Consider the following 57,671-nt stretch of genomic DNA (forward strand, 5'->3'; position numbering starts at 1 on the left):
TTCGGCATCAGGCCGCGCGGGCCGAGGATCTGGCCGAGCGTACCGACGATACGCATCGTGTCCGGCGAAGCGATCACGATATCGAAGTCCATCTGGCCAGCCTTGATCTGCTCAGCCAGGTCTTCCATACCGACGATTTCCGCACCTGCTGCACGAGCCTGCTCGGCCTTCTCGCCTTGCGCGAACACGGCAACGCGAACCGACTTGCCCGTACCGGCCGGCAGAACGACCGAACCACGAACGACCTGGTCCGACTTCTTTGCATCGATGCCGAGCTGGACTGCGACGTCGATCGACTCGTCGAACTTCGCGCTCGCGCATTCCTTCACGAGGCTCAGTGCGTCTTCGATCGCGTACAGCTTCTGGCGATCAACCTTGGCGGCAAATGCCTGACGGCGCTTGGAGATCTTAGCCATTTACACGCCCTCCACAGTGATGCCCATCGAGCGTGCGCTACCAGCGATGGTGCGAACGGCTGCGTCCAGATCAGCTGCCGTAAGGTCCGGCATCTTGGTCTTCGCGATTTCTTCAGCTTGAGCGCGCGTGATCGAACCGACCTTGTCGGTGTGCGGCTTGCTCGAGCCCTTGTCCACCTTCGCCGCCTTCTTGATCAGGACGGTCGCCGGCGGCGTCTTCATCACGAACGTGAAGCTCTTGTCAGCGAATGCCGTGATGACCACCGGCACCGGCAGACCCGGCTCCATGCCTTGAGTCTGCGCGTTGAACGCCTTGCAGAACTCCATGATGTTCAGGCCGCGCTGGCCCAGTGCCGGACCGACCGGCGGCGACGGGTTGGCTTTACCTGCAGGGATCTGCAGCTTGATAAAGCCGACAATCTTCTTTGCCATTTGAAAACCTCGTTGGAACGCCAGGCGGCGTTCGGTGAGTGATAACGCGCTTTCGCCGCTGGCTACTGACGCTCCTCAACGGCCGTAACGCGGGCCGTAAGCGCGAAGGTGGGCAGCCGAGGCTGCCCACCGAATCGGGATCAAACTTTTTCGACCTGGCCGAACTCGAGTTCGACCGGCGTCGAGCGGCCAAAGATGGTGACCGACACACGCACGCGCGATTTTTCGTAGTTGACTTCTTCGACGGTGCCGTTGAAGTCCGTGAACGGGCCTTCCTTGACACGCACCATCTCGCCAACTTCGAACAGGGTCTTCGGACGCGGCTTTTCGACGCCTTCCTGCATCTGCGACATGATCTTCTCGACTTCCTTCGGGGAAATCGGGGTCGGGCGGTTACGTGCACCGCCGACGAAGCCGGTGACCTTCGCGGTGTTCTTCACGAGGTGCCACGTTTCGTCCGTCATTTCCATTTCCACCAGCACGTAGCCGGGGAAGAAACGACGCTCGGTCACAGCCTTGTGGCCGCCTTTGACTTCGACCACTTCTTCGGTCGGAACCAGGATCTGACCGAATTTGTCCTGCATGCCAGCACGTTCGATGCGCTCCTGAAGCGCACGTTGCACGCTCTTCTCCATACCGGAGTAGGCGTGCACGACGTACCAACGTTTTCCGCTCGGGGATGCCGGAGTATCGCTCATATCATTTCCAACCCAGAATCGCCGAGAAAATTACCCACTCGATCGATTTGTCACTCAACCAGAGGAAAATCGCCATCACGAGCACGAAACCGAACACGACGAGTGTTGTTTGCGTTGCTTCCTTGCGGGTGGGCCAAACGACCTTCCGGACTTCCTTGTACGAATCCTTGGCAAACGCGATGAGGCTCTTGCCAGGTGCGGACATCAGCCCGACGGCCACGCCGGCGATGATACCTACCGCCAACGCGGCACCGCGGACATACCACTGCTGATTGGCCAGCCAGAAGAAGCCCACGAATCCGGCCAACACCAGCAATACGCCCAGGGCCAGCACTAGCTTATCGCCGGAGGTATTTACAGTTTCGACGGATGGATTCGCCATAACACCTTAAAACAAATGCCACGTAGGACACGTGGCTATTTTTTTGGCAGGGGCAGAGGGAATCGAACCCCCAACCTTCGGTTTTGGAGACCGACGCTCTGCCAGTTGAGCTATACCCCTAAACCATGCTGGGGCCGGCTACTGCCAGCCCCAAAACTGTCGATCAACGAATAACTGGCTTACTCGATGATCTTGGCGACGACGCCGGCGCCGACGGTACGGCCGCCTTCGCGGATTGCGAAGCGCAGACCTTCTTCCATCGCGATCGGAGCGATCAGCTTCACCGTGATCGACACGTTGTCGCCCGGCATCACCATTTCCTTGTCCTTCGGCAGCTCGATCGAGCCCGTCACGTCCGTCGTACGGAAGTAGAACTGCGGACGGTAGTTGTTGAAGAACGGCGTGTGACGGCCGCCTTCGTCCTTGCTCAGCACGTACACTTCAGCCGTGAAGTGCGTGTGCGGCGTGATCGAACCCGGCTTCGCCAGAACCTGGCCACGCTCCACGTCTTCACGCTTCGTGCCGCGCAGCAGGATACCCACGTTGTCGCCTGCCTGACCTTGGTCCAGCAGCTTGCGGAACATTTCAACGCCCGTGCAGGTCGTCTTCACCGTCGGCTTGATACCGACGATTTCGATTTCTTCGCCGACCTTCACGATGCCGCGCTCGACACGACCCGTCACCACCGTACCACGGCCCGAGATCGAGAACACGTCTTCCACCGGCATCAGGAACGCGCCGTCAACTGCACGCTCCGGCGTCGGGATGTACGTGTCCAGCGCGTCGGCCAGGCTCATGATCGCCACTTCGCCCAGCTCGCCCGTGTCGCCTTCCAGCGCCAGCTTCGCCGAACCCTTCACGATCGGCGTGTCGTCGCCCGGGAAGTCGTACTTCGACAGGAGTTCGCGAACTTCCATCTCGACCAGCTCGAGCAGTTCAGCGTCGTCCACCATGTCGCACTTGTTCAGGAACACGATGATGTACGGAACGCCAACCTGACGCGCCAGCAGGATGTGCTCACGCGTTTGCGGCATCGGGCCGTCTGCTGCCGAGCAAACCAGGATCGCGCCGTCCATCTGTGCCGCGCCCGTGATCATGTTCTTCACATAGTCAGCGTGGCCCGGGCAGTCGACGTGTGCGTAGTGGCGGTTAGCCGTTTCGTACTCAACGTGTGCCGTGTTGATCGTGATGCCGCGCGCCTTTTCTTCCGGTGCCGCGTCGATCTGGTCGTACGCCTTCGCTTCGCCGCCGAACTTCTTCGTCAGAACCGTCGTGATCGCTGCCGTCAGCGTCGTCTTGCCGTGGTCAACGTGACCAATCGTACCAACGTTCACGTGCGGCTTGGTCCGCTCAAACTTTTCCTTGGCCATTTTCAACTCCCAAAAGGAATTTCACAGGTTGCGCCGCGCGCAAACAAGACACTGACTTTTTACTGCTGGTGCCCATGGGCAGGATCGAACTGCCGACCTCTCCCTTACCAAGGGAGTGCTCTACCACTGAGCCACATGGGCGCTTTACGCTTCAACTTCGCGGTCTGGAGCGGGTGAAGGGAATCGAACCCTCGTCGTAAGCTTGGAAGGCTTCTGCTCTACCATTGAGCTACACCCGCACGGGCCACTAACGATTCCCTACCGCTCAACTGCGCTGATATCTTGGTGGAGGAGGTTGGATTCGAACCAACGTAGGCGTAAGCCAACAGATTTACAGTCTGCCCCCTTTAGCCACTCGGGCACCCCTCCGTAGAGAACTGACGATTATGGGGGTGCATCGCACTCTTGTCAAGCACATCCGGAAGATTATTTTTAACCCTCTTCCCGACACTTGCGCTACCACCGATCCCCCTCCCTTGCCTGGCTAAGGCAAGCACGAGATATTGCCGATCGGCGCCACATCCTCGTCAGACTCCGCCTTTAGCGCTGATCTGCATCTGCGCTAAAAACGAAAGACCGCCATCATACGACCTCTCGTGCACAATGCCAAGCGGGTAGACGCAAAATTTTTGCAAATTTCGTGCCGGGCGGCTTCGATGATCCCCGCTCAGTGTTCATGAGGGCCCTTACCTGATACCACTCAAGCACGATCGCGAAGATCCGCCAACAGGCGTTGGCCGACAGCCACGCCCCGGGGACGCCCGAAGGAGGTCGTCGCACTCGCTGCCTATGAGCGGCTGAAACCGGTCCTCGACGCTGGCCACCTTGGCTCGAAGGGCGTCGCGGCGGCGGTGGCGCGCGCGACGAATCTGGATGCAACCGCGTATTCTCGGCCGCTCGATGATGTATCAGTGAACCTCGTCGCAGCAGGCTCCGGATGTGACGCGCGACAAGATGAGTCCGACCACGGCCAGCCTCGACGTGCTACGGCCGCTACTTGGCAACGATATACACCCAACGCACCCGATTACCTCGCGCCGCGGCGGCGCCGTCGCGGCGGACGCTCAGCAGTGCGGCATTGCGCCGGCCGGTCCGTCGCGCAAACTGGCCAGCAGCACCTTGTCGGCCTATCACCGCGAATCCGCCGCGTACACGGGGCATCCCGCCCGTCCGTGCCATGCCCGCGCCTCGCACAACTGAACGCGGATGTCTGCGGTGGCTTCTGCGCAGGAGCTTTCGCCGTGCCTCATACATCCGAGGACTCCGGAAATCTGACCTGCGATGCGCAGTCGTCGAGGTCCGTCACTTGGTGACCGGCGATGCTCGTGCCGATTCGGGATCAAGGTCGGAACATGATCCATCGGTTTCCGCCGGCCGAACGCTTCGCGCTCGGCGATCGAAGTACTGCATGCACGGTACGATCGACTGCCGTAGACGCCGGTGGTACGCACTTCGCGCTAAGGGGAGAAGGTCGGGCTGCCTCGGCGGTACCGCCTATTCGCTCGTCGAGGAGAACGTGTTGCGAGACAGCCGACCAGTGCTGGTCAAGAGCAACCGTGTGGGTTTCCAGGGATGGCCACCTCATGAGCTCGCGGGTGTCGCTGCGGGTGTTGCCGCCTGACTTCTTGCAACCGGCCACATGCCTCCCTTGCGCCCAAGGAAGCAACTTTGCAGAAAAATCAGTGATTTCGAATACGAAATGACGCTCGATAGCGACGTGACGCTGGTCTTGATGCCCTACAACCGCGCAGCTTTACGTGGCGCCGGTTGCTCAAGACTTGCAGCATCAACACTCCGAAAATCGGGCATGCGACAGTTAATATTTGGCTCACGCGAACGGTGCGAGTCGATCAGTGATCGCTGGACGATTCTTCATGCTGACTGTTGCGGGCAATCGATACGGCGATCGGAGACACAAGCGGTACCCTGAAACCGTTGAACGACGATTGTGATTTTGGCCGAGGATGGGCTCAAGGTGCCGACGATCACGACGAGATGGCTGATCGTTGAAAAGCAGGACTACGCTACACAAGTCCGTATTCGGTGATGGGCAGATCGGTGAAGGAGGTTCCTGCGAAGAATTGACCAGCCGCCTGATCAGCCAGGGGGCAAAATTAATCGCCGTCGCGGCGAGCAGCAGATGGGGCGATGATAGGTCACGGCAGTTCGAGCCGCCATCGCGTGGGCCAACCTGGCTGGAGTGAGTTGCTGTTGATGCGACGAAAAGGGCGCGCTACCCCCTGCGGGACGCGGCACGCATTTGCGCCGCGCCAATGCAAAAACCCCCGCCTTTTGGGCGGGGGTTTCTGGCTTAGGGAGCCTGACGATTACCTACTTTCACACGGGAATCCGCACTATCATCGGCGTAGAGTCGTTTCACGGTCCTGTTCGGGATGGGAAGGGGTGGGACCGACTCGCTATGGTCATCAGGCAAAGAGGGTTGTCGCGTTGCTTCGCAGCGCGACCAATCGGGAAGAAGCAGTAATTAGGTTGTGTGTATCACACACGAGAATCCAACTTGTCGCTCTGGATCTTGCAGCCAGTGCTTTCGCACGGCGCCGATCTACAAGGCAGACTTGTTATAGGATCAAGCCTTACGGGCAATTAGTATCAGTTAGCTGAACGCATTACTGCGCTTACACACCTGACCTATCAACGTCCTGGTCTCGAACGACCCTTCAAGGGGATCTAGTCCCCAGGGATATCTCATCTTAAGGCGAGTTTCCCGCTTAGATGCTTTCAGCGGTTATCTCTTCCGAACATAGCTACCCGGCGATGCCACTGGCGTGACAACCGGTACACCAGAGGTTCGTCCACTCCGGTCCTCTCGTACTAGGAGCAGCCCCCTTCAAATATCCAACGCCCACGGCAGATAGGGACCAAACTGTCTCACGACGTTTTAAACCCAGCTCACGTACCTCTTTAAATGGCGAACAGCCATACCCTTGGGACCGGCTACAGCCCCAGGATGAGATGAGCCGACATCGAGGTGCCAAACACCGCCGTCGATATGAACTCTTGGGCGGTATCAGCCTGTTATCCCCAGAGTACCTTTTATCCGTTGAGCGATGGCCCTTCCATACAGAACCACCGGATCACTATGACCTGCTTTCGCACCTGCTCGACTTGTCGGTCTCGCAGTTAAGCACGCTTATGCCATTGCACTATCAGCACGATTTCCGACCGTACCTAGCGTACCTTCGTACTCCTCCGTTACGCTTTGGGAGGAGACCGCCCCAGTCAAACTGCCTACCATGCACTGTCCCCGACCCGGATCACGGGCCAAGGTTAGAACCTCAAACAAACCAGGGTGGTATTTCAAGGACGGCTCCACCGAAACTAGCGTTCCGGTTTCATAGCCTCCCACCTATCCTACACAGATCGGTTCAAAGTCCAATGCAAAGCTACAGTAAAGGTTCATGGGGTCTTTCCGTCTAGCCGCGGGTAGATTGCATCATCACAAACACTTCAACTTCGCTGAGTCTCGGGAGGAGACAGTGTGGCCATCGTTACGCCATTCGTGCAGGTCGGAACTTACCCGACAAGGAATTTCGCTACCTTAGGACCGTTATAGTTACGGCCGCCGTTTACCGGGACTTCAATCAAGAGCTTGCACCCCATCATTTAATCTTCCGGCACCGGGCAGGCGTCACACCCTATACGTCCACTTTCGTGTTTGCAGAGTGCTGTGTTTTTATTAAACAGTCGCAGCCACCAGTTTATTGCAACCCCTTCACCCTCCTGGCGCAGGCCAGTCAAGCTACAAGGGCGTACCTTATCCCGAAGTTACGGTACCAATTTGCCGAGTTCCTTCTCCCGAGTTCTCTCAAGCGCCTTAGAATACTCATCTCGCCCACCTGTGTCGGTTTGCGGTACGGTCATCGTTAGACTGAAGCTTAGAGGCTTTTCTTGGAACCACTTCCAATTGCTTCGCTCCCTAAGGAGCTCGCGCCACACCCTTGAATTACGCGCCCGGATTTGCCTAAGCGCCTTCTCCAATGCAGCGACCGGGACTTCCAACACCCGGACAACCTTCCGCGATCCGTCCCCCCATCGCATCTAACAATGGTGCAGGAATATTGACCTGCTTCCCATCAGCTACGCATTTCTGCCTCGCCTTAGGGGCCGACTCACCCTACGCCGATGAACGTTGCGTAGGAAACCTTGGGCTTACGGCGAGGGGGCCTTTCACCCCCTTTATCGCTACTCATGTCAGCATTCGCACTTCCGATACCTCCAGCACGCTTTTCAACGCACCTTCGCAGGCTTACGGAACGCTCTCCTACCATGCGTGCAAAGCACGCATCCGCAGCTTCGGTATATAGCTTAGCCCCGTTACATCTTCCGCGCAGGACGACTCGATCAGTGAGCTATTACGCTTTCTTTAAAGGGTGGCTGCTTCTAAGCCAACCTCCTGACTGTTTTAGCCTTCCCACTTCGTTTCCCACTTAGCTATATTTGGGGACCTTAGCTGGCGGTCTGGGTTGTTTCCCTCTTGACACCGGACGTTAGCACCCGATGTCTGTCTCCCGTGATTGCACTCTTCGGTATTCGGAGTTTGCTATGGCGGGGTAATCTGCAATAGACCCCCCAACCATGACAGTGCTCTACCCCCGAAGGTGAGACACGAGGCACTACCTAAATAGTTTTCGGAGAGAACCAGCTATTTCCAAGTTTGTTTAGCCTTTCACCCCTATCCACAGCTCATCCCCTAACTTTTCAACGTTAGTGGGTTCGGACCTCCAGTACGTGTTACCGCACCTTCATCCTGGCCATGGATAGATCACTTGGTTTCGGGTCTACGCCCAGCAACTGAACGCCCTATTCGGACTCGCTTTCGCTACGCCTGCCCTATACGGTTAAGCTTGCTACTGAACGTAAGTCGCTGACCCATTATACAAAAGGTACGCCGTCACCCCTTGCGAGGCTCCGACTGTTTGTATGCATGCGGTTTCAGGATCTATTTCACTCCCCTCCCGGGGTTCTTTTCGCCTTTCCCTCACGGTACTGGTTCACTATCGGTCGATCACGAGTATTTAGCCTTGGAGGATGGTCCCCCCATCTTCAGACAGGATTTCACGTGTCCCGCCCTACTTGTCGCACACCTAGTTCTTTCATACTGTTTTCGCCTACAGGGCTATCACCTGCTATGGCCGCACTTTCCAGAGCGTTCGGCTAACAATACAAATAAAGAGTGCAAGGCTCATCCCATTTCGCTCGCCACTACTTTGGGAATCTCGGTTGATTTCTTTTCCTGCGGTTACTTAGATGTTTCAGTTCACCGCGTTCGCTTCGCTGGACCTATGTATTCAGTCCAGGATGACCCAAAAGGGCCGGGTTTCCCCATTCGGACATCTACGGATCAAAGCTCGTTTGCCAGCTCCCCGTAGCTTTTCGCAGGCTACCGCGTCCTTCATCGCCTGTGATCGCCAAGGCATCCACCACATGCACTTGTTCGCTTGACCCTATAACGAGTCTGTCTCATCGACAGTCGCTACAGGTTGAGTTCTCGCGTTGTGCCGTATTCCAAATTGAGTCAAACATAGAGTTCGAATCATCTTGAGATACATCGATACAATCACAACCCGGATAACTTCCACGTCCATCTCAAGACGCTTCCGCTATCCAAATTACTTACTTCTTCCAGATTGTTAAAGAACGACAGCCGATACCTACTACGTATCACTCTGACTGGCTCAATCGCCAATGGCAAATGCTCGTCTCACACGCCACTTTCGTGTGAGCCAAACGCTTCCCATTGAAGATTGGTGGAGGCAGACGGGATCGAACCGACGACCCCCTGCTTGCAAAGCAGGTGCTCTCCCAGCTGAGCTATGCCCCCATATACAGAGAACTTCAGGGTACTACCGCCAGACAATGGTGGGTCTGGTTGGATTCGAACCAACGACCCCCGCCTTATCAAGACGGTGCTCTAACCGACTGAGCTACAGACCCCTGAGTCTGTCTTTAATTTACAGCCGATAAGCGTGAGCGCTCAACTTCGCGAGATAGCTCTGGAAAGGAGGTGATCCAGCCGCACCTTCCGATACGGCTACCTTGTTACGACTTCACCCCAGTCATGAATCCTACCGTGGTGACCGTCCTCCTTGCGGTTAGACTAGCCACTTCTGGTAAAACCCACTCCCATGGTGTGACGGGCGGTGTGTACAAGACCCGGGAACGTATTCACCGCGGCATGCTGATCCGCGATTACTAGCGATTCCAGCTTCATGCACTCGAGTTGCAGAGTGCAATCCGGACTACGATCGGTTTTCTGGGATTAGCTCCCCCTCGCGGGTTGGCAACCCTCTGTTCCGACCATTGTATGACGTGTGAAGCCCTACCCATAAGGGCCATGAGGACTTGACGTCATCCCCACCTTCCTCCGGTTTGTCACCGGCAGTCTCCTTAGAGTGCTCTTGCGTAGCAACTAAGGACAAGGGTTGCGCTCGTTGCGGGACTTAACCCAACATCTCACGACACGAGCTGACGACAGCCATGCAGCACCTGTGCGCCGGTTCTCTTTCGAGCACTCCCGCCTCTCAGCAGGATTCCGACCATGTCAAGGGTAGGTAAGGTTTTTCGCGTTGCATCGAATTAATCCACATCATCCACCGCTTGTGCGGGTCCCCGTCAATTCCTTTGAGTTTTAATCTTGCGACCGTACTCCCCAGGCGGTCAACTTCACGCGTTAGCTACGTTACTAAGGAAATGAATCCCCAACAACTAGTTGACATCGTTTAGGGCGTGGACTACCAGGGTATCTAATCCTGTTTGCTCCCCACGCTTTCGTGCATGAGCGTCAGTATTGGCCCAGGGGGCTGCCTTCGCCATCGGTATTCCTCCACATCTCTACGCATTTCACTGCTACACGTGGAATTCTACCCCCCTCTGCCATACTCTAGCCTGCCAGTCACCAATGCAGTTCCCAGGTTGAGCCCGGGGATTTCACATCGGTCTTAGCAAACCGCCTGCGCACGCTTTACGCCCAGTAATTCCGATTAACGCTCGCACCCTACGTATTACCGCGGCTGCTGGCACGTAGTTAGCCGGTGCTTATTCTTCCGGTACCGTCATCCCCCGACTGTATTAGAGCCAAGGATTTCTTTCCGGACAAAAGTGCTTTACAACCCGAAGGCCTTCTTCACACACGCGGCATTGCTGGATCAGGCTTTCGCCCATTGTCCAAAATTCCCCACTGCTGCCTCCCGTAGGAGTCTGGGCCGTGTCTCAGTCCCAGTGTGGCTGGTCGTCCTCTCAGACCAGCTACTGATCGTCGCCTTGGTAGGCCTTTACCCCACCAACTAGCTAATCAGCCATCGGCCAACCCTATAGCGCGAGGCCCGAAGGTCCCCCGCTTTCATCCGTAGATCGTATGCGGTATTAATCCGGCTTTCGCCGGGCTATCCCCCACTACAGGACATGTTCCGATGTATTACTCACCCGTTCGCCACTCGCCACCAGGTGCAAGCACCCGTGCTGCCGTTCGACTTGCATGTGTAAGGCATGCCGCCAGCGTTCAATCTGAGCCAGGATCAAACTCTTCAGTTTAAACCTGTTACTGTTTTCGGTTCTTTCGAACCGGTCGCTCACTCAAAGCTGACAGGAATATGAATTGCTTCATAAACCTGACTTACTTTAGTGTGAGACTCTTGATACTTTCGCTATCTGATCCGAGGATCAGCTCGCTTCCATCAAGCGCCCACACTTATCGGCTGTTAATTTTTAAAGAGCATTTCTGCGAGAAACTTCGTGTTTCTCAGCAGCGCTGCGTTTTCAGCAGCAGAGAAGCGAGATTATGAACCGTGTTTCGCAGCTCGTCAACAACTTTTTCAACCACTTCGTTGCGACTGCGGGGCTCATCTTCCTGCGCCAGCCGTGCGCCCAACTTGCTGCACACCACCGGCTTCGCTTCCCCTCTTCCGCGCCGCGTTTCCGTTAGCGCGAAAGAGGCGTGATTCTATGCACCCCGCACCCTTCGCGCAAGCCCCTTTGTGAAATTATTTTGAAAAAGCCACCGTGCGCTGACGCGCACGGTGGCTTGGGGCTCGACGGGCCGGATGTCGTCGTTGGCCTCCAGGCCGCCGGCAGCGCTTCACTCTATATATAGGAGCGCGTCACTTGCCTCCCATGCCAGCCCGCAACTGCTCGACCGGCACCGCGTCGGCCATCGCCGTGTAGCCCGCATCGCTCGGATGGATCCCGTCGCCGCTGTCGTATCGGCGCTGCAGCACGCTCGGGTGCGCCGGATCGCGCAGCACCGCATCGAAGTCGACCACGCCGTCGAACCCGCCACCGCTGCGTATCCACCGGTTCACCTCCAGCCGGATCGCCTCGCGGCCAGCCGGCAGCCCTGCCGGCGTGAGCGTCGCGCCGAAGACTTTCACGCCCTGGCGGTGTGCCGCGTCGATCAGCCGACGATAGCCGTCGATCAGCGACGCGGCCGTGACCTGCGTGTGCGGATGATCGCAATCGAGCCCCGCGCGCGGCGGCATTGCAGCGAAATTGATGTCGTTGATCCCGATCAGCACGACCGCTGCCTTCACACCCGCGCGCGACAGCGCATCGCGCTCGAACCTCGACGCCAGCGACGTGCCGTAGCACGCGGAATCGCTGAGCAGCCGGTTCCCGCTGATGCCCAGATTCACGACGCCGATCGAATCGGCACCCGACGCCGTCAGCCGACGCGCCAGCGCGTCCGGCCAGCGGCGGTTCCGGTTCACGCTCGAACGCAGTCCGTCGGTGATCGAATCGCCGATCGCGGCCACGCTGGCTCGCGCGGAACCGACCTCGACGGCCAGCTCGGTCACCCATGCATATTGGGTAAAACGGGTGCGGAACGCGGCAGCGCCCGGATCGTTCACGTGATCGCCCGGCGCAGAGACATAGTTGAACTGGTTCGACACGCGGTGCCAGACCGTCATCCGCTGGTTCGGTCCCATCTGCAGACTGATGGCATACGGTTGTCCCGCCGTCACGTCGATCGCCACGGGATCGCTTTCGAGTTCCTGCCCCGGCGCGAGTGTCGCCGACGCCTTGCCGCCGAACCGGACCGGCACGGCCGCGCCGCCGGCGAGCGCAGCGCCGTCGCCGCCACGCGCCAGGCTCGCCGCGTCGACGACCAGCGGTGCGTGACCGTATGCATTGCTCATGCGAATCCGCGCCGCCCGTCCCGACACCGTCGGGTAGACGATCTGGCGCACAGTCCGCCCCGCCACGTCGGGCGCGCGGTAGAGCGGCGGCGGCGCGGCAAGGTCAGGAATCGGCTGCAACGCGGTCGCCCATGCGGCAACCCATCCTGCCGGCGCAGCCGAAGCCGCGAGCGGCGACACAAGAACGGCCGCCCCCAACACGGCCGCGGCGAAACTGCTTCGGAATGACATCGGCAAAATCCTCATCGGAAAGCGGGCATTGTGCCGCAGAAGACGCAAGACTCACGCGGTGGCCCGCGCTTGCGCCGGCTGGTCGCGCCCCGACGTCCCTCGTTTACCCGAATCTCGCCGCAAATCCGCAAGAAATTTATTAACCGACCGGTCGGTTGGTTTATACTGCGCACACATTCAACCGGACGAGAATCTCGCCATGTACACGCAATCCCTCGACATCCCCGGCAACGTCGCGCCGCTCGACGCCGCAGCCGAGTCGCCCGAGCAGGCGCGGTTCGATGCGGTGATGGCCGCGGACGGCAAGATCGAACCGCAAGACTGGATGCCCGACGCCTATCGCAAGACGCTGGTTCGCCAGATCTCGCAGCACGCGCATTCGGAAGTTGTCGGCATGCTGCCGGAAGGCAACTGGATCTCGCGCGCGCCGAGCCTGAAGCGCAAGGCGATCCTGCTCGCAAAGGTCCAGGACGAAGCCGGCCACGGCCTCTATCTTTATAGCGCGGTCGAAACGCTCGGCGTGTCGCGCGATTCGCTGATCGACGCGCTGCACGCAGGCAAGGCGAAATACTCGAGCATCTTCAACTACCCGACGCCGACCTGGGCGGACGTCGGCGTGATCGGCTGGCTCGTCGACGGCGCCGCGATCATGAACCAGATCCCGCTGTGCCGCTGCACGTACGGCCCGTACGCGCGCGCGATGATCCGCGTGTGCAAGGAAGAGTCGTTCCACCAGCGCCAGGGTTTCGACGCGCTGCTGTCGATGATGAAGGGCAGCGACGCGCAGCGCGCGATGGTGCAGCAAGCCGTGAACCGCTGGTGGTGGCCGGTGCTGATGATGTTCGGCCCGAGCGACGCCGATTCGGTCCACAGCAGCCAGTCCGCGAAATGGGGCATCAAGCGGATCTCGAACGACGATCTGCGGCAGAAGTTCGTCGACGCGACGGTCGACCAGGCGAAAGTGCTCGGCGTCACGCTGCCCGATCCCGACCTGAAGTGGAACGACGCGCGCGGCCACCACGACTACGGAACGATCGACTGGGACGAATTCTGGCGCGTGGTCAACGGCGACGGCCCGTGCAACAAGGAACGGCTCGCGACCCGCGTGAAAGCGCACGAGGACGGCGCATGGGTGCGCGAAGCCGCGCTCGCGCACGAAGCGAAGCGCCGCGCCCGCGCCGAACAGCACGCCGCCTGAGCGGCACCATCGAATTCAGGAATCAGGAGAAAGTGATGAACAAGGAATGGCCGATCTGGGAAGTGTTCGTGCGCAGCAAGCAGGGCCTCGACCACAAGCACTGCGGCAGCCTGCACGCCGCCGACGCGTCGATGGCGCTGCGCATGGCGCGCGACGTCTACACGCGCCGCCAGGAAGGCGTGAGCATCTGGGTGGTGCCGTCGTCGGCGATCACCGCATCGGATCCGAACGAGAAGGCCGAACTGTTCGAGCCGGCGGGCGACAAGATCTACCGTCACCCGACGTTCTACACGCTGCCCGACGAAGTCAACCACATGTAACGCCCGCGCCATGACGATCACGCCCGAACACCTCTCCTACGTGCTGCGCCTCGCGGACAACGCGCTGATCCTCGGTCAGCGCAACGCCGAATGGTGCGGCCACGGCCCGATCCTCGAGGAAGACATCGCGCTCACCAACATGAGCCTCGACCTCATCGGCCAGGCGCGCATGCTGTATACGCACGCCGCCGAACTCGAGCGCCAGCTCACCGGCGCGACGAAGACCGAGGACGACTACGCGTACTTCCGTACCGAGCGCGAGTTCGCGAACTTCACGCTCGCCGAGCTGCCGCACTACGGCCCGGTCTCCGGCACCGCGCACGCCGACAAGGACTACGCGGTGACGATCGTGCGCAACTTCCTCTACGCGGCGCTGATGCTGCACGTGTGGACCGCGCTGGAAACGTCGACCGACACGCAGCTTGCCGCGATCGCCGCGAAATCGGTGAAGGAAACCCGCTATCACGTGCAGCACGCACGCGAATGGCTCGTTCGCCTCGGCGACGGCACCGACGAATCGCACCGTCGCGCGCAGGACGCGCTCGACTACCTGACCCCGTACACGCGCGAGTTCTTCGCAGCCGATGCGATCGACGACGCGATCGCCGCACCGGGCATCGGCCCGGCACCGGCCGCGATCGAAGCCGCATGGCGCGCGGACGTGGACGATGCGCTCGCCGAGGCGACGCTCGCGCTGCCGGCGCCCGTGAAGCATGTGACGACCGGCAAGCAGGGCGAGCACTCGGAGCACATGGGCTACCTGCTCGCGGAAATGCAGAGCCTCGCGCGCCAGCACCCCGGCGCGACCTGGTAACCGGCCAACGCCACGGAGCCCGACAATGCCCGTCCAGACCGCCGCCCCCGCCGACGCCGCGCCCGCCGTGCGTCACGACGATCCGCTGCTCGCCCGCGCATGGGACGTGCTCGAAGCCGTGCCCGACCCCGAGATCCCGGTCGTGTCGATCCGCGAGCTCGGCATCCTGCGCGACGTCCGCCGCGCCGGCGACGGCCTGCTCGAAGTCGTGATCACGCCGACCTACTCGGGCTGCCCGGCCATGTCGCAGATCGCCGAGGACGTCGCCGCCGCACTGCAGGCGGCCGGCCTCCCGCCGCATCGGATCGAAACGGTGCTCGCGCCGGCGTGGACGACCGACTGGATCACGCAGGAAGCGCGCGACAAGCTGCGCGCGTACGGCATCGCGCCGCCGGTCGGCCAGTGCGGCAGCACCGCGCCGCGGGAAAACGTCGTGCGCTTCGTGCCGCGACCGGTCGCGGCGCCCGCGTGCCCGCGCTGCGGCTCCGCCCGCACCGAACGTCTCGCGCAATTCGCGTCCACGGCCTGCAAGGCGCTGTATCGCTGCGTCGACTGCCGCGAACCCTTCGACTACTTCAAACCCTACTGAATATGGCGACCCCGCAATTTCATCCGCTGCGTATCCGCGACGTGCGGCCCGAGACCGCCGATGCCGTCACCGTCTCCTTCGACGTGCCGCCCGAGCTGCGCGACGCATATCGCTTCACGCAGGGCCAGTTCGTCACGCTGAAGACCCACATCGACGGCGAGGAGACGCGCCGTTCGTATTCGATCTGCGTCGGCACGACGGACTACGACCGCGACGGCGAACTGCGCATCGGCATCAAGCGGGTGCGCGGCGGCCGCTTCTCGAACTTCGCGTTCGACGCGCTGAAGCCGGGCCACACGATCGACGTGATGACGCCGGACGGCCGCTTCTTCACGCATTTGAACGCGGACCACGGCAAGCAGTACGTCGCGTTTTCCGGCGGCTCGGGGATCACGCCCGTGCTCGCGATCGTGAAGACGACGCTCGAACTCGAGCCGCGCAGCACGTTCACGCTGATCTACGGCAACCGCAGCGTCGACGCGATCATGTTCGCGGAGGAGCTCGAGGACCTGAAGAACCGCTACATGAACCGCTTCGTCCTCTATCACGTGCTGTCGGACGACCAGCAGGACGTCGAACTGTTCAACGGCGTGCTCGACCAGGCGAAATGCGCGGAATTCCTTGCTACGCTGATGCCGGCCGACGCGATCGACGAGGCGTTCATCTGCGGCCCCGCGCCGATGATGGACGCGGCCGAAGCGGCGCTGAAGGCGGCCGGCGTGCCGCAGGCGAAGGTACATGTCGAGCGTTTCGGCACGCCGCTGCCGCAGGCCGGCGCGCCGGCCGTCGAGATCACCGACGAGACGCCGGCCGCCGAGCTGGAAATCGTGCTCGACGGCAAGAAGCGCAAGCTGCGCCTGCCGTACGAAGGCGTGAGCCTGCTCGATGTCGGCTTGCGCGCGGGCCTCGCGCTGCCGTACGCGTGCAAGGGCGGCGTGTGCTGCACGTGCCGCGCGAAAGTGATCGAGGGCGATGTGCGGATGGAGAAGAACTACACGCTCGAGGAGCACGAAGTGAAGGACGGTTTCGTGCTCACGTGCCAGTGCCATCCGATCAGCGACAAGGTCGTCGTGAGCTTCGACGAGCGTTGAGCGGCATCGCGTCGCGGCGCCGGACGGTTTCTCGCCGTCACACATCTCGCTTACACTAGGGGCCGCCGGCCGGCTGGACATCGCAACGTCCGCCCGGCCGGCGGCTTTCTTTTGTTGACGACAGGCCGATGAGTACCATTCATGTGATTCAGGGCGGCACCGCCGCCGCGTCGCTGAGCGAGGCACTCGCGCAAGCCGGACGCGACGAGCGCGTCGTCGGATTGCTCGACGATCTCGGCGTCGGGCCGCTGAAGGGCGCCGACGAGACGCCCGACACGCGTGCCGCCTTCTGGGAGCGCGTGCTCGGCGACCAGATCCCCGACTGGAACGCGGAAATCGAAGACGAATTCGCGCGTCTCGACCAGCTCGCGATGGATACGGGCCAGGTGGTCGTGTGGCACGCGCCGAGCGTCGGCGACAAGCTGCTGCTGCGCCGCGTCGCCTATCACCTGCGCAATGTCCCGCAGCGCCTGAACGAAGTGCGGCTGTCGGCCGCCGATCTCGACTCGGCGCAACGCGCATCGCTGTCGCGCACCGACCAGGCATGCACGACCGGGATGTTCTCGCCCGCGGAACTGGCGCGGAAGCGGCCGGTGGCCGCGCCGATCTCGGTGCTGCGCATCGGTCGCCTCGCGCTCGAATGGCAGGAGGCGAAGCACCTGAACGCCGAACTTCGCTATTGGGTCAGCAACACGATCAAGAGCGGCTACTATGCCGATCTCGACGCGCTGATCGTCGCGCGCGCGGAAACCGACTGGCTGCCCGCGCGGCGCCTCGTCGGCGGCATCATGGCCGACGCCGACCGCGGCGGCCTGTTCGTCAGCGACTCGATCGCCTGGTGGCGCTGCCGCGAACTCGCGGCAGCCGGCCGGCTCGAGCTGCAGGACGACGCGCCCGCCGCCCTCTCTTCCACGCAGGTGCGCGCGGCCCGCGCCGCCATCGCGCACCGCTAATCTTACGCATTCGACCATGGCCCGTACCCGAGCGCCCGACCACGAATCCCAGCGCGAGCAGATCCTCGATCTCGCCGCCGAGAAATTCGCGCAGACGAGCTACCCGAGCACGTCGATGTCCGATCTCGCGACCGCGAGCGGCACGTCGAAGGCACGCCTTTATCACTATTACGAGAGCAAGGAAGCGATCCTGTTCGACCTGCTCGACCGCTACACGAAGCGGCTGATGCTGATCATCGCCGAGGTCGAAGGGGCGAGCCAGCGGCGCGGCCTCAGCGAACGCGACGCGTTCGCGGAGCTCGTGCGCGCGTTCCTCTCCGAATACGAGACGTCGCACAGCCGTCACGTCGCGCTGCTCAACGACGTGAAGTATCTCGAGGATGCGCAGCGCGAGATCGTGCTCGACCGCCAGCGCGATATCGTCGCAGCGTTCACGCGGCAGCTCGCGCGCGCGTACCCGGACCGCATCTCGAAGGAAAACCAGACATCCGTGACGATGATGGTGTTCGGGATGATCAACTGGACGTTCACGTGGCTGAAGCCGGGCGGCCGTCTCGGCTACCGCGACTTCGCCGAGCAGGTGATCGACCTGATCGAACGCGGGCTGTCGACGGCGGCCTGATTGCCGCACAGCAGCAAGCGTTGCAGGACGGGCACACTGCGGCGGCCCGCCGCACATTTCATATGATGAATTTTAAATTCGTTAAAAATCAAATAGATGCTGTGTTAACCAAGCGAATTTAGAATTCATCCTCCAGCATAAATAAGGTTAAATACGGGTTTTCCCCAATCCGAGGGCCGACGGTCGGGTAAAATGCTGCTGCGTTGCACAACCCGCTGTACGGTCACATATTGAGGAACCCACGATGAACACGCAATTGAACGGCAATGCCGATGTCGTCGGCACCGCCGGTAGTGCGCCGGTTCTCGTCAGGGAACTGGCTTCCAAAGACCGTGAGCAGATGCTCACCCACTTTCTCTCGCTCGACGAAGAGGACCGCCTGCTGCGTTTCGGCCAGCTGGTGCCTGACCACGTGATCGAGAACTATGTCCGCACGATCGACTTCGGTCGCGACACCGTGTTCGGCGTGTTCGACCACGAACTCGCACTGATCGGCGTCGGCCACCTGGCCTACCTGCCGGCCGAGGGCGACAAGCGCACGGCCGAATTCGGCGTGTCGGTGCTCGAAAGCGCACGCGGCCGCGGCGTCGGCTCGAAGCTGTTCGAGCGCGCGGCGATCCGCAGCCGCAACACGCACGTGACGATGCTGTACATGCACTGCCTGTCGCGTAACGCGACGATGATGCACATCGCGAAGAAATCCGGGATGCGCATCGAGTACGCGTACGGCGAAGCCGATGCGTACCTGTCGCTGCCGCCGGCCGACCACTCGACGATCATCGCCGAGATGCTGCAGGAACAGGCGGCGGTGTTCGACTACGCGCTCAAGCGCCAGGCGCACCGCACGTCGAAGTTCATCGAAGCGCTGATGCCCGACGCGCTGACGGCGTAACATCGGCCGACCGGGCGCGCTGCTGCGGTGCGCCCGGCCCCCTTTTCTCCTTCCTCCGCCATCGGGCGCGCTAGCGCACCGAACGAATCGGCAACGCCGTCGTCTCCTTGAAGCATTCGAGCGAAAAGCTCGTCTTCACGTCGATCACCGACGGGTGATGCAGCAAATGCTCCTGCACGAAGCGGGAGAAATGCGCCATGTCCTCGACCTGCACGCGCAGCAGGTAATCCATGTCTCCCGTCATCGCGTGGCACGCGACCACTTCCGGCCAGGTCTGCACGGCCGCGCGAAACAGCTCCGCGTGGGTCGCACCCGCGCGCGCCGACGTCTCGTCGACCCGCACCGGCGCCAGGCCGCCCCGCTTCTCGAGCCGCACGCTCACGTACGCGAGCAGGTCGAGCCCGAGCTTCTGCGGATCCAGCAGCGCGACATAGCCGGTGATCACGCCGATCTCCTCGAGCCGCCGGATCCGTCGCAGGCACGGGCTCGGCGACAGGTTCACGCGCTCGGCGATCTCCTGGTTCGACAGGCGCCCGTTCTCCTGAAGAATCGCGAGAATCCGCCGGTCGATGGCATCCAATTCGGCTTGCGCCATCTTCTGCCCTCCGATGATTATTTAAAGACTGGAAATTGCGCCATCGTAGGCACGGACGATTAAGTTCGCAAGTTTCCGCTCGCGGTCGCCCGCTACACTCTGTCGCACGTACCGATTCGTTGCGCACGCCGACACGTGCGCCGCCTTCGACATCGAACCGGGCCGGCACGCGCACGTCGCCCCGGCCGATCGCCCCGCACAGGAGACACGACATGCAGATCCCCAACTGGGACAACCCCGTCGGCACCGACGGCTTCGAATTCATCGAATACACGGCGCCGGACCCGAAAGCGCTCGGACAACTGTTCGAACGGATGGGTTTCACCGCGATTGCGCGCCACCGCCACAAGGACGTGACGGTCTACCGCCAGGGCGACATCAACTTCATCATCAACGCCGAACCCGATTCGTTCGCGCAACGATTCGCGCGCCTGCACGGCCCGTCGATCTGCGCGATCGCATTCCGCGTGCAGGACGCCGCGAAGGCGTACAAGCACGCGCTCGAACTCGGCGCATGGGGCTTCGACAACAAGACGGGCCCGATGGAGCTGAACATCCCGGCGATCAAGGGCATCGGCGATTCGCTGATCTACTTCGTCGACCGCTGGCGCGGCAAGAACGGCGCGCAGCCGGGCTCGATCGGCGACATCAGCATCTATGACGTCGATTTCGAGCCGATCGCCGGCGCGAACCCGAACCCGGTCGGTCACGGCCTCACCTACATCGACCACCTGACGCACAACGTGCATCGCGGCCGCATGCAGGAATGGGCCGAGTTCTACGAACGCCTGTTCAACTTCCGCGAAGTGCGCTACTTCGACATCGAAGGCAAGGTGACGGGCGTGAAGTCGAAGGCGATGACGTCGCCGTGCGGCAAGATCCGCATCCCGATCAACGAGGAGGGCTCGGACACCGCCGGCCAGATCCAGGAATACCTGGACGCGTACCACGGCGAAGGCATCCAGCACATCGCGCTCGGCACGAACGACATCTACGGCGCGGTCGACGGCCTGCGCAGCAAGGAAGTGAAGCTGCTCGACACGATCGACACGTATTACGAGCTGGTCGACCGCCGCGTGCCGAACCACGGCGAATCGCTGGACGAACTGAAGAAGCGCAAGATCCTGATCGACGGCGCACGCGACGACCTGCTGCTGCAGATCTTCACCGAGAACCAGATCGGGCCGATCTTCTTCGAGATCATCCAGCGCAAGGGCAACCAGGGCTTCGGCGAAGGCAACTTCAAGGCGCTGTTCGAATCGATCGAGCTCGACCAGATCCGCCGCGGCGTCGTGCAGGACAAGGCCTGACGCGTCCGGCGCGCGGCGGCCCGGGGCAACCGGGCCGATCGCACGATCCGGCGGCACAAAGAAAAAGGGCGGGAATCCGACGATTCCCGCCCTTTTTGCATTCCGGCACGGCCCGCAGGCCGCGCGACCGGATCAACGCGCGTTCACCTTCGACTCGACGACGCGCTCGGCCGCCGGCTGCGCGACGGCATCCTGGGCTGGCACGATCTGACGCATCTGTGCGCCGGCTGCCGCCAGTGCGCTCGCGCCTTGCGCGCGCACCGGGCCGGTCATCGCGAAAAAACGCGGCGGACACGATCAGGAAACTCTGGATATGACGTGTGTTCATTGCACCTCCTGTAAAACTGCCGGCGCCTCCCCGGTTGCGTCGAAACGAACCAACGCGGCCGGGCACCTCCGGCAGGCCGACAAGATTAACGGCATTTGCCCGCAGATGGAGCCGGCTTTACATGCATTTACATGATGTAACGCATGATCAAGCCCTTTTTCCTGGTGCGCCGCCGCAATTCAACCCGCATTCCGGCCGATGGGCGGCGGGTTTGCCCCAGTGCTACCATCGCTTAAAACCGGCCAATATGCCGGCCACTGCCGACGCGTTCACAAGACGCCGGAGCAGTCGAGTTTTGGTGATCCCAAACTGGGTGGAGGAGACTGTTAATGAATGCCCCGCTAGACGCAGGCCAACGCGCGTCGCTAGAAGCCGCGCTGAAGTCCGTCACGCTTGATGACAAATACACACTGGAGCGCGGCCGCGCATACATGAGCGGCATCCAGGCCCTCGTGCGCCTGCCGATGCTCCAGCAGGAACGCGACCGCGCCGCCGGTCTCAATACGGCCGGCTTCATCTCCGGCTATCGCGGCTCTCCGCTCGGCGGCCTCGATCTGTCGCTCTGGAAGGCCAAGCAGCACCTGGCGGCCCACCAGATCGTCTTCCAGCCCGGTATCAACGAAGATCTCGCCGCCACCGCCGTGTGGGGCTCGCAGCAGGTGAACCTGTACCCCGGCGCGAAGCACGACGGCGTGTTCGGCATGTGGTACGGCAAGGGCCCGGGCGTCGACCGCACCGGCGACGTCTTCAAGCACGCGAACTCGGCCGGCTCGTCACAGCACGGCGGCGTGCTGGTGCTCGCCGGCGACGACCACGCGGCGAAATCGTCGACGCTCGCGCACCAGTCCGAGCACATCTTCAAGGCCTGCGGGCTGCCCGTGCTGTTCCCGTCCAACGTGCAGGAATATCTCGATTTCGGCCTGCACGGCTGGGCGATGAGCCGCTACTCGGGCCTGTGGGTCGCGCTCAAGTGCGTGACGGACGTCGTCGAATCGTCGGCGTCGGTCGACATCGACCCGCATCGCACCGAGATCGTGCTGCCGACCGACTTCATCATGCCGGACGGCGGCCTGAACATCCGCTGGCCCGACCCGCCGCTCGTGCAGGAAGCACGGCTGCTCGACTACAAGTGGTACGCGGCGCTCGCCTATGTGCGCGCGAACAAGCTCGACCGGATCGAGATCGACTCGCCGGGCGCGCGCTTCGGGATCATGACGGGCGGCAAGGCGTACCTCGACGTGCGCCAGGCGCTGACCGACCTCGGTCTCGACGACGAAACCTGCGCGCGGATCGGCATCCGGCTCTACAAGGTCGGCTGCGTGTGGCCGCTCGAAGCGCAGGGCGCGCAGGCATTCGCGCGCGGCCTCGACGAAATCCTCGTCGTCGAGGAAAAGCGCCAGATCCTCGAGTACGCGATCAAGGAAGAGCTGTACAACTGGCCCGACGCGCAACGGCCGCGCGTGTTCGGCAAGTTCGACGAGAAGGACGGCGCCGGCGGCGAATGGTCGGTGCCGATGGGCAACTGGCTGCTGCCCGCGCACTACGAACTGTCGCCCGCGATCATCGCGAAGGCGATCGCGACGCGCCTCGATAAGTTCGAGCTGCCGTCCGACGTGCGCGCGCGCATCGCCGCGCGGCTCGCGGTGATCAATGCGAAGGAAATGGCGCTCGCGAAGCCACACGTGCAGACCGAGCGCAAGCCGTGGTTCTGCTCGGGCTGCCCGCACAACACGTCGACCAACGTACCGGAAGGCTCGCGCGCGATCGCCGGCATCGGCTGCCACTACATGACCGTGTGGATGGACCGCAGCACCAGCACCTTCAGCCAGATGGGCGGCGAAGGCGTGCCGTGGATCGGCCAGGCGCCGTTCACGGACGAGAAGCACGTGTTCGCGAACCTCGGCGACGGCACCTATTTCCACTCGGGCCTGCTGGCGGTGCGCGCGGCGATCTCGTCGAAAGCGAACATCACCTACAAGATCCTCTATAACGATGCGGTCGCGATGACGGGCGGCCAGCCGGTCGACGGCGTGCTGACGGTGCCGCAGATCACGCACCAGCTCGCGTCAGAGGGCGCGAAGAAGATCGTGATCGTCACCGACGAGCCGGAGAAGTACGACAGCCAGAAGGCGCTGCTCGCGCCCGCCGTGACGATTCATCACCGCGACCAGCTCGACGACGTGCAGCGCGAGCTGCGCGAGATCGCCGGCACGACGATCCTGATCTACGACCAGACCTGTGCAACCGAGAAGCGCCGCCGTCGCAAGCGCGGCACCTATCCGGACCCGGCCAAGCGCGTCGTGATCAACGAAGCGGTATGCGAAGGCTGCGGCGACTGCTCGGTGCAGTCGAACTGCCTGTCGGTCGAGCCGCTGGAAACCGAGTTCGGCACGAAGCGCCAGATCAACCAGTCGAGCTGCAACAAGGACTTCTCGTGCTTGAAGGGCTTCTGCCCGAGCTTCGTCACGGTCGAGGGCGGCCAGCTGAAGAAGCCGAAGGCGGTTTCGGTCGACGGCAGCGCGCTGCCGCCGATCCCGGAGCCGACGCTGCCGGACATCGACCGCGCGTACGGCGTGCTCGTCACGGGCGTCGGCGGCACGGGCGTCGTCACGATCGGCGCGCTGCTCGGAATGGCCGCGCACCTGGAGAACAAGGGCGTGACCGTGCTCGACGTCACGGGCCTCGCGCAGAAGGGCGGCGCCGTGATGAGCCACGTGCAGATCTCGCACGCGCCGACCGACATCCACGCGACGCGGATCGCGATGGGCGAAGCCGACCTCGTGATCGGCTGCGACGCGATCGTCACGGCCGGCGACGAGTGCACGTCGCGGATGCGGCACGACGCGACGCGCGTGGTGGTCAACAGCGCGCAGACGCCGACCGCCGAGTTCATCAAGAACCCGAACTGGGCGTTCCCCGGCCTGTCCGCGGAGACCGACATCCGCGCGGCGGCAGGCGTTGCCGTCGATTTCATCGACGCGAACCGCTTCGCGGTCGCGCTGCTCGGCGACGCGATCTACACGAACCCGTTCGTGCTCGGCTACGCGTGGCAGAAAGGCTGGCTGCCGCTCACGCTCGCATCGCTCGAACGCGCGATCGAGCTGAACGCCGTGTCGGTCGAGAAGAACCGCGCGGCCTTCGACTGGGGCCGGCGCGCCGCGTACGACCTGGCAAGCGTGAAGCAGGCCGCGGCCGGCGATGCGCGCCCCGCGCAAGGCGCCACGGTGATCGCGCTGCACACGAAGAAGGCGGTCGACGCGCTGATCGCGAAGCGCGTGGAATTCCTCACCGCGTACCAGAACGCCGCGTACGCATCGCGCTACGCGGCATTCGTCGACAAGGTGCGCGCGGCCGAGCGCGCGCTGGCGGACGGCGATACGGTGCAGGAACAACTGACCGAAGCGGTCGCGCGCAACCTGTTCAAGCTGATGGCGTACAAGGACGAATACGAGGTCGCGCGGCTGCAGTCCGATCCGGCGTTCCTCGCGCGCCTGTCCGCGCAGTTCGAAGGCGACTGGAAGCTGAAGTTCCACCTCGCGCCGCCGCTGTTTGCGAAGACGGACGCGCACGGCCATCTCGTGAAGAAGGCGTACGGCCCGTGGATGATGTCGGCGTTCCGGCTGCTCGCGAAGGCGAAATTCCTGCGCGGCACGGGGCTCGACCCGTTCGGCCGCACCGAAGAGCGCCGCACCGAGCGCGCGCTGATCGGCGAGTACGAAGCGCTGATCGGCGAAGTGACGGCCAAGCTGAACGCGGCCAACCGCCCGCTCGCACTCGAGCTCGCGGCGCTGCCGGACGGCATTCGCGGCTACGGCCACGTGAAGGAGAACAACCTGCGCGCGGTACGCCAGAAGTGGAACACGCTGCTCGCGAAGTGGCGTTCGCCGACGGGCGGCCAGTCGCACCAGCAGGTCGCGTAACGGCGCGCGGCGGGCATTCGCAACCCGGACGCCCGCCGCGCTCCGCCAGCAGCGGATCACGATAAAAAAACGCCACGGAACGCAGGTTCCGTGGCGTTTTTCATTGCGCCGCGCCTGAAGCGCGGCGCACGCGGGCGCGAACTTACTTCGTGTTCACGTTCGCGGCGGCAACGGCCGTCATGTTGATGATCCGGCGCACGGTCGCGGCCGGCGTCAGGATGTGGACCGGCTGTGCGGCGCCGAGCAGGAACGGGCCGACCGTCACGCCTTCGCCGCCGACCATCTTCAGCAGGTTGTACGCGATGTTCGCCGCTTCGACGTTCGGCATGATCAGCAGGTTCGCTTCGCCCGACAGCGTCGTGCCCGGGAAGGCCTGCTTGCGGATCACTTCCGACAACGCCGCGTCGCCGTGCATTTCGCCGTCGACTTCCAGGTTCGGCGCACGTTCGACGATCAGCTTGCGAGCCTCGGCCATGCGGCGCGACGACGACGACGGCGCGCTGCCGAAGTTCGAGTTCGACAGCAGCGCGGCCTTCGGCGTGATGCCGAAGCGCTCGATCTCGGCCGCGGCCTGGATCGTCATGTCGGCGAGCTGTTCGGCGCTCGGCTGCTCGTTCACGTACGTGTCGCACAGGAACAGGTTGCGGCCCGGCAGCATCAGCAGGTTCATCGCCGCGAAGTGCTCGGCGCCCTTCGCACGGCCCAGCACCTGCTCGATGAACTTCAGGTGGCTGTGGAACGTGTCGATCATCCCGCAGATCATCCCGTCCGCGTCGCCCAGATGCACGAGCATCGCGCCGATCAGCGTGTTGAACTTGCGCATCGCGGCCTTCGCGACTTCCGGCGTCACGCCGTCGCGCGCAGCGATGTCGTGGTACGCCTGCCAGTAGCGGTGGTAGCGCGTGTCGTCTTCCGGATTGACGATCTCGAAATCGACACCGGCCTTCAGCTTCGAGCCGATCTTCGCAAGGCGCATCTCGACGACCGACGGACGGCCGACGATGATCGGCTGCGCGATCTTTTCCTGCAGCACGAACTGCGCGGCACGCAGCACGCGCTCGTCCTCACCTTCGGCATACACGATGCGGGCCTGCTTCTTCTTCGCGGTCGCGAACACGGGGCGCATCACCATGCCGGTGCGGTAAACGGTCGTGCCGAGCTGCTCGCGGTACGCGTCCATGTCCTGGATCGGACGCGTCGCGACGCCCGAATCCATCGCGGCCTGCGCGACGGCCGGCGCGATCTTGATGATCAGGCGCGGGTCGAACGGCTTCGGAATCAGGTATTCCGGCCCGAATTCGAGCGAGTGGCCTTCATACGCCTTCGCGACTTCCTCGCTCTGGTCGGTTTCCTCGGCCAGCTCGGCGATAGCGCGCACGCACGCAAGCTTCATTTCTTCCGTGATCGTCGTCGCGCCGACGTCGAGCGCGCCGCGGAAGATGAACGGGAAGCACAGCACGTTGTTGACCTGGTTCGGGTAGTCCGAACGGCCGGTCGCGACGATCGCGTCCGGGCGCACGGCCTTCGCGTCTTCCGGGCGGATTTCCGGTTCCGGGTTCGCGAGCGCCAGGATCAGCGGCCGCTCGCCCATCGTCTTGACCATGTCCTGCTTCAGCACGCCCGCGCTCGAGCAGCCGAGGAACACGTCCGCGCCGACGATCGCATCGGCGAGCGTGCGCGCGTCGGTGGTCGCCGCATAGCGCTGCTTCGACGGATCGAGATTGCCGCGCCCCTCGTAGATCACGCCCTTCGAATCGGCGACGAGGATGTTCGACTTCGTCAGGCCGAGGTTCACCAGCAGGTCCAGACACGCGATGGCCGCGGCGCCGGCGCCCGAGCACACGAGCTTCACTTCGGACAGCTTCTTGCCGACGACCTTCAGGCCGTTCAGGATCGCGGCCGACGCGATGATCGCGGTGCCGTGCTGGTCGTCGTGGAAGACGGGGATCTTCATGCGCTCGCGCAGCTTCTGCTCGATGTAGAAGCATTCCGGCGCCTTGATGTCCTCGAGGTTGATGCCGCCGAGGGTCGGCTCGAGCATCGCGATCGCCTCGACGAGCTTGTCGGGGTCGGACTCCGACAGCTCGATGTCGAACACGTCGATGCCCGCGAATTTCTTGAAGAGGCAGCCCTTGCCTTCCATCACCGGCTTCGCGGCGAGCGGGCCGATGTTGCCGAGACCGAGCACGGCCGTGCCGTTCGTGATGACGCCGACGAGGTTGCCGCGCGACGTGTACTTCTGCGCGTCGAGCGGATCGGCGTGGATCGCCTCGCACGCGGCGGCGACGCCCGGAGAATACGCGAGCGACAGATCGAGCTGGTTCGACAGCGGCTTGGTCGGGGTGACCGAAATCTTGCCGGGTTTCGGGTTCAGGTGATAAGCGAGAGCGGCCTGCTTCAGTTGTTCGTCCATGATTGACCTGCGAGAGACATGCGAAATTTTGACGGTTCAGTACACAGCACCTTCGGCCGCATCTGCTTGAATCGAGGGGATGATCGACTGCGAGACGGCACGCGACGCGCCGGGTCGGCACGCCATCGAACCTTGGCGGGTGGCAAGAGGAAAGTACAAAGTACTGAACGATTTCTAAGGGTCGCCTAGTGTACACCCCGCGCATGACACATGTTGGTGCAGCGCCGCATCCCCGGCATCGCATCGGAGCGATCCGCCCCCGCTTGTTTCGCCGGTGGCGAGCGGCATCGCGAACCCGCGCGAATTCCGCCGAGAACCGGCCTGAATCGGGTAAAATAGCCGGCTACGCGCGCAGCGATGCAATCGGCCTTCCGATCGCGCCCCCGGCCCCCGGCCGGGTTCCCGTGCTGCGCCACCGGGCCCGCGCCCGCTCCTCGCTCATCACCCAAGGAATGCCCATGACAGGCTACGATCGTCAGTCGATCTCGGATACGACCGCCAAAATCCTGCTCGAAGTGCAGGCGGTGCACTTCAACGCCGAAAAACCGTTCATCTTCACGTCCGGCTGGGCAAGCCCCGTCTATATCGACTGCCGCAAGCTGATCTCGTATCCGCGCGTGCGCCGTGCGCTGATGGAAATGGCGGAAACGACGATCACGCGCGACATCGGCTTCGAGCAGATCGACGCGGTGGCGGGCGGCGAGACGGCCGGCATCCCGTTCGCGGCATGGATCGCGGACCGGATGATGGTGCCGATGCAGTACGTGCGCAAGAAGCCGAAGGGTTTCGGCCGCAACGCGCAGATCGAAGGCCATCTGGAAGAAGGCTCGCGCGTGCTGCTGGTGGAAGACCTGACGACCGACAGCCGCAGCAAGATCAACTTCGTCAATGCGCTGCGTACCGCGGGCGCGACGGTGAACCACTGCTTCGTGCTGTTCCACTACGACATCTTCAAGGAAAGCGTGTCGGTCCTGAAGGACATCGACGTCGACCTGCACGCGCTGGCGACGTGGTGGGACGTGCTGCGCGTCGCGAAGGCTTCGGGCTACTTCGAAACGAAGACGCTCGACGAAGTCGAGAAATTCCTGCACGCGCCGGCCGAGTGGTCGGCCGCTCACGGCGGCGCGACGGGCGCCCAGGAGTGACGCCGCGCCGGCATCCATGCCGGCGTCCTGGCTGAAAAAGCCGCCTGCTTCATCGCAGGCGGCTTTTTTTCGTCCGTCGCTTCACGCAATGACCGATCTCAATCGCCAGCCCCGGTGTGCGTCGCTCATCGAACCCTAATGCTAGACTTGATCCATCGCCGCCATCAGCTACGCGGGCAACGCACAACGCCAACAACGCCGGGAGCATCGGTCCGGCCCACGTGACGGGAGAAGCGCCATATGCGTGTGGATCGCCGGATCACTCCGCCTGCGCCATCGGGTCGCCCGTCTCCGTTCCTCGCTCTCCTCGTGTGCACCGCCGTCTTCGCGGCGCTGCCCGTTCATGCGGAAGGCCCGTTCATCGTGTCGAGCGACGACCTGACGCCCGGCGGGCGCGTCCGCGCCACGAACGTGTTCGACCGCGGCGACTGCAAGGGCAAGAACCACTCGCCGCAACTCGCCTGGCACAACCCGCCGCCCGGCACGCGCAGCTACGCGGTCACGATCTTCGATCCCGACGCGCCCGGGCGCGGCTGGTGGCACTGGGCCGTGGCGGGCATCCCGGCCACGGTCACGAGCCTGCCCGCCGACGCGAGCGCGTCCGGCTTCCTGCGGCGCATCGGCGCGATCGAGGCGCGCAACGACTTCGGGATCGACGGCTACGGCGGCCCGTGCCCGCCGCCCGGCAAGCCGCACCGCTACGTGATCACCGTCTACGCGCTGAAGGGCGACGACCTGCGCCTCGCCCAGGGCCGACCCGCACCGATGTTCGAGCACGAGATCGGCACGCTCGCGATCGGCAGCGCGCAATTCACGGTCAACTACGGGCAGTGACGGCAGTAACGCCACGTCGCGATTGCCGGCCGCCGCGAATTTCAGTGCGCCGCTTGCGCGCGTTTTCCCGTCATTTCGGCTTGCTAGACTCGTCGTCACCGGACGCGGCATCACACGCCGCGCATCGGTCGCGCCGCCCGCCGGCGACGCGTGACGCGGCAGGCCGCTGCGGCCGCCGCTCCCGTCCCTTTCCGGAGAACGCCTCATGTCGAACATCGTCATCGTCTATCACAGCGGCTACGGTCACACGCAGAAACTGGCCGATGCCGTTCTCGCGGGCGCGCAGGACGCAGGCGCGACCGTGCGCCTGATCGCCGTCGGCGACATCGACGACGCGGGCTGGGCCGCCCTCGACGCGGCCGACGCGATCGTCTTCGGCGCGCCGACCTACATGGGCGGCCCGTCGGCTCAGTTCAAGCAGTTTGCCGACGCAACGTCGAAAGCGTGGTTCACGCAGAAGTGGAAGGACAAGATCGCCGCGGGCTTCACGAACTCCGCGACGATGAACGGCGACAAGTTCTCGACGATTCAGTATTTCGTCACGCTGTCGATGCAGCATGGGATGGTGTGGGTCGGCACGAGCCTGATGCCGGCCAATTCGAAGTCGGCCACGCGCAACGACATCAACTATCTCGGCGGCTTCACGGGCCTGCTCGCGCAGTCGCCGGCGGATGCGACGCCCGACGAGGGCCCGCTGCCGGGCGACCTCGAGACCGCGAAGGCGTTCGGCCGGCGCATCGCCGAAGCGACGGCCCGCTGGACCGCCGGCGCCCGCTGAGCACGCCCCGGCGCCCGCTCCGGCGGGCATCAAAGGGACACAAGACGGCCCGCCGGCCGTCTTTTTTCGCCCCGCGCGGTGCAGGCGCGCCTGATGACGTCTTAAAATGGCGGTCTCCGGGCGCGGGCCCCCGTTTCATTCAGTGAGAGCGAAATGAGCACCAAAGTTTTTGTCGACGGCCAGGAAGGCACGACCGGCCTCAAGATCTTCGAATACCTGTCGGCGCGCCACGATATCGAGATCCTGCGCATCGATGAAGCGAAGCGCAAGGACGTCGACGAGCGCCGCCGCCTGATCAATGCGTCGGACGTCACGTTCCTGTGCCTGCCGGACGTCGCGTCGCGCGAATCGGCCTCGCTCGTCGAGAACCCGAACACGACGCTGATCGACGCGAGCACCGCATTCCGCACGAGCGCCGACTGGGCCTACGGCCTGCCCGAACTGACCCGCGCGCAGCGCGAGAAGATTCGCACGTCGAAGCGCATCGCGGTGCCGGGCTGCCACGCATCGGCCTTCGTGCTCGCGATGCGTCCGCTCGTCGATGCGGGCATCGTCGCGCCGACGTTCGCCGCGCACAGCTACTCGATCACCGGCTACAGCGGCGGCGGCAAGTCGATGATCGCCGACTACGAGAACGCGGCGCCGGGCGGCAAGCTCGCGAGCCCGCGCCCGTACGCGCTCGGCCTCACGCACAAGCACCTGCCGGAAATGGCCGCGCACACGGGCCTCGCGACCCCGCCGATCTTCACGCCGATCGTCGGCCCGTTCCTGAAGGGCCTCGCGGTGACGACCTACTTCACGCCCGAACAGCTCGCGAAGCGCGCGACGCCGCAGGATGTGCAGCGCGTGTTCGCCGAGTACTACGCGGACGAAGCTTTCGTGCGCGTCGCGCCGTTCAACGCTGACGCGAACCTCGACGGCGGCTTCTTCGACGTGCAGGCGAACAACGACACGAACCGCGTCGACCTGTTCGTGTTCGGCAACGAAGAGCGCTTCGTCACGGTCGCACGCCTCGACAACCTCGGCAAGGGAGCGTCGGGCGCCGCGATCCAGTGCATGAATCTCAACATCGGCGCGGCCGAGGACGCGGGCCTCACGCGCTGATCATCCTCTCTTGCGATGCAAAGCCGGCCGCTGGCCGGCTTTTTATTTACCCGTATCACGCAATAAATAAAATCCTGTTCGCGCATTTACAAATATTTACAAGCTTTCCATTGCGCGATTACCAGCGAATTAACTCCCCCCTTCTTTCTCCAGTCAATCCCGAATAGGGATAAACCGGATATCGCCGCTTTAAACACTTCCGTTGTGCGCGGGAAGGTTCTTCAACAGCCTTCCGCGCGTGGCACATCCCCCACTCCGGCAGCTTTTGCCAGCCCCTCGCCCGTTTTAATTCTTACTGAATGTCGTGTCGGACAAGGATTAAAAACACGACATCCGTTTCAATCGCCTTTTTTAGACGGGTTCATCAATTGACAGCAAAAATCTAGGCAGCGACATTAGCTCGCACAATTAAACGATTGGAGACAGCGGCATGTCGCACGCCTTATCGAAGGGGGTGGCAACGGCCTTTGCCATTGCCCCTTTCCTGGTTGCATGTGGTGGAGGGGATTCCGGCGGCGCGCTCGCGCCGATCAATGCGCCCCAATGTTCCGGATCGAGCTGCGGCACGCAAGGGCCGCCGCCGTCACTGCCCGTCAACGGTTCGCTGTGTCCGGCCGACGCCGACATCGTGAAGAGCACGTATCTCGGCGGTGCCGGTAGCGGCGAGATCGTCAGCGTCAACATCGACGCGGTCGCGATGACGTACACGCTCAAGTGGCTCGAATCGCCGATTCCGCTGAAGACGGGCACCGTCACGCCCAGCCGCGTCGGCACGACGATCACCGGCAAGGTCATCCACCCGCCGACCGGCACGCTGCCGACCGCCGAGCAGACGCGCTGCGCGTTCGTCCTCACGCCGGGCACGGGCCCCGCGCCGGACGGCTCGACCTATTCGACGGCCGCCGACTTCAACCAGGCGAACCCGCCGATGCTGCTCGTCGGCATGGGCGTCGCGGGCGGCGGCATTCCCGGCGCGACGATCCAGTACGACGGGCTGACGATCATCCCGGGCGTCGTGCAGAACGTCGGCCAGGTGCCGAACCGCCACTTCGATTTCTATCCGTTCCTCGGCTTCGCGAACACGACGACCGACCTGTCGAAGCTGCCGGGCACGTACAACGCGCTGATCTACCACCTCGTGCCGTCGGGCAACTACGCGACGAAGGGATCGAACTCGAGCGAGACGTTCGATGCGAACGGCGCGTGCACGTCGACCGGTTCGGGCGGCTGCCAGACGACCGGCGATCCGTGGAAGACGAGCGCGAACGGCGGCTACTTCGACAGCACGAAGGCGCCGCAGACGCTGCCGCAAACGCAACTGCCGATCGTCGGCGCGACCGGCAAGTCGGCGACCGCGCACATGGTGATCGGCCAGCTCAACGGCGCGACGGTGCCGGTGATCGTGCGCACGGGCAACGTGAAGCTCGGCACGCCGCCGCTGCACCTCGACGCGCAGGTCGACGACGAATCGGGCATCGCGGTGCTCGGCGCGGCGACGGCGATCACGTCCGGCGCGATCGACGGCGGCTACGCGGGCGCGGATTCGAACTTCAAGTACACGGCCGCCCTGATCCGCGGCAGCAACGCATCGTTCATCAACCCGACCACGCAGGCCGAGGAAGACGGCTTCACGCTCGACTACGGCCAGGCGACGCCGGGCCTGCTGAACGCGAAGACGACGCCGCCGAGCGGCGCGACCTACCCGTCCGCATCGGGCGTGGTGATCGCGACGGGCGGGCTGTACGCGGCACTCGTGCAGGGCACGGTGAACGGCGGCGTCACGTCGACGTCGGCAAACTCGACGACTTCGTCGACACCGTACTTCGGCGTGGGCGCGCAGATCAGCAAGTAGCGATCGAGGACGCGGCGGCGGTACACCCGCCGCCGCGCGACGGACGAAGCGCGCGGCACCGCGCACGCAGGACGAGCACAAGCAACAGAAGCGGCCGACAGGGAGCTGGCCGCCACACAAGACAAATCTGGAGGAGCAACATGAAGCGCAACCTCATTCTGGCGGCGGCCTTTGCCGCCCCCCTTCTTTCCGCATGCGGCGGCGGCAGCGACAACCCGCCCCCGCTCGTCGAAGACCGGCTCTGCCCTGCGTCGCTCGACTACAGCACCGTGTTTACCGGTGGCGCGGGCAGCGGCGAACTCGCCAAGGTCCAGCTCGACACGACCAAGATGACCTGGCAGGTCACGTACGTCGAATCGGCGGTTCCGCAAACGACCGGCACCGTCGTGCCGACCCGCGCGGGCACCGTCGACAGCGGCACGCTCACGCAGGAAACACTGCTGCCGACCAACAAGCTGAACCAGTGCGCGTTCCGCCTGAACGGCGCGAGCCTCGACTCGACGCGCCCGGCACGGATCTTCGTCGGCTTCGGCGTCGCCGGCGGCACGATTCCCGGCAAGGAAATCCAGTTCGGCGGCGTGCTCGGCCAGGCCGCGGTGCCCGACACGAAATTCCCGTACTACCCGTTCATCGGCTTCTCGTCGATCGAGACCGACATCGCGAAAGTCGCGGGCACGTACAGCCATGTCGGCTTCGGCGAAGTGCCGTCGCAGAACTTCGCGCCCGCGTCGATCGACGCGAAGGTGACGATCAACGCGGACGGCTCATGGACCAAGTGCGACACGACCGGCCAGTTCGCCGGCGGCGCGTGCACGCAGCAGGGCACGAACTTCGTGCAGTCCGCTGACGGCAGCGGCGCGTTCCAGTCGAACAACTACCGCAGCCAACTGAAGCCGACGCTGTCGGCGACGCCGCAGGGCAAGGGCTTCATGATCGTCGGCAAGCTGCGCAACCAGCTCGTGCCGATCCTCGTGCGCACGGGTGTCGCGAACCCGAACCCGACGCCCGACAGCAACGGCGTACCGGGCCTTACCGCCGACGACGAATCGAGCATCTCGATCCTCGCACCGCAGACGGCGGTCGCAGCCGGCTCGCAGAACGGCGAGTACATCGGCGTCGACAGCGAGTTCAACTACCGGACCACCGCGCTGATCAACACCCAGGCGACGCTGCTCGATCCGTTCCAGCCGTCGCAGGCGTCGCTCACGAGAGTGCTCGACCTCGATTACACGCAGAAGGTGCCGGGCACGGTCACGACGATCCACACGGGTTCGGGCAGCACGTCGCCGACCGGCAAGTTCATCTTCTCGGGTGGCGTGTTCGGTTTCCTCGATAACGCGGGATCGACGCCGTATTTCACGATCGGCGCGTTCGTCCAGTAAGCGGAGGGAAGCCGTGATGAAGAAAACCCTTCTCTGCGCGGCGGCCGGCGCCGCCGCACTGGCGCCGCTCGCGGCGCACGCGCAGAGCGCCGGCAGCAACGTCGTCACGCTGGGCTGGTTCCACGTGATGCCGCAGCAGAGCAGCACGCCGATGACCACCAACGTCGCGCCGACGCCGATCAACACGCCGCTGCGGCTGCCGCCGTCGTTCACGTCGCCGGGCACCGGGTTGCGCACGAGCGGCGCCGACACCGTCGGCCTGACGATCAGCCACTTCCTGACCGACCATATCGCGGTCACGTCGGTGGCCGGCGTACCGCCGGTGTTCAAGGTGTCGGGCCAGGGCACGATCAAGCCGCCCGGCCCGGCCGGCGCGCTCGGCACGCAGAACATCGGGCTGGCGTCGGTCAACCCGATCGTGAAGAGCGTGCGGCAGTGGAGCCCGGCCGTGCTGCTGCAGTACTACTTCGGGCAGGCGACCGCGAAGTTCCGGCCGTTCCTCGGCCTCGGCGTGTCGTACAACTGGTTCAGCGACCTGCAGCTCAACACGAACTTCATCAAGCAGACGCAGGACAACCTCGGCGCGATTCTCGCGGCGGGCGCGGGCAAGCCGGGTACGACATCGGTGGAGGCAAAGGCGTCGTCGTCATGGCAGCCGGTGTTCAACGCGGGCCTGCAGTACAACATGACCGAGCATTTCGGGCTGATCGCGTCGGTGACGTACATCCCGCTGAAGACGACGTCGACGGTGACGATCAAGGCAGCCGACGGTTCGGTGCTCGCCGAGTCGAAATCGGACCTGAAGGCCGACCCGATCATCAGCTACGTCGGGATGACGTACAAGTTCTGAGCCCGGCGACGGACGACGAATGGAACGCCGCGGCAAAATCGCAGGCAAAAAAAAGCCCGCCTAAGAGGCGGGCTGAATCCATATCAGAGGAGACATGGAGGAGACAGGTGTAACTATAGCGAATCGATTTCCGCAATGCAACATTTCCGTAGAGAAAATAAGGATTTTCCCTCGAACGCCGGCTCTAGATCGTTTCGTTTGCTTCTGACCCCTTCCCGGTCTCCCGGTCCAGCACTTCGGCCAGCGCGTCGCGCAGCAGCGCGACGGGCCGCACCAGGCGGCCCGGCAGCGCACCGTGCACGATCCACACGTTGATCCGCGTCTCCAGCCCCGCTGTCTCCACCACCCTCAGCGCATCACGATGCGCGCTGCGCGCCAGCGCGTTCGGCGCCGCGATGCCGATGCCGGCGCCGCGCGCAACGAGCGACAGCTGCAGTTCCGAGCCGAACGCCTCGACCGCGACGTCGAACGGCAGCCCGGCCGCGCCGAGCGCGCGGCTCAGCGCCGAACGCATCCCGCAGCCGTCCTGGCTCAGCACCCACGGAAAACCCGACAGCGTGTCGAGCGACAGCGGACCGTCCGGCAGCGGAAAGTCGCGCGCGGCGACGAGCACCGTCGGTTGCGTGGCGAGCAGCGTCGCGGTGAACGCGTCGGGCAGCACCGCGCTCGCCGGCACCATCACGGCCGCGACGTCGAGCGTGCCCCGCTCGATGCCCTGCATCAGCGCCGGCGACCAGCCGGCCGTCACGCGCAGCGTCAGGCGCGGAAATGCATCGCGCAGCCGGTCGATCGGCCGCTCGAGCGCCAGCTCGGACAGGAACGGCGGGACGCCGATGCGCAGCTCGCCCGACGGCTCGCTATCCGGCGCGCCCGCCGCCATCAGTTCGTCGACCGCGCCCAGCACGTTGCGCGCAAGCGCATAGACGTCGCGCCCGGTGGCGGTCGGCTTCAGCGGCTTGCTTTGCCGTTCGAGCAGCGGCATGCCGAGCAGCGTTTCGAGGTTCTGCACGCGCCGCGTCAGGCCCGGCTGCGTCAGGTGAAGTTTTGCGGCCGCGGCGACCATCGACCCGCTGTCGACCACCGCGACGAACGCCAGGAGATCACGCGTATTCAAAACAAACTCGCATAATCATGTTAGACATATTTCAATTGTCGCATAAACATCGACCGCCTACGATGGGGGTTCCTTCGACCCGCACCCCAGGCTTCCGATGAACTGCCCTGCCGACTCCTGTCCCGCCGCCGCTCGCACGCCCGTCGACGCGCCGCCTGCGCTGAGCGCGGGCATGACGCTGTTCTTCGCCGCGACGGTCGGCGTGATCGTGATGGACCTGTTCGCCGCGCAACCGCTGACCGGCCCGATCAGCGCCGACCTGCACCTGCCGGCGGGCCTCGCCGGCCTCGTCGCGATGCTGCCGCAGCTCGGCTACGCGGCCGGGCTCGTGTTGCTCGTGCCGCTGGTCGACCTGCTCGAAAACCGCCGCCTGATCGTCTCGACGCTCATCGCATGCGCGGCCGCGCTCGCGCTGCCCGCGTTCACGCGGTCGGGCGCCGTGTTCCTGCTGGCAACGCTCGCCGCCGGCGCCGCGTCGAGCGTGATCCAGATGCTGGTGCCGATGGCCGCGTCGATGGCGCCCGAAGCGCAGCGCGGCCGCGCGGTCGGCAACGTGATGAGCGGGCTGATGCTCGGCATCCTGCTGTCGCGGCCGCTCGCGAGCCTGATCGCGGGCTCGGCCGGCTGGCGCGCGTTCTACGCGCTGGCCGCGCTCGCGAACGCGGCGATCGCCGTCGTGCTCGCGTTGCGCCTGCCGTCGCGCACGCCGTCGATCACGACCGGCTACCGCGCGCTGCTCGCGTCGATGGGGCGCCTGCTCGTCGACGAAGCGGTGCTGCGCCGGCACGCGCTGTCGGCCGCGCTCGCGATGGCCGCGTTCAGCGCGTTCTGGACCGCCGTCGGGCTGCGGCTCGCGCAGCCGCCGTTCGGCCTCGACCTGCACGGGATCGCGCTGTTCGCGTTCGCCGGCGCCAGCGGCGCGATCGTCACGCCGCTCGCCGGCCGCGCCGGCGACCGCGGCCATGGCCCGGCCGCGCAGCGAATCGCGCACGGCACGATGCTCGCGGCGCTCGTCGTGCTCGGGATCGCGGGCGCCGGCTGGTTCGGCTTCGACGCGCCAGTGCACCGCGGCCTTGCACTGGCGCTGCTCGCCGGCGGTGCTGCGCTGCTCGACGCGGGCGTCATCGTCGACCAGACGATCGGCCGGCGCGAGATCAACCTGCTGAACCCGGCCGCGCGCGGGCGCCTGAACGGGCTGTTCGTCGGGCTGTTCTTCGTCGGCGGCGCGCTCGGCGCGGCGCTCGCGGGCAGCGCGTGGGCATGGGGCGGATGGAGTGCGGTGTGCGGCGTCGGGTTCGCGTTCGCCGGTGCGGCGGCCGCGTTCGGCCTCTCGTCCGGGCGCCGGGCCGGCGCGAAGGCGTTGACTGGCCCGCGTGCATGAGCGGGACGCGAAAAGACGAACGCCCCGCCCTCTTGCGAGGGGCGGGGCGTTCGGCGCGCCTGAGTCAGTCCGGAATCAGTGACGGACCAGCGCCATCATCGCGCCGAAGCCGACGAACAGCCCGCCCGTCAGCCGGTTGAAAATCTTCGCGACGCTCTGGCTCTTCAGCGTCGCGCCGATGCGCGTGCCGAACGATGCGTAGACGAGATACCAGCTCACCTCGATCACCGCGAACGTGACGACGAGGATGCCGAACTGCGGCAGCGTCGGCTCGGCCGCGTTGATGAACTGCGGCAGCAGAGCGGCCGCGAACAGGATCGCCTTCGGGTTGCTGCCCGCGACCAGGAAGCCGTTGCGGAACAGTACCCAGCGCGATGCCGACGCAGCCTGGCGCGACACGGTTTCGACGTCGGCGGCCGACGGCGCGTCGTCGACGCGCGCGCGCCACGCCTTCACGCCGAGATAGATCAGGTAGGCTGCGCCCGCGAAGCGCAGCGTGTTGAACATCGCCGGCCATGCCTCGAGAACCGCGCCGAGGCCGGCAGCCGACACCGACAGCATCAGCACCAGCGCGGTGAGGCAGCCGGCCATCGTCGACGACGAGCGCCGCAGCCCGTGGCGTGCGCCGTGCGTCATCACGAGCAGCATGTTCGGGCCCGGAATCGCCGACACGACGAACACCGTCGCCACGAAAAGCCACCACGTATGCAAGTTCATGCCCGCCTCTGCGTGAAAGAAAATAGAAAGACGAAACGGCGATTATGCCGTGCGCGCCACGCTTCTGTCGCGCCCGGGATCAGCGGCCCGCGCGGCGCAGCGCGACTTCGCCGAGCACCGCGAAATCCTGCTCGCCGCCGCCGTGCGCGAGCGCATCGAGCAGGCTGTCGCGCACGACGCTCGCCACCGGCAGCGGCACCGACGTGGCGTCGCCGGCCTCCAGCGCGAGCCGGACATCCTTCAGCCCGAGGCGCGCCTTGAAGCGTGCGGGCTCGTAACGCCGCTCGGCGATCATCGAGCCGTAGCCTTCGTAGACGGGCCCCGGAAACACGCTGCTCGTGATCACGTCAAGGAAGTCGCGCATCGCGACGCCGTGCGCGCCGAGCAGCGCGGACGCCTCGCCGAGCGTCTCGATCGCCGATGCGAGCGTGAAGTTCGCCGCGATCTTCGCGACGTTCGCGTGCTGCGGCAGCGAACCGAACCGCCAGGTCTTCTGGCCGATCGCGTCGAACAGCGGCTGCACGCGGTCGATCGCCTCGGCCGGGCCGCCCGCCATGATCGTCAGGCGCGCGGCGGCCGCGACGTCGGGCCGCCCCATCACCGGCGCGGCGACATAATCGATGCCGCGCGACGCGTGCGCGTGCGCAAGCGATTCGGCGAGCGCGACCGACACCGTCGCCATGTTCACGTGGATCAGGCCGCGCGGCGCCTGCGCGAGCAGCGCGTCGTCGAACACGGCGCGCGCGGCCGCGTCGTCGCCGAGCATCGAGAACACCGCGTCGCCGCGAAACGCGTCGGCCGGCGTGACGACGATCTGCGCACCGAATGCCGCGAGCGGCTCGGCCCGCTCGCGCGACCGGTTCCAGACCCGCACCGTGTGCCCCGCCTTCAGCAGGTTCGTCGCGATCGCCTGCCCCATTTCGCCCAGCCCGATAAACCCGAGATCCATTGCCCGCTCCTTCGCTCCGTGAAGCCGCGAGTTAAACACAGATGCCGGCCGTCTGCAGCGCCTGCCGCCGGCCGGGCGCGGTGCGATACTGCACGGATGCCGACCGCGACCTTCCGCTTCCACGGCGAACTGAACGCCTTTCTCCCGCGCGCGCAGCGCGACCGCGCGTTCGGGCACGCGTGCGCACGCGATGCGACGGTGAAGCATGCGATCGAGGCGCTTGGCGTCCCGCATACCGAAATCGGCCGGCTCCGCGTGAACGACGCGCCGGCCGCGTTCAACCGGCCGCTAGACGACGGCGACCATGTCGAAGCCTTTCCGGAGCGCGCGCAGCCGGCCAACGGTGCAACCGCGGCGCAACCGGAGCAATGGCGCTTCGTCGCCGACGCGCATCTCGGCGGCCTTGCGCAATTGCTGCGCCTCGCGGGCTTCGACACCTGCTACGACAACCACTACCGCGACGACGAGCTCGCGGCGCTCGCCGGCCGCGAGGGCCGGGTCGTGCTGACCCGCGACCGCGAGCTGCTCAAGCGGCGCGCGGTCGCGCGCGGCTGCTACCTGCACGCGGTGCAGCCGGCCGACCAGCTGCGCGAGCTGTTCGAGCGGCTCGATCTCGCGCCGCACATGCAGCCGTTCCGGCTGTGCCTGCGCTGCAATGCGCCGCTGCATCCGCTCGACGCGGAGGCCGCCGCGCCGCACGTGCCGGACGGGGTCCGGCAGCGGCACCGGCGCTTTGCCGCGTGCGACGTCTGCCGGCGCGTGTTCTGGGAAGGCTCGCACTGGCGGCGCATGCGCTCGGTGGTCGACGCGATGCGCGCGCCGGCGCCGCCGTCCGGCCCTGGCGACGCCTGAAAAAACAAAACCCCGCATGCCGGAGCATGCGGGGTCTTTCGACGGGCGGCCGGCAGCGCCGGCCCCGGAGCGAATCGCTTAGTTCTGCGTGCCCTTGTCGTTCGTGCCTGCAGCCGAAGCAGCAGCAGCCTTCGCCTTGCCCTTCGCCGAACCGTGAGTCTTCAGCTGGTGTTTCGGCTTGCTGTGATCCTTCTTCATCGGTGCCGAAGCGGGAGCCATCGCGTCAGCTGCCGGCGCTGACGCCTGTGCGAATGCCGAAACCGATGCGAGTGCGAATGCTGCGGTCATGATCGAAGCGAGCGTCTTCTTCATTGTTCTTCCTTTAGCGGAGAAAAAGTCAAACGTACCGGTAAGAGATGCGAGGCATTCGCATCGGAACGCCAGTCGCGCCGGGGTTTCCGGTCGCCGCCGGGCGGCCGGCTTGCGCCGTTTCGCCGCGACAAAGACTGACGTACTGGCTCCATAACGCGCCGCCTTCGCGGCAAGTTGACACGCAGCTTGCGCCTCGCGGGTTTTCCCCGACGGCGCCTGCTTCCGGCCGCCCCGGCATGCGTATCCGGCATCGTGCGGCCCGTCCGCCGGCAGCCGAGGCGGCCCGGCAAACCGGCTCTCGCGCGCTGCCCCGCGGCGCTATACTGGGCGTCCATCCGTCCCTTTCCCCGGAAACCGGATCGCGGCCGGTCGCCAGACCGCCGCCGTCGCGAGGCGCTCAAATTGCCCGATCACAATCTGGACAAACTGAAAATCGACCGGCGTCCGATCGCGCCGGTGCCACGGCGCCGCCGGTGGGTCCGCTATGCGGCCGCCGCCGCGCTCGTCATCGTCGCGATCGTCGCCGGCATCGCGCTCACCGGCCGGCCAACGGTCGAAACCACGTCCGTCACGTCCGCCTACCCGTACCAGAACGACACGCAACTCAATGCGACCGGCTACGTCGTGCCGCAGCGCAAGGCCGCGGTTGCGTCGAAGGGCCAGGGGCGCGTCGAATGGCTCGGCGTGCTCGAGGGCACGCGCGTGAAGAAGGACGAGATCATCGCGCGCCTCGAAAGCCGCGACGTCGAGGCGTCGCTCGCGCAGGCGCTAGCCCAGGCGAAGGTCGCCCGCGCGAACCTCGGCGTGCAGCAGGCCGAGCTGAAGGACGCCGAAATCGCGTTGCGCCGCACCGCGGTGCTCGCGCCGAAGGGCGCCGTGCCGGCCGCGCAGCTCGACATCGATACGGCCCGCATGAACAAGGCGCGCGCGTCGCTCAGCAGCGGCGAGGCCGCGATCGCGTCTGCCGACGCCAATGCGCAGGCCGCGCAGGTCGCGGTCGACCAGACGGTGATCCGCGCGCCGTTCGACGGCATCGTGCTCGCGAAGCATGCGAACGTCGGCGACAACATCACGCCGTTCTCGTCCGCATCGGACAGCAAGGGCGCGGTCGTGACGATCGCCGACATGGACACGCTCGAAGTCGAAGCCGACGTCGCCGAATCGAACATCGCGAAGATCCGCGCCGAGCAGCCGTGCGAGATCCAGCTCGACGCGCTGCCCGACCTGCGCTTCGCGGGCCGCGTGTCGCGCATCGTGCCGACCGTCGACCGCTCGAAGGCCACCGTGCTCGTGAAGGTGCGCTTCGTCGACCGCGACGACCGCGTGCTGCCCGACATGAGCGCGAAGATCGCGTTCCTGTCGAAGCCCGTGTCGGCGCAGGACCGGCAGCCCGTGACGGCCGTGCAGGCGAGCGCCGTCGTCGAGCGCGACGGCCGGCCGGTCGTGTTCGTCGTGAAGGACGACACCGTGCGCGCAGCGGCCGTGACCACCGGCATGCGGATCGGCGAGCTGGTCGCGATCCGCGGCGTGAAACCCGGCGATACGGTCGTGCTCGCGCCCGGCGCGAAACTGAAGGACGGTGCGAAAGTGACCGTCGCGAAGAAGTAGCGCCAGCGTGAACGACGCACCGCCGCCCCTCGTCGAGATCAGCCACGTCGCGAAGTCGTACCGGCGCGGCAACCAGATCGTGCCCGTGCTGACCGACATCACGCTCGATATCGGCAAAGGCGACTTCGTCGCGCTGATGGGGCCGTCGGGCTCCGGCAAGAGCACGCTGCTGAACCTGGTGGCCGGCATCGACCGGCCCGACAGCGGCGAACTGCGCGTGGGCGGCGTCGACATCTCGCAGCTCGCGGAGGCGCAACTGGCCGAATGGCGCGCGGCGAACGTCGGCTTCATCTTCCAGTTCTACAACCTGATGCCCGTGCTCACCGCGTTCGAGAACGTCGAGCTGCCGCTGATGCTCACGCACCTGTCGCGCCGCGAGCGGCGCGAGCGCGTCGAGCTCGTGCTCGACATGGTGAACCTCGGCGACCGGATGACCCATTACCCGTCCGAGCTATCGGGCGGCCAGCAGCAGCGCGTCGCGATCGCGCGCGCGCTGATCACCGATCCCGTGCTGATCGTCGCCGACGAACCGACCGGCGACCTCGACCGCGCGTCGGCCACCGACGTGCTCGCGATGCTGCAGCGGATGAACGCCGAGCTCGGCAAGACGATCATCATGGTGACCCACGACGCGCACGCGGCCCGCGCCGCGCGGTCGCTCGTGCATCTGGAAAAAGGGGAGCTGATCGATGGGCACGCCGGCTGACCGGCTGCGGGAGCGCGCACGATGTACGTGCTGAAACTGATCGCGCGCAACGCGCTGCGGCACCGGCTGCGCACGCTGCTGACCGTGCTCGGGCTGACCATCGCGGTGCTGGCGTTCGGGCTGCTGCACACGGTTGTCGACGCATGGTACGCGGGCGCGGCCGCCGCATCCAGCGGACGGCTCGTCACGCGCAATGCGATCTCGCTCGTGTTTCCGCTGCCCGTCAGCTACGAGAACCGGATACGCGGCATCGACGGCGTGACGGCCGTGGTCCGCTCGAACTGGTTCGGCGGCATCTACCGCGACCCGAAGAACTTCTTCGCGAGCTTCGCGGTGTCGGAGAACTATCTCGACCTGTATCCGGAATTCATCATCCCGGCGCAGCAGCGCGCCGACTATAACCGCGACCGCCGCGGCTGCCTGGTCGGACGCCAGCTCGCGACGCAGTTCGGCTTCAAGATCGGCGACGTGATCCCGCTGAAGGGCACGATCTATCCCGGTACATGGGACTTCGTCGTGCGCGGGATTCTCGACGGCCGCGACGATTCGACGATCACGCGCCAGATGGTGTTCCACTGGGACTACCTGAACGAGACGGTACGGCAGCGCACGCCGAAACAGGCAGATCAGGTCGGCGTATTCGTGCTCGGCGTCGCGAACCCCGACGACGGCGCGACGATCGCGCGCAACGTCGACGCCGTGTTCAAGAACTCGCTCGCCGAGACGCTGACCGAAACCGAGCAGGCGTTCCAGCTCGGCTTCGTCGCGATGTCGAACCAGATCATCGCGGCGATCCGCCTGGTGTCGTACGTGGTGATCCTGATCGTCATGGCCGTGATGGCCAACGCGATGGCGATGAGCGCACGCGAACGCACGGCCGAATACGCGACGTTGAAGGCGCTCGGCTTCGGCCCCGGCTTCCTCGCGCTGATCGTATTCGGCGAATCGGTCGTGATCGCGGTGGCCGGCGGCGGGCTCGGGATCCTCGCGACGCCGCCCGCCGCGAGCCTGTTCAAGCAGGCGGCCGGCAGTATCTTCCCGGTGTTCAGGGTGTCGGCCGAGACGGTCATGCTGCAGGCCGCGTGCTCGGTCGCGGTCGGCATCGCGGCCGCGATCGTGCCGGCGTGGCAGGCGGCGCGCGTACGCGTCGTCGAAGGCCTGCGGGCGATCGGGTAGGCACGCGCATGACGATCCCGCTCACCTACATCGCGCGCAACCTGTGGACCAGGCGGCTCACCACCGCGCTCACCGCGGGCGGGATGGCGCTCGTGATCTTCGTGTTCGCGGCGGTGCAGATGCTCGACGCGGGGCTCACGCAGACGCTCGTGTCGACCGGCGAACCCGACAACGCGGTGGTGATCCGCAAGGGCGCCGAAACCGAGATCCAGAGTTCGATCGACCACCAGCAGGCCAACGCGCTCGAGATGCACCCGGCCGTCGCGCTCGGCCCCGACGGCCGGCCGCTCGTGTCGAAGGAAGCCGTCGTGCTGATCTCGCTCGTGAAGACGTCGAGCGGCAAGCCGTCGAACGTCGTGATCCGCGGCGTGTCGCCGTCCGGCCTCGCGCTGCGGCCGCACGTGAAGCTGGTGGCCGGCCGCATGTTCGTGCCCGGCTCGTCGGAAATCATCGTCGGCAGCGCGATCGCGAAAGGCTTCAGCAGCACGCAGCTCGGCGACAGCCTGCATTTCGCGCAGCGCGACTGGACCATCGTCGGTATCTTCGACGCGGGCGGCAGCGGCTTCGATTCGGAGATCTGGGGCGACGTCGACCAGCTGATGCAGTCGTTCCGGCGCACGAACTATTCGTCGATGGTGCTGCGCATCCCGAGCGCCGACGGCTTCGCGCGCTTCAAGGCCGACATCGACGTCGACCCGCGGCTGACCGACGAGGCGAAGCGCGAGCAGACCTTCTACGGCGACCAGTCGAAGGCGCTGTCGAAGTTCATCAACATCCTCGGCATCACGCTGTCGACGATCTTCTCGATCGCCGCGATGATCGGCGCGATGATCACGATGTATGCGTCGGTCGCGAACCGCGTCGCCGAGATCGGCACGCTGCGCGCGCTCGGCTTCACACGCATGAGCGTGCTCGCCGCGTTCCTGCTGGAAGCGCTGCTGCTCGGCTTCGTCGGCGGCGTCGCGGGGCTCGCGTGCGCGTCGCTGATGCAGTTCGCGTCGTTCTCGACGACCAACTTCCAGACCTTCGCGGACCTGTCGTTCCGTTTCGTGCTGACGCCCGCGATCGTCGTGAAGACGCTGATGTTCTCGCTCGTGATGGGGCTCGTCGGCGGGTTCCTGCCGGCGATGCGCGCCGCACGGCTGAAGATCGTCGACGCGCTGCGCGCACAGTGATGCACACGGCCGCTCAGCGCACGCGCGGCACCCACGCGCCATGGAACCCGGCCGGCACGCGGCGCGGCAGGTGCACGGTCGCGACCGGCCCCGCGTCGATCGCGCGCGCATCGAGGATCACGACGTCGCTCGTATCCGTCGCCGCGCGGTAGACCATCACCAGCAGCCAGCCGTCGTCCTCGTCGACGCCGCCCGGGCGCGGCACGAACACGGGCTCGCCGTTCTGGTCGCCGGCCGGCACCCCGTAGCGCGTCGTCGTGCCGCGCGCGTGGTCGAAGCGCATCACGCCGCGCATTTCCGTATTGTTCGGCTGTTCGGCCGCATACAAATAGCGGTAGCGGCGCCCCGTCCGGCTTTCGTTGATGCGCGGCAGTTCGATGCCGCCGTCGGCAAGCGGCCCTTCGTCGATCAGCGCGTTCGCCGTATCGATCACGTAGCGCCACAGCTCGCCGACCGGGTTGTCGGCAAAGCGGCCCGTGTGCGCGTCGAGCCGCAGGTACCACGGATAGCGCACCGCATCGAGCACGATGCACGATTCGTCGCAGTCGTACGCGTTAACGACGTGCTGGATGAAGCATGGCTCGATGCCGAACCAGCGCACATCGCCGCCGTGGCGCGCGATCACGCCGATGCGCGCGGCCCGGTCGTCGTGCCAGCGCAGCGGCATCCGGTGGCCCTCTTTCAGCATCGAGAAATCGTAGCCGACGTTCAGGTCGAGCAGCAGGCTGCGGGTTTCCGTGATCGCGAGGTCGTGCATCATTGACGGCGCGGGCACGTCGAGCGCGATATCGACGCGCTGCACGCCCTGCGCGTCGACGACGCGGTAGCGCAGCCACGGTGCGCGCCAGTCCGCACGAAACGCGATCAGTTCGCCCGTTTCCGGATCGACCTTCGGATGCGCGGTCATCCCGCCATCGAAACCCGCATGCCGCTCCGGCACACCGAGCGAATCGAGCGCGGCGGTGATCGCGAGCGGCGCGCCGCCCTCCGCCAGCGCGAGCAATTCGCCGGCGTGCTGCAGCACGTTCACGTTCGGATTGGTGTCGGGCAGATGCGGCGCCTGCGCGGGCGCATGCACGGCGGCCCAGCGGCGCGTGCGCGCCCAGCGGTTCCGGTAGCCGGCCGCACGGCCGCGTTCGAACGCGATCGCGTGCAGCATCGCGGCTTCCGGCCACCACGACAGCACGTCGTTTCCTTCGAAGCGGCCGTCGGGCGGGTTCGGGCCGTTGCGCAGCAGCGTGCCGTCGAGTTCGCACGGGATGGCGCCGGTCACGCGCAGATCGACGAAATCGACCTCGTCGGCGACCGGCGCGATCGCGCCGCGGTTCAGATCGAATGCGGTCATCGCGTCGGACGCTCCGTCAGCAGTCTTCGGTGGACGGCGGCAAGTCGCCGCGCGCCAGCGCGAGCGCATGGTCGCGTACGTCGTCCGGCCATCCGGCGACCAGCTCCGCCAGCCGTACCGCGTCGTTCGCGTACAGCGCCCGCGCGGCCTCCTCGAAACCGGGCAGGTCGCCCGCCATCGCCGACATGAAGTGGAACGCGCGCGCCTGCGCGTCGCGGCGCCGGTCGGCCTCCGCATGCGTGCGCCGCGCGTCCTCGACGAGCTTGCGCAGCGCGACGGACGCGCCGCCCGGCTGCGCGCCGAGCCATTCCCAGTGACGCGGCAGCAGCGTGACCTCGCGCGATACGACGCCGAGCTTCGGCCGGCCGCGGCCGCGCTGCTCGCCCGCGCCGGCCGGCTCGCCGGCGGCACCGGGCGCGTCGCCCGGCGGCGGCGCATAGCGCGCGCGGATATCGTCCGCCGTGCCGCGCAGGTCGAGGTCGATCGAGCGGCCCGTCGCGTCGTCGAAGATCAGGATCGCGCCGGACATTGCGTCGCCGGCTTGCCTGACCGCAAGCGCGACCGTCGCGAGCGGGCCCGACGCGAGCCGCCGGTGGCCGTCGAAGGCCGTGTACGAAGGAAGAAGCGTGGAGGTTGTCATCGTGGTCGCCCGCAGGCAGGAATCGGAATGGCGCTATTTTTATCCGGGTATAAATTGAATGTCAATATCATCCGGGTAAAAAATATGACATCGTGCCGCTGCCGGCGACACCCAGCCCATCGATTCAAATGCTGAATCGATCAAGTCAGCAATTGGCATGAAGGCGCAAATATCGACATGACAGAATGGCCCGGACGCCCTGCCTGCATCGGCGTCCGGCGCCTGGCCTCCGGCCCGCGGCACCGGCACGAATAACGCGCGCACCCGACGCGCCTGCCGCACGACGGCACCTTCCGCCATTCGGAGGAGACAGTCATGAATCCGCTTCAAGCGCTGCCGGCGTCCGCGTCTGCAACGGCCCGCCGCACGCGCGTGCGCTGGCTCGTGCTGGCCGTCCTGTTCGCGGTCACGACGATCAACTACGCGGATCGCGCGGCGATCGCGATCGCCGGACCGAGCCTCGCCCGCGCGCTGCACCTGAGCCACGTGCAGATCGGCTTCATCTTTTCCGCGTTCGGCTGGTCGTACGTGGTCGCGCAACTGCCTGGCGGCTGGCTGCTTGACCGCTACGGGTCGCGGATCGTCTACGCGTTCAGCATCTTCTTCTGGTCGCTGTTCACGCTGCTGCAGGGCGCGATCGGCTTCTTCGGCGGCGCGGCCGCGTTCGCGCTGCTGTTCGGGCTGCGCTTCCTGGTCGGCGCGGCCGAGGCGCCGTCGTTTCCGGCCAACAGCCGGATCGTGTCCGCATGGTTCCCGGCCGCCGAGCGCGGCACCGCGTCGGCGATCTTCAACGCCGCGCAGTACGCGGCGACCGTCGTGTTCGCGCCGCTGATGGGCTGGCTCGTGCACGCGTTCGGCTGGCAGTCGGTGTTCGCGGTGATGGGCGTGCTCGGCTTCGCGTTCGTCGCGGTGTGGAACCGCACGATGTACGACCCGAAGGACCACCCGAACATCAATCGCGCGGAACTCGACTACCTCGCCGAAGGCGGCGCGCTCGTCAACATCGACCAGGCGACGGGCGCGCACGGCGGCGGCCCGTCGATGCGACACGTGAAGGCGCTGCTGAAGAGCCGGATGCTGATCGGCGTGTATGTCGCGCAGTACTGCATCAACGCGCTCACCTATTTCTTCATCACGTGGTTTCCCGTCTATCTCGTGCAGGCGCGCGGGATGTCGATCCTCAACGCGGGGCTCGTCGCGTCGATCCCGGCCGTGTGCGGGTTCCTCGGCGGGATTCTCGGCGGCGTCGTGTCCGACGCGTTGCTCAGGCAGGGCCGGTCGCTGTCGGTCGCGCGCAAGGTGCCGATCGTGTTCGGCATGCTGCTGTCGATGTCGATGATCGTCTGCAACTACACCGATTCGCACGTGCTCGTCGTGCTGTTCATGGCGCTGTCGTTCTTCGGCAAGGGGCTCGGTGCGCTCGGCTGGGCCGTCAACGCGGACACCGCGCCGCGCCAGATCGCGGGGCTGAGCGGCGCGCTGCTCAACACGTGCGGCAATCTGTCGAGCATCACGACGCCGATCGCGATCGGCTATATCGTCGACCGCAGCGGCTCGTTCAACGGCGCGCTCGTCTATGTCGTCGCGCACGCGCTCGTCGCCGTGATCTGCTACCTGTTCGTCGTCGGCGAGATCCGCCGCGTCGAGCTTCATTGAACGGCGCGGGCCGCGCCGGCGCGTCCGGCGGCCCGCGCGCCACCGGAACCAGGAGCGAACCGATGTCCGAATCACGCCGTGCCGGCACCCCGCGCGTCACGCGCATGCAGGTGATTCCCGTCGCCGGCCGCGACAGCATGCTGCTCAACCTATGCGGCGCGCACGCACCCTGCTTCACGCGCAACCTCGTGATCCTCGACGACAGCAGCGGTCACACCGGCGTCGGCGAGGTGCCGGGCGGCGAAGGGATCCGCCATGCGCTCGAGCGCATGACGGATCTCGTGGTCGGCCAGTCGATCGGACGCTACCAGGCAACGCTCAACGCAGTGCGCGCGGCGCTGTCCGGCGCGGGTGCAGCAGGTGCGGGCCGCACGATCCGGCACGAGGTGACGTCGGCCGGCGAAGCGGCGGTGCTGCGCCAGCCGCACGAGATCAACCTGCGGCTCGACAACGTGATCACCGCGATCGAGGCCGCGCTGCTCGACCTGCTCGGCCAGCATCTCGACGTGCCGGTTGCGGCGCTGCTCGGCGAAGGCCAGCAGCGCGACGCGGTGCCGATGCTCGCGTACCTGTTCTACATCGGCGACCGGCGCCGCACCGATCTGCCGTATCGCGACGAGACGCACGCATCGAACGCGTGGTTCCGGCTGCGCAACGAAGCGGCGCTCACGCCGGCCGCGATCGCGCGGCAGGCCGAAGCCGCGGTCGAGCGCTACGGCTTCGCCGACTTCAAGCTGAAGGGTGGCGTGATGGCCGGTGCCGACGAGATGGAAGCGATCGCGGCGATCAAGGCGCGTTTCCCGGACTCGCGCACGACGCTCGACCCGAACGGCGCATGGTCGCTCGACGAGGCCGTCGCGCTGTGCCGCGGGCAGGGCCACCTGCTCGCGTACGCCGAGGATCCGTGCGGGCCGGAAGGCGGCTATTCGGGCCGCGAGGTGATGGCCGAATTCCGCCGCGCGACGGGCATTCCGACCGCGACCAACATGATCGCGACCGACTGGCGGCAGATGGACCACGCGGTGCGGCTGCAGGCGGTCGACATCCCGCTCGCCGATCCGCATTTCTGGACGATGCAGGGCTCGGTGCGGCTCGCGCAGTTGTGCCGCGACTGGGGGCTCACGTGGGGATCGCACTCGAACAACCACTTCGACGTATCGCTCGCGATGTTCACGCACGCGGCGGCGGCCGCGCCCGGCACGATCACCGCGATCGACACGCACTGGATCTGGCAGGAAGGCGACGCGCGGCTCACGCGCGAGCCGCTCGCGATCGTCGGCGGCAAGGTGGCCGTGCCGGAGCGGCCAGGGCTCGGGATCGAGCTCGACATGGCACAGGTCGAGGCCGCGCATGCGCTGTACAACGAGATCGGCGGCACTGCGCGCGACGACGCGGTCGCGATGCGCTATCTCGTGCCGGGATGGACGTACGACCCGAAGCGGCCGAGTTTCGGGCGGGGGTAAGAACGGCGATACGTTCGCGTCGCGCCGAAACGCCCGCCGAACCGCGCTTCGTTATGGACAGGCGGATGGCGGCATGTGTGCGCGCAGCAGCGAACGATCGCGCTCGCCATCAACCGCGCGGCACGGGCAGCGCTGCCACGCCATGGGCGATGCTGCGCGCGATTCGATCGGCGTACGCGAGCTCCGGATCGAGCCCCGGGTCGTAGATGGTGAAGTCGATCCCCGCGATACGGCCCGACGCGGCGAGCGTACCGAGCAACGCGTCGAGCCCGTCGAAGCCCAGCCCCGGCGAACCGGGCGAATCCACGGCCGGAAGCTGCGCCTGATCGAGTACGTCGAGATCGACATGCAGCCAGGCTCGCCCGAGCGAGCGCCGATGCAGCCAGTCGACCAGCTCGCCGGCGACGACGCCGGGCCCGCGCGCCAGCAACTGCTGGATCGTCACGCGCGTGATCGCGGTGCGAACGATATCGCCATACGCAGCTGCGAAGGCGTCGGTTTCGGCATCGCGCTCGCCGATCTGGCACGCGTCGAGATCGTCGACGAGCGGGCCGTCGAGATCCGGCCAGCAGGTCAGCAGCGGCTCCCCTCGCCCAGTCGCCAGCGCGAGATCCATCCCCGCCGCGGAACCGAGCCGCTGCGCGGTGTCATAGTTGCCCGGATGGAAGAAATCGCTGTGCCCGTCGACGTGGAACAGCCCCCTGCCGCCGGCCCGCCGGTTGCCCAGCAGGCATCCGAGCAGCACGCTGCAATCGCCGCCGAGCACGACCGGAAACGCATGCCGCCCGAGCGCATCGGCGACGTACCCGGCCAGTTCGAGCGAGAAGTCGCGGATCGACACGCCGTTGCGGATGCGCGTGCCGGACTGCGGCTCGAACGCGTAGGCGGGATGCGCGAGCCACGACACGCGCGCGCCGAGACGCGCGGCGAGGCCGGTGGCCAGCAGCACCTCGGGGCCGCGCCAGGTCTCGGGCTCGCGGCCGGCCGCGTTCGGCCGCAGGCCGAGGCTGCTGGGCGCGGCGATGAGTTCGACCGGGCTAGCGACGCCGGTTTGCGGATACCCGTCCCGCAGGTCGGGTGAAGCGGTCGACACCGTCATGATTTCTCCTCGCACGATCGCCGGCCTGCCGGGTGTGCTAACCTTTTAAATCGTTATGAAAGGTTAGCATCGATTTGCCCCATGTCCAACACGTCAGCGGTGATGGAAGCCCACACGTTCGTGGCCCGCGATTTCGTTGGCGGCCACCTGGTCCTCGACTTCGTGAATACGGTGACCGGTCGCGATCGGGCGCCGCGCGACTGGCTGCCCGACTATGACGCCTGGCTCGCGTGGCTGGCCGCGTCGTCGACCCTGCCCGCGCGTGACCTGAAGCAGCTCGCGGCCCGCGCGGCCGAAGCGCCGGCCGCGGCCGACCGCGCGCTGCGCGACGCCAAGGGCCTGCGTGAAGCGCTGTTCGGCATCTTCGGCGCGCTCGCGCATGAAGTCGCACCGGTCGCGGCGGATCTGGAAACGCTGGAGCAGGCATGGCGACGTGCGATCAACGGCCGGCGGCTGGTCGCGATCGAAGGGCGCGTCGCATTCAGCGACCCGCCCGACACGGCAGGCGTGGTGGACCTGCATCTGCCCGCCCACCGAATCGCGCTCGGCGCCGTGACGCTTCTCGATGCGTTACCGAATGGGCGGCTGAGGATGTGCGCAGGATCGAATTGCGCGTGGCTGTTCATCGACAGTTCCAAGACGGGACGCCGCAAGTGGTGCGACATGGCGACCTGCGGCAACGTCGCGAAGGCCCGACGGCACTACCGTGCGGTGAAGCGTGCGCCGGCCGGATCGGCACGCGGGCGCGACGCGATCGTTGAATAGGATCGAGGCTGCCGGGTGCGGTCGCCCCACGCAGAGCGCCCTGAAAACAAAAAGGGCTCGGCCTTGCTGAGACAGGAAGAATATTTTTTCGACGGCTGGAACCATATCTCTGCACTGACGCCCCGTCAGTTGGCCCTCCGAATCCGTCCTGGAAAACTCGATCGGAACCATATATTTGCACTTTGTCAAAGCGCGAACGAATTCATTGCCCTTTGTTCAGCCAAGGGCGAACCGGCAATGCGTTCACCGATCTCCCGGCACGCGTCGGAGAAGCTAGGCTTAGAAATAGATCTGTCCTGCGCCTTGTTAAGCATCGGGTCCGATATCGGCGCACGACCGAAGCCAAGTCGACAACGAGGTGTATATGTCCATCACCAGGAAGGACGGCGTCAAGGACTCGCCACCATTGAGTTCACATCCTCAAAGCATCCCGCCCGCCGTCATTGAAATGCTGACCGCACAGGTTCAGAAAATGGTCGATGAGTCCGGGAGTTCGGACAACTTTGATGCCCGATCATGGCTCCTCGACTGGCTTCATTCACCAGTTCCGGCTCTCGGTGGGCAATGTCCAGCCGACTTCGTTCACACGCCTGCGGGCATCGATCTCGTTTCGAGACTGCTCGCGAGCGCACAATCCGGAGCTTATTGGTAAGTCGACCAGACAGCCTGACAGCACAGCCCAGTTCTATTTAGGACGCCAGGATTGATTTACCCTCGACAGTCCTACCCCTCGTACCCAGAAGGCGCGGACTGGAAATATGGGATCGAGCAGTGTTCCTCCGATCACGTCGTAGGCCTCTTCAACGTCGACCGAATGCGGCTCCCGCCGCCTTGCGGGAATTCGAACTCACCATTCAAGTTGACCCGTTATCGGCCTGCGATAGGGTGTCGATGCCGGCGATGCACCGCTTCTCATTGCGGCCACGATATCCGCTTTACTGTCAATTGGGCCCCAATTGGCTTCGTGCATGCCTGTCCCCGAGCGCCGCCGCCGCTTGCTGGCGAAATCATCCGTCACAGCCATCGTCGACCGTCGCTGATCGCTCGCCTAAGTTGCCGAGCAATGTATCGTATAACCCATTTTATACAATAAAATCATGGCCTTAGTTTGACTGCGCGATATTCTTCGCGCTATCGTCGCATCTTCATGCGCTCGCATAAAAGTACTGTGATGAGCGCCGTGATACGCGACGCTACACTCCGCGTGCAAAACCCATTTCAATCGGACCCCTTACTGATTTGGAGGAAATCCAGCATGGAAGGTTGATCGCGTGCGGAAACACAAAGGGCCCAGCCGTTGGAGCGGCTGAGCCCTTCGAAAAAACGGTGCATCCATGAAGGTGGATAGGCACATTCTAGCGGCCGACAGCACGCTGTCAAGGCTAGTGGACGTGTTTTTTCTCGTCGTTTCCGCCCCCATTTATTTCATCGAGCCCCTCGCCAGCCACATCGGCTGACGGGGTGGGGCTGTGCATCCTCTCGGCAGGAGGCTTACATGCTCAATGACGACGAACTACAAGCGCTATTTGACGAACTAGGTACACCCGCTCAGGGACAGAAGGCAATTCGCTGGATCCGCGCCAACTCTCCGGTTCGCAGGACAGATGGTGGGAGCATCAGCAATTCGGTGAGGTACTGCAGTTTCAAGATGGGAACAACGGTGGACTGCGAGGCGTACCACACCGAATACGCAGCCGCGGTGACGTGGGATCACGACACTGAAACCATCGAATTCTATGGACAACCCTACCACCTAACCATCGTACAAACCGCGCCGAGCGGACGCCGGCCCAGCTTTCAGTATGTCCCTGATTTTTTGCGCGTCACTCGCACCGGCTTCCAGTTTGTCGAATGCAAGCTTGAGGAAGAGCTGGTCAAACTAGCAAGAGAAAAACCTCACATGTTCACGGTCGGTCAGTCCGGCGAGTGGCGCCGGATTGCGGCCGAGCAGGCAGCCGCCGAACTTGGCGCGACCTTCGTTATCCGTTCATCGCGCGAAAACGTATGGGCGCTCATCGAAAACCTTGAGTTTTTGCGCGACTACAAAGCGTGGAAGCCCCAGAACGACGCGGCGCAAATTGCCCGCCTCCACGAACGCATCGCGCGTCGTCCGTGGAGCACTATAGCGTCAGTACTCGATGACCTCCCTGATATTGCCGACACGTTGTACTCCGAAATCTCATGTGGGCGGGTTGTGTTCGATTTGCCCAGCGATCGCCTAACGAATCCGCAGGAAGCGTTGGTTTTCCGCGATCAATATGCAGCCGTCGCGTACCGCTCATTCGCCAAATCCGAAACTGCATCGCCCAGTCAATCGGTCACGCTCTCGATCAGCCCCGGCGCTCGCTTCCAGTGGGACGGACGGCTTTGGGAAGTCCTGAACCGTGGGGATTCATCGATCGCATGTCGCAGCATCGATGAGACGCCAGGCTGCTACTCAAACTTCATTGAGCTTACCCCTGCCGTTCTCGACGAACTTGCTCAGCAGGGAAAGATCATCCCTGTCGTCGACAAACCCCTGGCTGATCTGCGAGACGCGTTAGCGATTCTCGAGCGCGTCAGTGTTCAAAAGCTGGAAATCGCAGTCGAACGTTATCGCGTCCTATTCGAGCCTGATGCTGCCACCACACTGGCTCATCGCACGCCCCGCACACAGAGATACTGGCTCGCAGCGTATCGAGAAGCAGAACTCCATTACGGGTACGGATTCATTGGCTTAGTTCCTAACGTCGAGCAATGCCAGGGCAACCGCTGTCGCAAAATTGCGCCACCAGTCATCGACATCATGCAGCACGTATATCAGGACAAGTGGACGAAGCCACAACGGAAAACAATGACTGCAATGTACGGTCTGGTCATAAGCCGATGCACGGAGCAGGGATTTCGACCGCCGAGTCGCAAAACATTCGCGGCCGAAATCAAGAAGCTCAAGACTCCCAAAGATGTAGTCAAGCGACTCGGCTCCCGCGTGGCCTATGAGTTGGAACCCATCATCCCGTATTGGTGGATTGGGCCAACAACACCGCCACATGGGACGCATCCGTTCCACATTGCTCATATCGATCATACCCCGCTGCCAATAAGAGTTCGGGCGCGACTTAATGGCCGTGTTCTGAAATCAATCTGGCTGACGTTGATGGTGTGCACATTCACACGGCGAATATTGGCGTACTACCTCACGTTCGATCCGCCCTCCTATCGTTCATGCATGATGGTGATCCGAGAGTGTGTCAGGCGACATGGGAGGGTCTCTCAGTTCCTTGTCGTAGACAGAGGACCGGAGTTTGAATCAATCTACTTCGAACAGCTCGTCGCCAACCTCAAGTGCCACAAGAAGCGGCGGAAAACCGCCCGTCCCCACGATGGGTCCGTGATCGAATCACTATTCGGCACAACCGAAGAAGCGTTCGTTCACAACCTGCTTGGTAACACACAGGCAGAAAGCCAATATAGAAAAGTTACCAAGGAAACATCTCCGTCGCGCCTGGCGATCTGGACTTACGAAACGCTCAGTCGAGAGTTCGAGCGATACCTCAACACGGTGTACGACCGAAATCATCACACTGCGCTCGGGTGTAGCCCGCTCGAAGCGTACAACGCAGGCATCGCGCTAACTGGGCGTCGACATCACGTTCGAATCGTATTCAATGAGGCGTTCCTGTTGATGTCCATGCCGTCGACAGCCAAGGGGACCGCCAAAGTGACAGTTCGCGGAATCAAGGTCAACTACTGCTATTACTCATCGCCAGCACTGCGAATCCTCTCGGCAATCGGCGAACGGGTGCCTGTTCGGTTCGATCCTTTCAACATGGGCATCGCCTATGCATACATCGAGAACAAGTGGCACGAATGCCACTCCGAGCACTACGTCGTGTTCCGCGGACGCTCACAGCGCGAAGTCCAACTGGCCAGCGAACGGTTACGCGAAAAATTTCGCCTCGCCGGGACCCAAGAATCCGTCAATGCTCAGCGCTTGGCCGATTTCCTTACTACCGCAGAAGCTGAGGAAGCTCTCGCGCTTCAACGGCTTCATCAACTCGAAATGGAGTCCGCCGTGTCCACGGTAACTCAGGACGTTCTATCGGAATCCGCATCGACGGACAAAGTAGTTGACCTTGGCACCGACGAATACATCCCCTACCAGCCCAAGATCCTGGAGGAATTCTGATGTTTACATTCCCAGAAGACTCTCCCCAGTACGCCGCCTTGCTGAAATTCCAGTCAAGACGCGTAATGCATCTTCGGCTGAAGGAAGCACTCGCTTCACTCGGCGATGTTGGCAACCCGTCCCGCGCCGATTCGTTCATGGCCCTTGTGGGTCCGTCCGGTGTCGGCAAGTCGGTCGCGGTCGAAGAGTTCATCAAGCGTATCAACATGTCATATGCAACCGAACTGGAATCGGATCCATCGTTTGTGCCAGCCATATTGGTCCGCCTTCCAGCCCCAATCCGCGGAGATTTCAACTGGAAAGATGCGTTTGTCCGAACGCTTGAGCGATTCAACGAGCCCCTTATTCGACGAAAAGTCATCCAACGAATGCTGGTCGAGCTCGACGGGGAGGTCATCGGCAATCTTCCTTCACTGGTTGCGGAAGAACTGAGGCGTGCCCTAAGAAGCTGCGTCATCCACCGAGGAGCCAAAATCATCGCGTTCGACGAAGCGAGCCATCTGTTCATTGTCCGCTCGAGGTCGCAGCTCTCACTTCAATTGCAGCTAGTCAAGTCTCTCAAAAACGACATCGAAATCCCGATGATTCTAGCCGCCACCTATGAGCTCATCAAACCGGAAAACTTCGATTCACAACTGCTCAGGCGCTCAGATGTTGTTCATTTCAGGCGATACACGGCCGAGGATCTGCTGAGCGGCAACTCATACGGCAACTCATTCCGCGACGCCATACACACGATGCTTCACGCACTCCCAGTCGAATGGGACCAGAGCTTGATGAATCATGCCGATTATTTTCTCATGCGCTCAGTTGGATGTGTAGGCGTCCTTAAAACATGGTTGCAGCGAGCACTGGAGCGAGCCCTGCATCACAA

44 protein-coding genes, 6 tRNA genes, 3 rRNA genes and 1 pseudogene (2 of these 54 only partly in view) are annotated in these 57,671 nt (G+C 64.5%); 29 read left to right on the forward strand and 25 right to left on the reverse strand.

Annotated elements, in window-relative coordinates; all coding sequences use genetic code 11:
* From rplA to DM992_RS02520, 15 genes are all read right to left on the reverse strand, one after another.
* Positions 1-416 carry the 5' portion of a 50S ribosomal protein L1 gene (gene rplA / locus DM992_RS02440; RefSeq protein WP_006482906.1) on the reverse strand. It extends 283 nt beyond the left edge of the window, so the window shows 416 of its 699 coding nt (coding positions 1-416); its start codon is at positions 414-416; its stop codon lies off the left edge, out of view.
* A complete protein-coding gene (gene rplK / locus DM992_RS02445) occupies positions 417-848 on the reverse strand; it encodes a 50S ribosomal protein L11 (RefSeq protein ID WP_006753591.1) in 432 nt (143 codons plus the stop codon). It abuts the gene before it with no gap.
* A gap of 140 nt (positions 849-988) precedes the next feature.
* Positions 989-1,546 carry a transcription termination/antitermination protein NusG gene (gene nusG, locus DM992_RS02450; protein ID WP_006400672.1) on the reverse strand — a complete coding sequence of 186 codons (558 nt, stop codon included), beginning with the start codon at positions 1,544-1,546 and terminating at the stop codon, positions 989-991.
* 1 nt (position 1,547) lies between these two features.
* Positions 1,548-1,928: a preprotein translocase subunit SecE gene (gene secE / locus DM992_RS02455; RefSeq protein WP_034183753.1), complete on the reverse strand. Its 381-nt coding sequence runs from the start codon at positions 1,926-1,928 to the stop codon at positions 1,548-1,550.
* A 44-nt stretch (positions 1,929-1,972) separates the two neighbouring features.
* A tRNA-Trp gene (locus tag DM992_RS02460) sits at positions 1,973-2,048 on the reverse strand.
* Between the two features lie 59 nt (positions 2,049-2,107).
* Positions 2,108-3,298, reverse strand: coding sequence for an elongation factor Tu (tuf, locus tag DM992_RS02465; protein ID WP_006482910.1), 1,191 nt, complete (start codon positions 3,296-3,298; stop codon positions 2,108-2,110).
* A 66-nt stretch (positions 3,299-3,364) separates the two neighbouring features.
* Positions 3,365-3,439: transfer RNA gene (locus tag DM992_RS02470), tRNA-Thr, on the reverse strand.
* 24 nt (positions 3,440-3,463) lie between these two features.
* A tRNA-Gly gene (locus tag DM992_RS02475) sits at positions 3,464-3,537 on the reverse strand.
* Positions 3,538-3,581: 44 nt separating this feature from the next.
* Positions 3,582-3,667, reverse strand: a tRNA-Tyr gene (locus tag DM992_RS02480).
* A 1,949-nt stretch (positions 3,668-5,616) separates the two neighbouring features.
* Positions 5,617-5,729, reverse strand: a 5S ribosomal RNA gene (rrf, locus tag DM992_RS02485).
* A gap of 152 nt (positions 5,730-5,881) precedes the next feature.
* A 23S ribosomal RNA gene (locus DM992_RS02490) occupies positions 5,882-8,763 on the reverse strand.
* Positions 8,764-9,064: 301 nt separating this feature from the next.
* Positions 9,065-9,140 (reverse strand) — tRNA-Ala (locus DM992_RS02500).
* Between the two features lie 36 nt (positions 9,141-9,176).
* Positions 9,177-9,253, reverse strand: a tRNA-Ile gene (locus DM992_RS02505).
* Positions 9,254-9,316: 63 nt separating this feature from the next.
* A 16S ribosomal RNA gene (locus DM992_RS02510) occupies positions 9,317-10,849 on the reverse strand.
* Together the 16S, 23S and 5S rRNA genes with 2 tRNA genes alongside form the textbook arrangement of a ribosomal RNA operon.
* 566 nt (positions 10,850-11,415) lie before the next feature.
* Positions 11,416-12,681, reverse strand: a complete 1,266-nt coding sequence (locus DM992_RS02520; RefSeq protein ID WP_111015511.1) for an SGNH/GDSL hydrolase family protein — start codon at positions 12,679-12,681, stop codon at positions 11,416-11,418.
* A gap of 199 nt (positions 12,682-12,880) precedes the next feature.
* Between DM992_RS02520 and paaA the strand changes: the two genes are divergently transcribed.
* The 8 genes from paaA to DM992_RS02560 all read left to right on the forward strand — a co-directional run bounded on the left by paaA (position 12,881) and on the right by DM992_RS02560 (position 19,160).
* Positions 12,881-13,879: a 1,2-phenylacetyl-CoA epoxidase subunit PaaA gene (gene paaA / locus DM992_RS02525; protein ID WP_034183965.1), complete on the forward strand. Its 999-nt coding sequence runs from the start codon at positions 12,881-12,883 to the stop codon at positions 13,877-13,879.
* A 35-nt stretch (positions 13,880-13,914) separates the two neighbouring features.
* On the forward strand, positions 13,915-14,199 hold the full coding sequence (paaB, locus tag DM992_RS02530; protein ID WP_010092957.1) for a 1,2-phenylacetyl-CoA epoxidase subunit PaaB: 285 nt from the start codon (positions 13,915-13,917) through the stop codon (positions 14,197-14,199).
* A 10-nt stretch (positions 14,200-14,209) separates the two neighbouring features.
* Complete coding sequence (paaC, locus tag DM992_RS02535; RefSeq protein WP_111015512.1) at positions 14,210-15,013, forward strand: 1,2-phenylacetyl-CoA epoxidase subunit PaaC; 804 nt, start codon at positions 14,210-14,212, stop codon at positions 15,011-15,013.
* A 25-nt stretch (positions 15,014-15,038) separates the two neighbouring features.
* Positions 15,039-15,602, forward strand: coding sequence for a 1,2-phenylacetyl-CoA epoxidase subunit PaaD (gene paaD, locus DM992_RS02540; protein WP_111015513.1), 564 nt, complete (start codon positions 15,039-15,041; stop codon positions 15,600-15,602).
* 2 nt (positions 15,603-15,604) lie between these two features.
* Positions 15,605-16,693 carry a 1,2-phenylacetyl-CoA epoxidase subunit PaaE gene (gene paaE, locus DM992_RS02545; protein WP_111015514.1) on the forward strand — a complete coding sequence of 363 codons (1,089 nt, stop codon included), beginning with the start codon at positions 15,605-15,607 and terminating at the stop codon, positions 16,691-16,693.
* 128 nt (positions 16,694-16,821) lie between these two features.
* Complete coding sequence (locus tag DM992_RS02550; RefSeq protein WP_111015515.1) at positions 16,822-17,646, forward strand: DUF1835 domain-containing protein; 825 nt, start codon at positions 16,822-16,824, stop codon at positions 17,644-17,646.
* 16 nt (positions 17,647-17,662) lie between these two features.
* Complete coding sequence (locus tag DM992_RS02555; protein ID WP_027783292.1) at positions 17,663-18,268, forward strand: TetR/AcrR family transcriptional regulator; 606 nt, start codon at positions 17,663-17,665, stop codon at positions 18,266-18,268.
* Between the two features lie 244 nt (positions 18,269-18,512).
* A complete protein-coding gene (locus DM992_RS02560) occupies positions 18,513-19,160 on the forward strand; it encodes a GNAT family N-acetyltransferase (protein WP_162631573.1) in 648 nt (215 codons plus the stop codon).
* A 70-nt stretch (positions 19,161-19,230) separates the two neighbouring features.
* On the opposite strand, the gene DM992_RS02565 is transcribed toward DM992_RS02560, so the two are convergent.
* Complete coding sequence (locus tag DM992_RS02565) at positions 19,231-19,755, reverse strand: Lrp/AsnC family transcriptional regulator (protein WP_111015517.1); 525 nt, start codon at positions 19,753-19,755, stop codon at positions 19,231-19,233.
* Between the two features lie 212 nt (positions 19,756-19,967).
* On the opposite strand from DM992_RS02565, the gene hppD reads away from it, so the two are divergent.
* On the forward strand, positions 19,968-21,065 hold the full coding sequence (gene hppD / locus DM992_RS02570; RefSeq protein WP_111015518.1) for a 4-hydroxyphenylpyruvate dioxygenase: 1,098 nt from the start codon (positions 19,968-19,970) through the stop codon (positions 21,063-21,065).
* A 132-nt stretch (positions 21,066-21,197) separates the two neighbouring features.
* On the opposite strand, the pseudogene DM992_RS02575 reads toward hppD, so the two are convergent.
* Positions 21,198-21,393, reverse strand: a pseudogene (locus tag DM992_RS02575) (hypothetical protein).
* A 329-nt stretch (positions 21,394-21,722) separates the two neighbouring features.
* On the opposite strand from DM992_RS02575, the gene DM992_RS02580 reads away from it, so the two are divergent.
* Positions 21,723-25,313 carry an indolepyruvate ferredoxin oxidoreductase family protein gene (locus tag DM992_RS02580; RefSeq protein ID WP_111015519.1) on the forward strand — a complete coding sequence of 1,197 codons (3,591 nt, stop codon included), beginning with the start codon at positions 21,723-21,725 and terminating at the stop codon, positions 25,311-25,313.
* A gap of 142 nt (positions 25,314-25,455) precedes the next feature.
* On the opposite strand, the gene DM992_RS02585 is transcribed toward DM992_RS02580, so the two are convergent.
* Positions 25,456-27,726, reverse strand: a complete 2,271-nt coding sequence (locus DM992_RS02585) for an NADP-dependent malic enzyme (RefSeq protein ID WP_111015520.1) — start codon at positions 27,724-27,726, stop codon at positions 25,456-25,458.
* A gap of 458 nt (positions 27,727-28,184) precedes the next feature.
* On the opposite strand from DM992_RS02585, the gene DM992_RS02590 reads away from it, so the two are divergent.
* From DM992_RS02590 to DM992_RS02620, 7 genes are all read left to right on the forward strand, one after another.
* Positions 28,185-28,871 carry an orotate phosphoribosyltransferase gene (locus DM992_RS02590; protein ID WP_034183954.1) on the forward strand — a complete coding sequence of 229 codons (687 nt, stop codon included), beginning with the start codon at positions 28,185-28,187 and terminating at the stop codon, positions 28,869-28,871.
* 240 nt (positions 28,872-29,111) lie between these two features.
* Positions 29,112-29,705 carry a YbhB/YbcL family Raf kinase inhibitor-like protein gene (locus DM992_RS02595; RefSeq protein WP_111015521.1) on the forward strand — a complete coding sequence of 198 codons (594 nt, stop codon included), beginning with the start codon at positions 29,112-29,114 and terminating at the stop codon, positions 29,703-29,705.
* A gap of 205 nt (positions 29,706-29,910) precedes the next feature.
* The gene (locus DM992_RS02600; RefSeq protein ID WP_111015522.1) at positions 29,911-30,483 is read left to right on the forward strand and encodes a flavodoxin family protein; all 573 of its coding nucleotides are present in this window, start codon (positions 29,911-29,913) and stop codon (positions 30,481-30,483) included.
* A 153-nt stretch (positions 30,484-30,636) separates the two neighbouring features.
* Positions 30,637-31,587, forward strand: coding sequence for an N-acetyl-gamma-glutamyl-phosphate reductase (gene argC / locus DM992_RS02605; protein ID WP_111015523.1), 951 nt, complete (start codon positions 30,637-30,639; stop codon positions 31,585-31,587).
* A gap of 430 nt (positions 31,588-32,017) precedes the next feature.
* A complete protein-coding gene (locus DM992_RS02610; RefSeq protein WP_111015524.1) occupies positions 32,018-33,439 on the forward strand; it encodes a DUF2957 domain-containing protein in 1,422 nt (473 codons plus the stop codon).
* Between the two features lie 140 nt (positions 33,440-33,579).
* The gene (locus DM992_RS02615) at positions 33,580-34,821 is read left to right on the forward strand and encodes a DUF2957 domain-containing protein (RefSeq protein ID WP_111015525.1); all 1,242 of its coding nucleotides are present in this window, start codon (positions 33,580-33,582) and stop codon (positions 34,819-34,821) included.
* A gap of 16 nt (positions 34,822-34,837) precedes the next feature.
* The gene (locus tag DM992_RS02620; protein WP_034183948.1) at positions 34,838-35,671 is read left to right on the forward strand and encodes an OmpW family outer membrane protein; all 834 of its coding nucleotides are present in this window, start codon (positions 34,838-34,840) and stop codon (positions 35,669-35,671) included.
* A gap of 184 nt (positions 35,672-35,855) precedes the next feature.
* On the opposite strand, the gene DM992_RS02625 is transcribed toward DM992_RS02620, so the two are convergent.
* Positions 35,856-36,785 (reverse strand): LysR family transcriptional regulator, encoded by a 930-nt coding sequence (locus DM992_RS02625; RefSeq protein ID WP_111015526.1) that lies wholly within the window; start codon positions 36,783-36,785, stop codon positions 35,856-35,858.
* Positions 36,786-36,882: 97 nt separating this feature from the next.
* On the opposite strand from DM992_RS02625, the gene DM992_RS02630 reads away from it, so the two are divergent.
* Complete coding sequence (locus tag DM992_RS02630; RefSeq protein WP_111015527.1) at positions 36,883-38,166, forward strand: MFS transporter; 1,284 nt, start codon at positions 36,883-36,885, stop codon at positions 38,164-38,166.
* Between the two features lie 75 nt (positions 38,167-38,241).
* Here DM992_RS02630 and DM992_RS02635 read toward each other — a convergent pair whose 3' ends face one another.
* On the reverse strand, positions 38,242-38,883 hold the full coding sequence (locus tag DM992_RS02635) for a LysE family translocator (RefSeq protein WP_111015528.1): 642 nt from the start codon (positions 38,881-38,883) through the stop codon (positions 38,242-38,244).
* A 79-nt stretch (positions 38,884-38,962) separates the two neighbouring features.
* Positions 38,963-39,832 (reverse strand): NAD(P)-dependent oxidoreductase, encoded by an 870-nt coding sequence (locus DM992_RS02640; RefSeq protein WP_111015529.1) that lies wholly within the window; start codon positions 39,830-39,832, stop codon positions 38,963-38,965.
* A gap of 96 nt (positions 39,833-39,928) precedes the next feature.
* Between DM992_RS02640 and DM992_RS02645 the strand changes: the two genes are divergently transcribed.
* Positions 39,929-40,684 carry a Mut7-C RNAse domain-containing protein gene (locus DM992_RS02645; protein ID WP_111015530.1) on the forward strand — a complete coding sequence of 252 codons (756 nt, stop codon included), beginning with the start codon at positions 39,929-39,931 and terminating at the stop codon, positions 40,682-40,684.
* A 78-nt stretch (positions 40,685-40,762) separates the two neighbouring features.
* On the opposite strand, the gene DM992_RS02650 is transcribed toward DM992_RS02645, so the two are convergent.
* Entirely contained in the window at positions 40,763-40,996 is a 234-nt protein-coding gene (locus DM992_RS02650; RefSeq protein WP_111015531.1) for a hypothetical protein, read from the reverse strand.
* 402 nt (positions 40,997-41,398) lie between these two features.
* Here DM992_RS02650 and DM992_RS02655 point away from each other — a divergent pair, with 402 nt between their 5' ends.
* The 4 genes from DM992_RS02655 to DM992_RS02670 are packed head-to-tail and all read left to right on the forward strand — an operon-like array spanning position 41,399 to position 45,661.
* Positions 41,399-42,604 carry an efflux RND transporter periplasmic adaptor subunit gene (locus DM992_RS02655; protein ID WP_111015532.1) on the forward strand — a complete coding sequence of 402 codons (1,206 nt, stop codon included), beginning with the start codon at positions 41,399-41,401 and terminating at the stop codon, positions 42,602-42,604.
* Positions 42,605-42,611: 7 nt separating this feature from the next.
* Complete coding sequence (locus DM992_RS02660; RefSeq protein ID WP_111015533.1) at positions 42,612-43,310, forward strand: ABC transporter ATP-binding protein; 699 nt, start codon at positions 42,612-42,614, stop codon at positions 43,308-43,310.
* A gap of 21 nt (positions 43,311-43,331) precedes the next feature.
* Complete coding sequence (locus DM992_RS02665) at positions 43,332-44,486, forward strand: ABC transporter permease (protein WP_111015534.1); 1,155 nt, start codon at positions 43,332-43,334, stop codon at positions 44,484-44,486.
* A gap of 8 nt (positions 44,487-44,494) precedes the next feature.
* Positions 44,495-45,661 (forward strand): ABC transporter permease, encoded by a 1,167-nt coding sequence (locus DM992_RS02670; RefSeq protein WP_111015535.1) that lies wholly within the window; start codon positions 44,495-44,497, stop codon positions 45,659-45,661.
* A gap of 13 nt (positions 45,662-45,674) precedes the next feature.
* On the opposite strand, the gene DM992_RS02675 is transcribed toward DM992_RS02670, so the two are convergent.
* Together DM992_RS02675 and DM992_RS02680 are read right to left on the reverse strand one after the other, a co-directional pair.
* Complete coding sequence (locus DM992_RS02675; RefSeq protein WP_111015536.1) at positions 45,675-47,006, reverse strand: carotenoid oxygenase family protein; 1,332 nt, start codon at positions 47,004-47,006, stop codon at positions 45,675-45,677.
* Positions 47,007-47,022: 16 nt separating this feature from the next.
* On the reverse strand, positions 47,023-47,646 hold the full coding sequence (locus tag DM992_RS02680) for a DUF2239 family protein (protein ID WP_111015537.1): 624 nt from the start codon (positions 47,644-47,646) through the stop codon (positions 47,023-47,025).
* 315 nt (positions 47,647-47,961) lie between these two features.
* Between DM992_RS02680 and DM992_RS02685 the strand changes: the two genes are divergently transcribed.
* A complete protein-coding gene (locus tag DM992_RS02685; RefSeq protein ID WP_111015538.1) occupies positions 47,962-49,302 on the forward strand; it encodes an MFS transporter in 1,341 nt (446 codons plus the stop codon).
* A gap of 62 nt (positions 49,303-49,364) precedes the next feature.
* Positions 49,365-50,765, forward strand: coding sequence for an enolase C-terminal domain-like protein (locus DM992_RS02690; RefSeq protein ID WP_111017773.1), 1,401 nt, complete (start codon positions 49,365-49,367; stop codon positions 50,763-50,765).
* A gap of 109 nt (positions 50,766-50,874) precedes the next feature.
* Here DM992_RS02690 and DM992_RS02695 read toward each other — a convergent pair whose 3' ends face one another.
* Positions 50,875-51,864, reverse strand: a complete 990-nt coding sequence (locus DM992_RS02695; RefSeq protein ID WP_111015539.1) for an arginase family protein — start codon at positions 51,862-51,864, stop codon at positions 50,875-50,877.
* An 81-nt stretch (positions 51,865-51,945) separates the two neighbouring features.
* On the opposite strand from DM992_RS02695, the gene DM992_RS02700 reads away from it, so the two are divergent.
* The 4 genes from DM992_RS02700 to DM992_RS02715 all read left to right on the forward strand — a co-directional run.
* A complete protein-coding gene (locus DM992_RS02700) occupies positions 51,946-52,629 on the forward strand; it encodes a CGNR zinc finger domain-containing protein (protein WP_239511303.1) in 684 nt (227 codons plus the stop codon).
* A 364-nt stretch (positions 52,630-52,993) separates the two neighbouring features.
* Complete coding sequence (locus tag DM992_RS02705) at positions 52,994-53,281, forward strand: MbcA/ParS/Xre antitoxin family protein (RefSeq protein ID WP_004535593.1); 288 nt, start codon at positions 52,994-52,996, stop codon at positions 53,279-53,281.
* 843 nt (positions 53,282-54,124) lie between these two features.
* Positions 54,125-56,797, forward strand: coding sequence for a Mu transposase C-terminal domain-containing protein (locus DM992_RS02710; RefSeq protein WP_111015541.1), 2,673 nt, complete (start codon positions 54,125-54,127; stop codon positions 56,795-56,797).
* Positions 56,797-57,671: the 5' portion of a TniB family NTP-binding protein gene (locus DM992_RS02715; protein ID WP_059570488.1), read on the forward strand. Its footprint extends 271 nt past the window's final position; the window shows 875 of its 1,146 coding nt (coding positions 1-875); the start codon lies at positions 56,797-56,799; its stop codon lies beyond the right edge, outside the window. Before DM992_RS02710 ends, DM992_RS02715 begins: the two co-directional genes overlap by 1 nt.

This window comes from Burkholderia sp. JP2-270, from assembly GCF_003233675.1.
Taxonomy (GTDB): domain Bacteria; phylum Pseudomonadota; class Gammaproteobacteria; order Burkholderiales; family Burkholderiaceae; genus Burkholderia; species Burkholderia pyrrocinia_C.

Bases quoted from the DNA above. Each gene is read 5' to 3' on its own strand.
- rplK (WP_006753591.1), bottom strand. From the start codon at position 848: ATGGCAAAGAAGATTGTCGGCTTTATCAAGCTGCAGATCCCTGCAGGT.
- nusG (WP_006400672.1), bottom strand. From the start codon at position 1,546: ATGAGCGATACTCCGGCATCCCCGAGCGGAAAACGTTGGTACGTCGTG.
- secE (WP_034183753.1), bottom strand. From the start codon at position 1,928: ATGGCGAATCCATCCGTCGAAACTGTAAATACCTCCGGCGATAAGCTA.
- tuf (WP_006482910.1), bottom strand. From the start codon at position 3,298: ATGGCCAAGGAAAAGTTTGAGCGGACCAAGCCGCACGTGAACGTTGGT.
- DM992_RS02520 (WP_111015511.1), bottom strand. From the start codon at position 12,681: ATGTCATTCCGAAGCAGTTTCGCCGCGGCCGTGTTGGGGGCGGCCGTT.
- paaA (WP_034183965.1), top strand. From the start codon at position 12,881: ATGTACACGCAATCCCTCGACATCCCCGGCAACGTCGCGCCGCTCGAC.
- paaB (WP_010092957.1), top strand. From the start codon at position 13,915: ATGAACAAGGAATGGCCGATCTGGGAAGTGTTCGTGCGCAGCAAGCAG.
- paaC (WP_111015512.1), top strand. From the start codon at position 14,210: ATGACGATCACGCCCGAACACCTCTCCTACGTGCTGCGCCTCGCGGAC.
- paaD (WP_111015513.1), top strand. From the start codon at position 15,039: ATGCCCGTCCAGACCGCCGCCCCCGCCGACGCCGCGCCCGCCGTGCGT.
- paaE (WP_111015514.1), top strand. From the start codon at position 15,605: ATGGCGACCCCGCAATTTCATCCGCTGCGTATCCGCGACGTGCGGCCC.
- DM992_RS02550 (WP_111015515.1), top strand. From the start codon at position 16,822: ATGAGTACCATTCATGTGATTCAGGGCGGCACCGCCGCCGCGTCGCTG.
- DM992_RS02555 (WP_027783292.1), top strand. From the start codon at position 17,663: ATGGCCCGTACCCGAGCGCCCGACCACGAATCCCAGCGCGAGCAGATC.
- DM992_RS02560 (WP_162631573.1), top strand. From the start codon at position 18,513: ATGAACACGCAATTGAACGGCAATGCCGATGTCGTCGGCACCGCCGGT.
- DM992_RS02565 (WP_111015517.1), bottom strand. From the start codon at position 19,755: ATGGCGCAAGCCGAATTGGATGCCATCGACCGGCGGATTCTCGCGATT.
- hppD (WP_111015518.1), top strand. From the start codon at position 19,968: ATGCAGATCCCCAACTGGGACAACCCCGTCGGCACCGACGGCTTCGAA.
- DM992_RS02580 (WP_111015519.1), top strand. From the start codon at position 21,723: ATGAATGCCCCGCTAGACGCAGGCCAACGCGCGTCGCTAGAAGCCGCG.
- DM992_RS02585 (WP_111015520.1), bottom strand. From the start codon at position 27,726: ATGGACGAACAACTGAAGCAGGCCGCTCTCGCTTATCACCTGAACCCG.
- DM992_RS02590 (WP_034183954.1), top strand. From the start codon at position 28,185: ATGACAGGCTACGATCGTCAGTCGATCTCGGATACGACCGCCAAAATC.
- DM992_RS02595 (WP_111015521.1), top strand. From the start codon at position 29,112: ATGCGTGTGGATCGCCGGATCACTCCGCCTGCGCCATCGGGTCGCCCG.
- DM992_RS02600 (WP_111015522.1), top strand. From the start codon at position 29,911: ATGTCGAACATCGTCATCGTCTATCACAGCGGCTACGGTCACACGCAG.
- argC (WP_111015523.1), top strand. From the start codon at position 30,637: ATGAGCACCAAAGTTTTTGTCGACGGCCAGGAAGGCACGACCGGCCTC.
- DM992_RS02610 (WP_111015524.1), top strand. From the start codon at position 32,018: ATGTCGCACGCCTTATCGAAGGGGGTGGCAACGGCCTTTGCCATTGCC.
- DM992_RS02615 (WP_111015525.1), top strand. From the start codon at position 33,580: ATGAAGCGCAACCTCATTCTGGCGGCGGCCTTTGCCGCCCCCCTTCTT.
- DM992_RS02620 (WP_034183948.1), top strand. From the start codon at position 34,838: ATGAAGAAAACCCTTCTCTGCGCGGCGGCCGGCGCCGCCGCACTGGCG.
- DM992_RS02630 (WP_111015527.1), top strand. From the start codon at position 36,883: ATGAACTGCCCTGCCGACTCCTGTCCCGCCGCCGCTCGCACGCCCGTC.
- DM992_RS02635 (WP_111015528.1), bottom strand. From the start codon at position 38,883: ATGAACTTGCATACGTGGTGGCTTTTCGTGGCGACGGTGTTCGTCGTG.
- DM992_RS02640 (WP_111015529.1), bottom strand. From the start codon at position 39,832: ATGGATCTCGGGTTTATCGGGCTGGGCGAAATGGGGCAGGCGATCGCG.
- DM992_RS02645 (WP_111015530.1), top strand. From the start codon at position 39,929: ATGCCGACCGCGACCTTCCGCTTCCACGGCGAACTGAACGCCTTTCTC.
- DM992_RS02650 (WP_111015531.1), bottom strand. From the start codon at position 40,996: ATGAAGAAGACGCTCGCTTCGATCATGACCGCAGCATTCGCACTCGCA.
- DM992_RS02665 (WP_111015534.1), top strand. From the start codon at position 43,332: ATGTACGTGCTGAAACTGATCGCGCGCAACGCGCTGCGGCACCGGCTG.
- DM992_RS02670 (WP_111015535.1), top strand. From the start codon at position 44,495: ATGACGATCCCGCTCACCTACATCGCGCGCAACCTGTGGACCAGGCGG.
- DM992_RS02675 (WP_111015536.1), bottom strand. From the start codon at position 47,006: ATGACCGCATTCGATCTGAACCGCGGCGCGATCGCGCCGGTCGCCGAC.
- DM992_RS02680 (WP_111015537.1), bottom strand. From the start codon at position 47,646: ATGACAACCTCCACGCTTCTTCCTTCGTACACGGCCTTCGACGGCCAC.
- DM992_RS02685 (WP_111015538.1), top strand. From the start codon at position 47,962: ATGAATCCGCTTCAAGCGCTGCCGGCGTCCGCGTCTGCAACGGCCCGC.
- DM992_RS02690 (WP_111017773.1), top strand. From the start codon at position 49,365: ATGTCCGAATCACGCCGTGCCGGCACCCCGCGCGTCACGCGCATGCAG.
- DM992_RS02695 (WP_111015539.1), bottom strand. From the start codon at position 51,864: ATGACGGTGTCGACCGCTTCACCCGACCTGCGGGACGGGTATCCGCAA.
- DM992_RS02700 (WP_239511303.1), top strand. From the start codon at position 51,946: ATGTCCAACACGTCAGCGGTGATGGAAGCCCACACGTTCGTGGCCCGC.
- DM992_RS02705 (WP_004535593.1), top strand. From the start codon at position 52,994: ATGTCCATCACCAGGAAGGACGGCGTCAAGGACTCGCCACCATTGAGT.
- DM992_RS02710 (WP_111015541.1), top strand. From the start codon at position 54,125: ATGCTCAATGACGACGAACTACAAGCGCTATTTGACGAACTAGGTACA.